This is a genomic window from Thioclava sp. PTB-PU3-1 (assembly GCF_055666785.1).
Window position 1 is genome coordinate 338,907 of the sequence record NZ_JBVNVL010000004.1, and the last position, 53,558, is coordinate 392,464.

The 53,558-nt window shown below is 65.1% G+C and carries 50 protein-coding genes and 1 riboswitch (1 of these 51 only partly in view); of the genes, 22 read left to right on the forward strand and 28 right to left on the reverse strand.

Annotation, left to right across the window (positions count from 1 at the left end; translation table 11 throughout):
- The 11 genes from ACZ7GB_RS13515 to ACZ7GB_RS13565 all read right to left on the reverse strand — a co-directional run.
- Positions 1-495: the 5' portion of a phosphoribosylanthranilate isomerase gene (locus ACZ7GB_RS13515; protein ID WP_472159053.1), read on the reverse strand. Its footprint begins 192 nt before the window's first position; the window shows 495 of its 687 coding nt (coding positions 1-495); the start codon lies at positions 493-495; its stop codon lies off the left edge, out of view.
- A gap of 1 nt (position 496) precedes the next feature.
- The gene (locus ACZ7GB_RS13520; RefSeq protein ID WP_152844360.1) at positions 497-853 is read right to left on the reverse strand and encodes a lipopolysaccharide assembly protein LapA domain-containing protein; all 357 of its coding nucleotides are present in this window, start codon (positions 851-853) and stop codon (positions 497-499) included.
- Between the two features lie 6 nt (positions 854-859).
- The gene (ihfB, locus tag ACZ7GB_RS13525) at positions 860-1,147 is read right to left on the reverse strand and encodes an integration host factor subunit beta (RefSeq protein ID WP_075774953.1); all 288 of its coding nucleotides are present in this window, start codon (positions 1,145-1,147) and stop codon (positions 860-862) included.
- A 301-nt stretch (positions 1,148-1,448) separates the two neighbouring features.
- The gene (gene rpsA, locus ACZ7GB_RS13530) at positions 1,449-3,128 is read right to left on the reverse strand and encodes a 30S ribosomal protein S1 (protein ID WP_078520828.1); all 1,680 of its coding nucleotides are present in this window, start codon (positions 3,126-3,128) and stop codon (positions 1,449-1,451) included.
- A 197-nt stretch (positions 3,129-3,325) separates the two neighbouring features.
- Complete coding sequence (locus ACZ7GB_RS13535) at positions 3,326-3,931, reverse strand: glutathione peroxidase (protein ID WP_472159054.1); 606 nt, start codon at positions 3,929-3,931, stop codon at positions 3,326-3,328.
- A 95-nt stretch (positions 3,932-4,026) separates the two neighbouring features.
- Positions 4,027-4,593: a hypothetical protein gene (locus ACZ7GB_RS13540; RefSeq protein WP_472159055.1), complete on the reverse strand. Its 567-nt coding sequence runs from the start codon at positions 4,591-4,593 to the stop codon at positions 4,027-4,029.
- 9 nt (positions 4,594-4,602) lie between these two features.
- Positions 4,603-5,211 (reverse strand): (d)CMP kinase, encoded by a 609-nt coding sequence (locus ACZ7GB_RS13545; RefSeq protein ID WP_472159057.1) that lies wholly within the window; start codon positions 5,209-5,211, stop codon positions 4,603-4,605.
- Positions 5,208-5,717, reverse strand: a complete 510-nt coding sequence (locus ACZ7GB_RS13550; protein WP_472159058.1) for a hypothetical protein — start codon at positions 5,715-5,717, stop codon at positions 5,208-5,210. Before ACZ7GB_RS13550 ends, ACZ7GB_RS13545 begins: the two co-directional genes overlap by 4 nt.
- The gene (gene aroA / locus ACZ7GB_RS13555; protein WP_472159060.1) at positions 5,714-7,063 is read right to left on the reverse strand and encodes a 3-phosphoshikimate 1-carboxyvinyltransferase; all 1,350 of its coding nucleotides are present in this window, start codon (positions 7,061-7,063) and stop codon (positions 5,714-5,716) included. Before aroA ends, ACZ7GB_RS13550 begins: the two co-directional genes overlap by 4 nt.
- A 59-nt stretch (positions 7,064-7,122) precedes the next feature.
- A complete protein-coding gene (gene trmB, locus ACZ7GB_RS13560) occupies positions 7,123-7,869 on the reverse strand; it encodes a tRNA (guanine(46)-N(7))-methyltransferase TrmB (protein ID WP_472159061.1) in 747 nt (248 codons plus the stop codon).
- 33 nt (positions 7,870-7,902) lie between these two features.
- Positions 7,903-8,349 (reverse strand): DMT family transporter, encoded by a 447-nt coding sequence (locus tag ACZ7GB_RS13565; RefSeq protein WP_078570975.1) that lies wholly within the window; start codon positions 8,347-8,349, stop codon positions 7,903-7,905.
- A 195-nt stretch (positions 8,350-8,544) separates the two neighbouring features.
- On the opposite strand from ACZ7GB_RS13565, the gene ACZ7GB_RS13570 reads away from it, so the two are divergent.
- The gene (locus ACZ7GB_RS13570; protein ID WP_472159063.1) at positions 8,545-8,976 is read left to right on the forward strand and encodes a DoxX family protein; all 432 of its coding nucleotides are present in this window, start codon (positions 8,545-8,547) and stop codon (positions 8,974-8,976) included.
- A 99-nt stretch (positions 8,977-9,075) separates the two neighbouring features.
- On the opposite strand, the gene queF is transcribed toward ACZ7GB_RS13570, so the two are convergent.
- The 6 genes from queF to ACZ7GB_RS13600 all read right to left on the reverse strand — a co-directional run bounded on the left by queF (position 9,076) and on the right by ACZ7GB_RS13600 (position 14,428).
- Entirely contained in the window at positions 9,076-9,537 is a 462-nt protein-coding gene (queF, locus tag ACZ7GB_RS13575) for a preQ(1) synthase (RefSeq protein ID WP_078520836.1), read from the reverse strand.
- A 321-nt stretch (positions 9,538-9,858) separates the two neighbouring features.
- On the reverse strand, positions 9,859-11,025 hold the full coding sequence (gene metK, locus ACZ7GB_RS13580) for a methionine adenosyltransferase (RefSeq protein WP_098411113.1): 1,167 nt from the start codon (positions 11,023-11,025) through the stop codon (positions 9,859-9,861).
- 7 nt (positions 11,026-11,032) lie between these two features.
- Positions 11,033-11,082, reverse strand: a riboswitch (SAM-SAH riboswitch).
- A 10-nt stretch (positions 11,083-11,092) separates the two neighbouring features.
- Positions 11,093-12,658: an apolipoprotein N-acyltransferase gene (gene lnt / locus ACZ7GB_RS13585; RefSeq protein WP_472159064.1), complete on the reverse strand. Its 1,566-nt coding sequence runs from the start codon at positions 12,656-12,658 to the stop codon at positions 11,093-11,095.
- 18 nt (positions 12,659-12,676) lie between these two features.
- Entirely contained in the window at positions 12,677-13,567 is an 891-nt protein-coding gene (locus tag ACZ7GB_RS13590) for a hemolysin family protein (protein ID WP_075774962.1), read from the reverse strand.
- 38 nt (positions 13,568-13,605) lie between these two features.
- Entirely contained in the window at positions 13,606-14,103 is a 498-nt protein-coding gene (ybeY, locus tag ACZ7GB_RS13595; protein ID WP_472159066.1) for an rRNA maturation RNase YbeY, read from the reverse strand.
- The gene (locus ACZ7GB_RS13600; RefSeq protein WP_078605555.1) at positions 14,093-14,428 is read right to left on the reverse strand and encodes a DUF6476 family protein; all 336 of its coding nucleotides are present in this window, start codon (positions 14,426-14,428) and stop codon (positions 14,093-14,095) included. The genes ybeY and ACZ7GB_RS13600 overlap by 11 nt, the downstream gene beginning before the upstream one ends.
- On the opposite strand from ACZ7GB_RS13600, the gene ACZ7GB_RS13605 reads away from it, so the two are divergent.
- From ACZ7GB_RS13605 to rpoH, 3 genes are all read left to right on the forward strand, one after another.
- Entirely contained in the window at positions 14,427-15,479 is a 1,053-nt protein-coding gene (locus ACZ7GB_RS13605; RefSeq protein WP_078540670.1) for an RluA family pseudouridine synthase, read from the forward strand. The two genes, ACZ7GB_RS13600 and ACZ7GB_RS13605, sit on opposite strands and share 2 nt — an antisense overlap.
- Entirely contained in the window at positions 15,476-16,918 is a 1,443-nt protein-coding gene (gene cls, locus ACZ7GB_RS13610; RefSeq protein ID WP_078605559.1) for a cardiolipin synthase, read from the forward strand. The genes ACZ7GB_RS13605 and cls overlap by 4 nt, the downstream gene beginning before the upstream one ends.
- A gap of 178 nt (positions 16,919-17,096) precedes the next feature.
- The gene (gene rpoH / locus ACZ7GB_RS13615) at positions 17,097-17,996 is read left to right on the forward strand and encodes an RNA polymerase sigma factor RpoH (RefSeq protein WP_078520844.1); all 900 of its coding nucleotides are present in this window, start codon (positions 17,097-17,099) and stop codon (positions 17,994-17,996) included.
- 79 nt (positions 17,997-18,075) lie between these two features.
- Here rpoH and ACZ7GB_RS13620 read toward each other — a convergent pair whose 3' ends face one another.
- Positions 18,076-18,309, reverse strand: coding sequence for a hypothetical protein (locus ACZ7GB_RS13620; RefSeq protein ID WP_472159068.1), 234 nt, complete (start codon positions 18,307-18,309; stop codon positions 18,076-18,078).
- Positions 18,310-18,427: 118 nt separating this feature from the next.
- Here ACZ7GB_RS13620 and ACZ7GB_RS13625 point away from each other — a divergent pair, with 118 nt between their 5' ends.
- Entirely contained in the window at positions 18,428-19,402 is a 975-nt protein-coding gene (locus tag ACZ7GB_RS13625) for a Gfo/Idh/MocA family protein (protein WP_472159069.1), read from the forward strand.
- A 51-nt stretch (positions 19,403-19,453) separates the two neighbouring features.
- Positions 19,454-20,362 (forward strand): formate/nitrite transporter family protein, encoded by a 909-nt coding sequence (locus tag ACZ7GB_RS13630; protein WP_472159070.1) that lies wholly within the window; start codon positions 19,454-19,456, stop codon positions 20,360-20,362.
- Between the two features lie 21 nt (positions 20,363-20,383).
- Here the strand turns inward: ACZ7GB_RS13630 and ACZ7GB_RS13635 are convergent, their stop codons facing one another.
- Both ACZ7GB_RS13635 and ACZ7GB_RS13640 read right to left on the reverse strand, forming a co-directional pair.
- Positions 20,384-21,184: an SseB family protein gene (locus ACZ7GB_RS13635; protein ID WP_472159072.1), complete on the reverse strand. Its 801-nt coding sequence runs from the start codon at positions 21,182-21,184 to the stop codon at positions 20,384-20,386.
- A complete protein-coding gene (locus tag ACZ7GB_RS13640; RefSeq protein WP_472159073.1) occupies positions 21,181-21,762 on the reverse strand; it encodes a uracil-DNA glycosylase family protein in 582 nt (193 codons plus the stop codon). The genes ACZ7GB_RS13635 and ACZ7GB_RS13640 overlap by 4 nt, the downstream gene beginning before the upstream one ends.
- A gap of 155 nt (positions 21,763-21,917) precedes the next feature.
- Between ACZ7GB_RS13640 and ACZ7GB_RS13645 the strand changes: the two genes are divergently transcribed.
- Genes ACZ7GB_RS13645 through kdsA form a run of 3 tightly spaced genes read left to right on the forward strand, consistent with a single transcriptional unit; the run spans position 21,918 to position 25,240 of the window.
- Positions 21,918-22,571: an ABC transporter ATP-binding protein gene (locus ACZ7GB_RS13645; RefSeq protein ID WP_078550106.1), complete on the forward strand. Its 654-nt coding sequence runs from the start codon at positions 21,918-21,920 to the stop codon at positions 22,569-22,571.
- Positions 22,555-24,369: a KpsE/RkpR family capsule polysaccharide export protein gene (locus ACZ7GB_RS13650; RefSeq protein WP_472159075.1), complete on the forward strand. Its 1,815-nt coding sequence runs from the start codon at positions 22,555-22,557 to the stop codon at positions 24,367-24,369. Before ACZ7GB_RS13645 ends, ACZ7GB_RS13650 begins: the two co-directional genes overlap by 17 nt.
- A gap of 37 nt (positions 24,370-24,406) precedes the next feature.
- On the forward strand, positions 24,407-25,240 hold the full coding sequence (kdsA, locus tag ACZ7GB_RS13655; protein ID WP_472159076.1) for a 3-deoxy-8-phosphooctulonate synthase: 834 nt from the start codon (positions 24,407-24,409) through the stop codon (positions 25,238-25,240).
- Positions 25,241-25,301: 61 nt separating this feature from the next.
- Here kdsA and ACZ7GB_RS13660 read toward each other — a convergent pair whose 3' ends face one another.
- Positions 25,302-26,147, reverse strand: coding sequence for a fumarylacetoacetate hydrolase family protein (locus ACZ7GB_RS13660; RefSeq protein WP_472159078.1), 846 nt, complete (start codon positions 26,145-26,147; stop codon positions 25,302-25,304).
- A 60-nt stretch (positions 26,148-26,207) separates the two neighbouring features.
- Positions 26,208-26,537 (reverse strand): YidH family protein, encoded by a 330-nt coding sequence (locus ACZ7GB_RS13665; RefSeq protein ID WP_472159080.1) that lies wholly within the window; start codon positions 26,535-26,537, stop codon positions 26,208-26,210.
- A gap of 631 nt (positions 26,538-27,168) precedes the next feature.
- Between ACZ7GB_RS13665 and ACZ7GB_RS13670 the strand changes: the two genes are divergently transcribed.
- The 7 genes from ACZ7GB_RS13670 (at position 27,169) to modC (ending at position 34,444) form a co-directional block, all read left to right on the forward strand.
- A complete protein-coding gene (locus ACZ7GB_RS13670; protein ID WP_472159082.1) occupies positions 27,169-28,743 on the forward strand; it encodes a cbb3-type cytochrome c oxidase subunit I in 1,575 nt (524 codons plus the stop codon).
- Positions 28,740-29,393: a cbb3-type cytochrome c oxidase subunit II gene (locus tag ACZ7GB_RS13675; RefSeq protein WP_078540647.1), complete on the forward strand. Its 654-nt coding sequence runs from the start codon at positions 28,740-28,742 to the stop codon at positions 29,391-29,393. The genes ACZ7GB_RS13670 and ACZ7GB_RS13675 overlap by 4 nt, the downstream gene beginning before the upstream one ends.
- Before the next feature lie 16 nt (positions 29,394-29,409).
- Entirely contained in the window at positions 29,410-30,690 is a 1,281-nt protein-coding gene (locus ACZ7GB_RS13680) for a c-type cytochrome (RefSeq protein ID WP_472159083.1), read from the forward strand.
- The gene (locus ACZ7GB_RS13685) at positions 30,687-31,787 is read left to right on the forward strand and encodes a c-type cytochrome (protein WP_078570959.1); all 1,101 of its coding nucleotides are present in this window, start codon (positions 30,687-30,689) and stop codon (positions 31,785-31,787) included. The genes ACZ7GB_RS13680 and ACZ7GB_RS13685 overlap by 4 nt, the downstream gene beginning before the upstream one ends.
- Before the next feature lie 139 nt (positions 31,788-31,926).
- A complete protein-coding gene (gene modA / locus ACZ7GB_RS13690; protein WP_472159085.1) occupies positions 31,927-32,676 on the forward strand; it encodes a molybdate ABC transporter substrate-binding protein in 750 nt (249 codons plus the stop codon).
- On the forward strand, positions 32,673-33,368 hold the full coding sequence (gene modB / locus ACZ7GB_RS13695; RefSeq protein WP_472159086.1) for a molybdate ABC transporter permease subunit: 696 nt from the start codon (positions 32,673-32,675) through the stop codon (positions 33,366-33,368). The genes modA and modB overlap by 4 nt, the downstream gene beginning before the upstream one ends.
- Entirely contained in the window at positions 33,365-34,444 is a 1,080-nt protein-coding gene (gene modC, locus ACZ7GB_RS13700; protein ID WP_472159111.1) for a molybdenum ABC transporter ATP-binding protein, read from the forward strand. The genes modB and modC overlap by 4 nt, the downstream gene beginning before the upstream one ends.
- 6 nt (positions 34,445-34,450) lie before the next feature.
- Here modC and putA read toward each other — a convergent pair whose 3' ends face one another.
- Positions 34,451-37,870: a bifunctional proline dehydrogenase/L-glutamate gamma-semialdehyde dehydrogenase PutA gene (gene putA / locus ACZ7GB_RS13705; protein ID WP_472159088.1), complete on the reverse strand. Its 3,420-nt coding sequence runs from the start codon at positions 37,868-37,870 to the stop codon at positions 34,451-34,453.
- Positions 37,871-37,984: 114 nt separating this feature from the next.
- On the opposite strand from putA, the gene ACZ7GB_RS13710 reads away from it, so the two are divergent.
- On the forward strand, positions 37,985-38,452 hold the full coding sequence (locus ACZ7GB_RS13710; RefSeq protein ID WP_075774978.1) for an Lrp/AsnC family transcriptional regulator: 468 nt from the start codon (positions 37,985-37,987) through the stop codon (positions 38,450-38,452).
- Between the two features lie 403 nt (positions 38,453-38,855).
- Here ACZ7GB_RS13710 and ACZ7GB_RS13715 read toward each other — a convergent pair whose 3' ends face one another.
- The 5 genes from ACZ7GB_RS13715 to ACZ7GB_RS13735 form a co-directional block, all read right to left on the reverse strand.
- Complete coding sequence (locus ACZ7GB_RS13715) at positions 38,856-40,376, reverse strand: bifunctional metallophosphatase/5'-nucleotidase (RefSeq protein WP_078550085.1); 1,521 nt, start codon at positions 40,374-40,376, stop codon at positions 38,856-38,858.
- A 221-nt stretch (positions 40,377-40,597) separates the two neighbouring features.
- Positions 40,598-42,022, reverse strand: coding sequence for a GTPase (locus tag ACZ7GB_RS13720; RefSeq protein ID WP_472159089.1), 1,425 nt, complete (start codon positions 42,020-42,022; stop codon positions 40,598-40,600).
- Positions 42,023-42,035: 13 nt separating this feature from the next.
- A complete protein-coding gene (locus tag ACZ7GB_RS13725) occupies positions 42,036-44,177 on the reverse strand; it encodes a dynamin family protein (protein ID WP_078550081.1) in 2,142 nt (713 codons plus the stop codon).
- Complete coding sequence (locus ACZ7GB_RS13730) at positions 44,174-45,250, reverse strand: dynamin family protein (protein WP_472159090.1); 1,077 nt, start codon at positions 45,248-45,250, stop codon at positions 44,174-44,176. The genes ACZ7GB_RS13725 and ACZ7GB_RS13730 overlap by 4 nt, the downstream gene beginning before the upstream one ends.
- Complete coding sequence (locus ACZ7GB_RS13735) at positions 45,247-47,187, reverse strand: dynamin family protein (RefSeq protein WP_472159092.1); 1,941 nt, start codon at positions 47,185-47,187, stop codon at positions 45,247-45,249. Before ACZ7GB_RS13735 ends, ACZ7GB_RS13730 begins: the two co-directional genes overlap by 4 nt.
- A gap of 474 nt (positions 47,188-47,661) precedes the next feature.
- On the opposite strand from ACZ7GB_RS13735, the gene ACZ7GB_RS13740 reads away from it, so the two are divergent.
- From ACZ7GB_RS13740 to ACZ7GB_RS13760, 5 genes are all read left to right on the forward strand, one after another.
- Positions 47,662-48,501, forward strand: coding sequence for an arsenate reductase/protein-tyrosine-phosphatase family protein (locus tag ACZ7GB_RS13740; protein ID WP_472159093.1), 840 nt, complete (start codon positions 47,662-47,664; stop codon positions 48,499-48,501).
- 10 nt (positions 48,502-48,511) lie between these two features.
- Entirely contained in the window at positions 48,512-49,510 is a 999-nt protein-coding gene (locus tag ACZ7GB_RS13745; protein ID WP_472159095.1) for an ArsJ-associated glyceraldehyde-3-phosphate dehydrogenase, read from the forward strand.
- On the forward strand, positions 49,507-50,784 hold the full coding sequence (gene arsJ, locus ACZ7GB_RS13750) for an organoarsenical effux MFS transporter ArsJ (RefSeq protein ID WP_472159096.1): 1,278 nt from the start codon (positions 49,507-49,509) through the stop codon (positions 50,782-50,784). Before ACZ7GB_RS13745 ends, arsJ begins: the two co-directional genes overlap by 4 nt.
- Before the next feature lie 89 nt (positions 50,785-50,873).
- The gene (locus tag ACZ7GB_RS13755; RefSeq protein WP_472159098.1) at positions 50,874-52,550 is read left to right on the forward strand and encodes an AMP-binding protein; all 1,677 of its coding nucleotides are present in this window, start codon (positions 50,874-50,876) and stop codon (positions 52,548-52,550) included.
- A complete protein-coding gene (locus ACZ7GB_RS13760; protein ID WP_472159100.1) occupies positions 52,547-53,314 on the forward strand; it encodes a crotonase/enoyl-CoA hydratase family protein in 768 nt (255 codons plus the stop codon). The genes ACZ7GB_RS13755 and ACZ7GB_RS13760 overlap by 4 nt, the downstream gene beginning before the upstream one ends.
- Positions 53,315-53,558 lie beyond the last annotated feature (244 nt).

The following is a 53,558-nucleotide window of genomic DNA, read 5'->3' on the forward strand; positions in this document are numbered from 1 at the left end:
GGCGATCAGCCGCCAGTCGAAGGAAAGCCCGTTACCTCCCGGAAGCTCCGCCTCTTTCGGCGGCTTGGCGTCGAGCAGGATCTGGTCGGCCACCGCCTCATACTCCGCGATCTTCGGCAGATCGGCGGCATCGGCCACGCCCACGGCTTTCATCACCGGCAGGCCGAACTTGGCGCGGATTTCCGTAACGCGCTCAGGCGTCTCCGAACCGTGAAGCTGGATCATGTCGAGCGGCACGGCATCGAGGATATCGGTAAGCAGCTCATCCGAGGGGTTCACCACCAGACCGACCTTGGCGATGCCGGGCTCGACCTCCTGGGCCAGCTTGCGTGCCTCGGCGATCTCCAGATGACGCGGGGATTTGGCGAAGAAGACGAAGCCCACATAGCGCGCGCCCGCCTCGACGGCGGCGGCGATATCCTCGGCCTTGCGCAAGCCGCAAATCTTTACGCGGGCGAGACCCTGCGCGTTGCGGTCTATGGCGACGGTGGGCATCTCAGCGCGAGGGCTGTTCGAGCAGCGCCAGCACGTCGTCCTTCGGGCCGGTCTTGTCGTGGCGCAGGGTCTGAACCTCCGCTTCGAGCTTGCGTGCCTTGCGGTCCGACTGGCGGGCATTGCGGCGCAGACGCGACTCGCGCGCCCATTCCCAGACGAAGCCGATCAGAAGGCCCAGCAGGACGCCCGCGAGGATCACGAGGAACAACGGCACCTGAACCGCCCAATCCCAGCCAAGGAAGCTGCCCGCCTCGAGCGGCAGCACCCGCAGCGTGACGATTTGACGATTGGCCAGCGCCAGCCCGATCAGGACCACGGCGAGCAGACCGAGAAACAGCAGCCGAAGCGCTCGAATCATTAGCTCTTATTCCTCTTTCCCGTTCAGCCGGTCGCGCAGCAGCTTACCGGTCTTGAAGAAGGGTACGTGTTTTTCCTCGACCTCAACCGCCTCGCCGGTGCGCGGGTTCCGACCGGTGCGCGCGTCGCGCTTCTTGACGGAAAAGGCCCCGAACCCACGAAGCTCGACGCGGTCGCCCGAGGCCAGCGCCTCGGTGATCTCGTCGAAGATCGTATTTACGATTTTTTCGACATCCCGCTGGTAGAGATGCGGATTCTCCTCGGCAATCTTGGTGATCAACTCAGAGCGGATCATCTTGTTATCTCCCCCCACGGGCTTGGCCGGGTGTCCCCCGGCTCTTACATGCGTCATTTCGTAATTATAGGACCAATCGTTGCAACGCGGAACAGCAAAGACCCGGAAAATCCACGTAAAATCGAGCCCCTAGCGGTCTGCCGCCGACGGAAGCGCCTTCGCAAACGCAGAAATTCAGCGCTTCGCCCGCCCAAGCGTCACCCGTTGCGCGAATCGTCGTCGCAGATCGCCAAGGCTTTGCGGAACGAAAAAGGCCCCGCCAATCGGCGGGGCCTTTCGTTGAGCCAAGCGGCTCGATCTCTTATTGGTCGCCCTTGAGCGCGGCACCCAAGATGTCGCCCAGCGACGCACCCGAGTCCGACGAACCGTACTGTTCCACGGCTTCTTTCTCTTCAGCGATCTCACGCGCCTTGATCGACACACCCAGCTTACGGGTCTTGGAGTCGACGTTGGTCACGCGGACATCGACGTGATCGCCAACCTGGAAGCGCTCGGGGCGCTGGTCGGCACGATCGCGGGCGAGGTCCGAACGGCGGATGAACGACTTCATGCCGTTGTATTCCACCTCGACGCCACCATCTTCGATCGCGGTCACGGTCACGGTCACGATCGAACCACGCTTCACGCCGTCAACGGCATCGGAGAACGTGTCGGCGTCGAGCGCCTTGATCGAGAGCGAGATACGCTCCTTGTCGGTGTCCACTTCGGTGACAGCGGCCTTGACCATGTCGCCTTTGCGGTAGTCCTGGATCGCATCCTCGCCACGCTGTTCCCAGCTGAGGTCCGAGAGGTGCACCATGCCGTCGATGTCGTTCTCGAGGCCAACGAACAGACCGAATTCGGTGATGTTCTTGACTTCGCCTTCGATGACGGTGCCAACCGGATGCGTCTCTGCGAAGACTTCCCACGGGTTGCGCATGGTCTGCTTGAGGCCAAGCGAGACGCGGCGCTTCGCGGTGTCGATCTCGAGGACCATGACGTCGACTTCCTGGCTCGTCGAAACGATCTTGCCGGGGTGGACGTTCTTCTTGGTCCAGGACATCTCGGACACGTGCACGAGACCTTCGACACCCGGCTCCAGCTCGACGAACGCGCCGTAGTCGGTGATGTTGGTCACGCGGCCGGTGTGCACCGAACCCAGAGCGAACTTCGACTCGACCGAGTCCCACGGATCCGACTGCAGCTGCTTCATGCCGAGCGAGATGCGGTGGGTTTCCTTGTTGATCTTGACGACCTGGACCTTGACGGTCTCGCCGATCGACAGGATCTCGGACGGGTGGTTCACGCGGCGCCATGCCATGTCGGTGACGTGCAGCAGACCGTCGACGCCGCCCAGATCAACGAACGCACCGTATTCGGTGATGTTCTTGACCACACCATCAACGACCTGACCTTCGGAGAGGTTCGCGATGACTTCGGCGCGCTGTTCGGCGCGGCTCTCTTCGAGGATCGCACGACGCGAGACAACGATGTTGCCACGACGACGGTCCATCTTGAGGATTTGGAACGGCTGCTTGAGACCCATGAGCGGGCCAGCGTCGCGCACCGGGCGCACGTCGACTTGCGAGCCGGGCAGGAACGCGACAGCGCCGCCCAGATCGACGGTGAAGCCGCCTTTAACGCGACCGAAGATGGCGCCTTCGACGCGCTCTTCTTTGGCGTAAGCTGCTTCGAGACGATCCCATGCCTCTTCGCGGCGGGCTTTCTCACGCGAGATAACGGCTTCGCCGCGAGCGTTCTCGACACGGTCGAGATACACTTCGACTTCGTCGCCGACTTCGATCTGCGGAGCCTCGCCGGGGTTGGCGAATTCTTTGAGTTCGACGCGGCCTTCCATTTTGTAGCCGACATCGATGATGGCCTGGCCCGCCTCGATGGCGATGACCTTGCCTTTAACAACCGAACCTTCGTTCGGGGTGTCGATTTCGAGGCTCTCGTTCAGAAGGGCTTCGAATTCGTCCATGGTTGCATTTTGCGACATGCGTTCAGATTTTCCTTTTCATCTTCGGTTTTCTGGCCTTGCGGTTGGCTCCGCCGGTCTTTCGTTGGAATGTCTGTGCTGCAATAGCATACGGGTCGGGTGAGTCCCAACCTGTCTCAGACCGCGCCCATATAGGCGCGATCAGCCAGTATCGCAAGCATTTATTGCGTCATAGACAGGCTGCGAGCGCCTTTCGCTCAGCCTCGGCTCGCGGTTGCGAGAGCGGCTTTGACGTCGCCCAGCATCCAGGCCGAAAGGGGCTCCGCGCTGGCGGGATAGGTCGCGATCACCGATCCGTCGCGGCCCAGTAGCACCTTGTTGAAGTTCCAGCTCGGCTCGAACCCCTCGGTTTCGCGCATCCAGCGATAGAACGGATGCGCCTGCGGCCCCTTCACCTTGGCCAGCTGCGCCATCGGCAATTCGGCCCCGAAGGTTAGCGCGCAATAGCGTTTGGCCTCTTGCGCGGTAGAGAGTTCCTGCCGGAAATCATTCGACGGCACCGTGAGGATCACCAGCCCGTCGCGGCCATAGGTTTCGGACATTTCCTGCAACTCGGTAAATTGCGGGGCGAAACCGCATTTCGAAGCGGTATTGACCACAAGCACGACCTTGCCGCGGAAATCAGCAAGAGAGACCGTCTCGCCCTCCACCAGATCGAAGGACAGATCCCCCGGCACCGGCATCGCGGAATGAGCCTTCACCGCGATCGGTTCGGGCGTCGCGGCCGGGCCGTCGGCGCGTGCCGGAACGGTCGCAAAGGAGACGCATGACAACATGCAGGCCAAAGTTACGGACAAGCGCATCAGTCCACCCTCGAAATATATCCACCAACACCCAACGCGAGAGTCGGGAAATAGTTCACCACTTCGTGAATATATATTTCAGGTATCCCTTTGCTTCAATCGCAAATTCGGTCGACGCGACGGTACTTTGGGACCGGAAACTCCGGTATTTCCATGGGATCACGGGGCTTTACGCCGGGCCGCACTGCCTCCGGCGCGGTGTTCACGCTATCGAAATCGAGCGCGAGGCGCTGGCAAATTCCGAGGCTTTTCTGCCCGATATCGCCGAGATCGCGCAGATCGATCAGATGCCCGCCCTTCCGCGCGTAGCCCGTGACCCCGAAATCGAGCGGCGGGTCGAGGCGTAGCCGTTCAGTGTCGGGGCCGAACAGCGCAGCGCCGCCCTGCCAGTCCTCCGCAGGCCCGAGCGCCACCTGCACTTCGAACCGTCCCGGCGGCACCAGCAGGCGAAAGAATTCACCGCCCTGCGCATAGGCGCCCATCACGTCCTGCCCGGTCTTGGCATCACGCAGCACGATATAGAGATCGCGATCAGGGGCAGATTTGATCTGCAGCGGCAAGGTGCGCGGCAGGTCGGTCTCGCTCCACAACAGCCCCTGCGGGCGCCCCTCGGCTGTGGCCTGCGAGGCAAGAACCAGCGAGAGGAGAACCCAGCGCAGCATCCCCGCCCCCTAGTCCAGATCGCCCGCGCGGCGGGCCTCGATCTGATCGGCGGCGCGGGCGACCGCCTCGTCGATGCTCAGCTCGGAGGTGTCGATCACCAGCGCATCCACCGCCGGGCGCAGCGGGCTGTCGGCGCGGCCCATGTCGCGGGCGTCGCGCTCGCGCACCTGTTCGAGCACGTCGGCCTCATCGCCGCCCAGCTCCAGCCAGCGCCGATGCGCGCGTACCTCCGGCGAGGCGGTCACGAACAGCTTCACCTCCGCCTGCGGGCAGATCACCGTGCCGATATCGCGCCCATCGAGCACCGCACCGCCCTCGCGCGCCGCGAAATCGCGCTGAAACGCCACCAGCGCCGCGCGCACCTCGGGGATCGCCGCGACGATCGAGGCCGCCTGCCCCGCTTCCATCGTGCGCAGGTCTTCGCGCTCGAGATCCTCGGGACAAAGCGCCTTGGCCGCCGCGATGGGCTCCAGCCCCTCGGTCTCGGATTTCATGCCAACCGCGCGATAGAGCGCACCCGTATCGAGATGCGCCAGCCCGAACCGCTCGGCCACGGCCCGACTGATCGTCCCTTTGCCCGCAGCGGCGGGGCCATCGATGGCTACTGTGAATTTCATCGTTTCATCCGCAAATAAACTGCCCGCAGGATCAATAGCGCCAGGGCCGTCAGGCTCAAAGAGACTGCGACGCTCTTCAGAAGCGTCCATCTGCTCGCGAAGGCGATCATGTCATCCGTTACCGTGCCGGTCCGCAACAATGCGGCAACGGCATGATTTTCGAGATAGTCAAACACAGCACCAAGAGCCGCCAGGATCGACAACACCACGGCAAGCCAGCTCTTTGCAAGGGCCCTGAACGCGACAATCAGCGTCACCGCCTCCAGGGCCGGAAAGACAAGATCGAGCCGCTGCTGAACCGAGAGGTAATACTGTCGCGCCGGAGCATCGAGCGCATCGAGGAGCGCACGGGCCTGCGCAGCACTGTAGCCGCCCGGACGCAAATCGAACGGCGCCAGACCGCCCGCCGCATCCCGAAGATGCGGCAAGGTAACGAGCGTCATCGCAAGATAGACCGCCCCCGTCAGGGACGCGAGCAGGACAAAGGCGACCTGCGCCCGGCTCACCGGTCCGCCCGGACGATCTCCGCGCCAAGCCCGGCCATCAGGTCCTCGAAGATCGGGAAAGATGTGGCAATGGGCGAGCCGTCATCGACGGAGACCGGCTGTTGCGCGGCCATGCCCAGCACCATGAAGCTCATCGCGATCCGGTGGTCGAGATGGGTCACGGCCGTGCCACCGCCGGGCACGCCCTCGGGGCCGCAGCCATGCACGATCAGCGTGTCCTCGTCTTCCTCGATCTTGATGCCATTGGCTTCGAGACCACGCGCCATCGCGTCGATCCGGTCGCTTTCCTTCACGCGCAGCTCATGCACGCCGGGCATCCGGGTCACGCCTTCGGCAAAGGCTGCGACGACCGAGAGCACCGGATATTCGTCGATCTGCGCCGAGGCGCGCTCGGCGGGCACGTCGATCCCGTGCAGCTTGGAATAGCGCACGCGCAGATCGGCCACCGGCTCGCCGCCCTCTTCGCGCTCGTTCTCGAAGGTCAGATCGGCGCCCATCTCGCGCAGCGTGATGAAGATCCCGTTGCGGGTAGGGTTCTGGCTGACGCCCGGCACCACGATCTCGGAGCCCGGCACGATCAGCGCAGCACAGACCGGGAAAGCGGCCGAAGACGGATCGCGCGGCACGGCGACCTCCTGGGCCTTCAGTTCGGGCTGGCCCTGCAACGTGATGACATGGCCCTGATCGGTCTCTTCGGTGGTGATCTCGGCGCCGAAGCCGCGCAGCATCCGCTCGGTATGATCGCGGGTCGGGGTCTTCTCGATCACGACGGTCTGGCCCGGCGCGTTCAGACCCGCCAGCAGCACCGCCGATTTCACCTGCGCCGAGGCCATCGGCGTTGCGTAGCGCACAGGTGCGGGGCTCGGCGCGCCGAGGATGGTCATCGGCAGACGCCCACCATGACGCCCGAAAGCCTGCGCGCCAAACAGCCGGATCGGATCGGTCACGCGGCCCATTGGGCGTTTGCGCAAGCTACCGTCGCCGGTGAAGGTCGCAACGATCGGCGAGGTCGCCATCGCGCCCATGATCAGACGCACGCCGGTGCCGGAATTGCCGCAATCGATGACGTCTTCGGGCTCGGCGAATCCACCCACGCCCACGCCATGCACCGACCAGCTGCCCGGACCGTGCTGCGTGACCTCGGCCCCGAAGGCACGCATCGCCTTGGCCGTGTCGAGCACGTCTTCGCCTTCGAGCAGGCCGGTGATCTTCGTCTCGCCCACCGAGAGCGCGCCAAGGATCAGCGCGCGGTGGCTGATCGACTTGTCGCCGGGAACCTCCGCCGTGCCCTTGAGGGGCCCGCATTTGCGCGAAGTCATTTTGATCGGAGTGCCGTGGCCGGACATAGTGCCTCCCTTATTTCAACGCGCCCCTGTTAGCGCGATCTGGCGGGAGGCGGAAGGGCTCAGATCCGCCGATAGGTCAGGTAATGCGGCTTGCGGCCCTCACGCAGCGCTTTCTGCTCGTAGCGCGTCGAGAGCCAGTCCTCCCACGGCGTATCCCAATCGCCCGAAACCGGCTGCGGATCGTCGAAATCGAACGCGGCGGGCACCTCGAACAGAGGCTCGAATCCGGCCTGCGGGACTTCCTCGACGGTCTGGCGGACGTAATCGGGGATGTCGGTCGCCACACGGAATTCCGATCCCGGTTTGAGCGCGCGGTGCAGCGGCTCGAGATGCTCCTGCGTCACGAAGCGCCGACGGTGGTGCTTCGATTTCGGCCACGGGTCGGGATAAAGCAGAAACGCCTTCGAGATCGAACCCGCGGGCAGCACATCCATCAGGTCGCGCGCATCGCCGGGATGGACCGCGACATTTGGGATTTTCTCGCGCCGCAGCTTGCCCAGCAGCATAGCGACGCCGTTCACGAAAGGCTCGCAGCCGATGAACTCCACCTCCGGATAGGTCTGCGCCATATGCGCCAGATGCTCGCCCCCGCCGAAGCCCACTTCCAGCCAGACCGGCTTGCCCTTGAACCGCGCCGCCATGTCGAGCGGTTCGCGGTCGGGGTTCACGTCCCAACCGACGGGACCGGGCAGACGGCCCGGCAGGTCCTCGCGCAGATATTCCTTCTGCGCCTTGTTCAGCGTCTTGCCGTGGCGGCGACCATAGAAGTTGCGCCAGGGCTGTTCGGGGGTGTCATTCTCGCTCATGGGAGGGGCCTCTAGCCGCGTCGCTCGAAAGGTTCAAGCCTTCTGAATGAGGAACAGTCCGAGGCACATGAAGCCGATCCCCGCCCCGCGCATCAAGGTGATGGGCCGCACGAGTGCCCCGAACAGGCCGAATTGGTCGATCGCGGCGGCCGAAATCATCTGTCCCAGCAGCACGAAGAACACCGCATTGCCGACCCCGAAGCGCGGCGCGATGAAGGTGATCGAGAGCACGTAGAAGGCGATCAGCACGCCTGCGAGAAACAGGTATTTCGGCTGATCGGGGATACGCGCGAACCCCGAGGGCCCTGTCGTGACCGCGACGGCCAGAACCGCCCCCAAGAGCGCCACGGAGAACAGCACCACCGCCGCCACCGCGGGCGAGCCGATGCGGCTGCCAAGCTGGGCGTTGAGTGCGGCGAGGACCGGAATGCCGATCCCGGCAGCAAGCATGATCGCGGCATAGCGCAGGGCGTCGGGCATGGTCTTTCTCCTCCGGTTTTCGGCGGAGAGTGGCGCGGAAGGGCTGGGGGTGCAAGGTGGATCGCAAAGCGCTAATTCTGTTCGTTTTTGCGCATATTCTGTAATTTTATCGGTATTCCAAATTTTTACGCACAATGTAGATCCTGTCGCCATCGCCTTCGGGCCCATCAGACGACGACACAAAGGATAGATTCCATGACGAAACTCACCGACCTCGCGGCCCCGCTCGGCCGCCTCCTCCTCGCCCAGATCTTCATCATCGCGGGCTTTCAAAAAATCACCGGCTATGTCGGGACCCAAGGCTACATGGAAGCGATGGGCGTGCCCGGCGCGCTTCTGCCGCTCGTGATCCTGACCGAACTGGGCGGCGGCATCGCATTGCTGCTAGGCTGGAAGACCCGGATCGTGGCTTTCCTGCTCGCGGGCTTCAGCCTCATCTCGGGCTTCCTGTTCCACTACGTCCCGAGCCTCGGCATGACCGGCATGGAAGCGCAGGGCCAGATGATCAACTTCATGAAGAACATCTCGATCGCGGGCGGCATGCTGATAATCGTGGCGCAGGGCGCGGGCAAATGGTCGCTCGATGCCCGCGAAAACACCCAGCACAGCGGCCGGGTCACCGCGTAAGCGACAATGCCCGAGGCGACCAGCCAAGGGCAGCGCCCCACCCTCCGAAAAACGGAGAAGGCCCCGCCGATGCGGGGCCTTTTTCATTGCAAGATCAGCTCAGCCGCGGCCGCGATAAGGCGGCACGCCCTGATCGGGGATCCACATATCCTCGGGCTTCGGCGCGCTCTGCCAGAAGACGTCGATCGGGATGCCGCCGCGCGGATACCAATAGGCGCCGATGCGCAGCCATTCGGGCTCCAGCAGATCGCGCAGACGCTGGCCGATCATCACCGAGCAATCCTCGTGGAACGCCCCGTGATTGCGAAACGCGCCGAGGAAGAGCTTCAGAGATTTGCTCTCCACGAGCCAGTCGCGCGGGACGTAATCGATCATGATATGCGCGAAATCAGGCTGGCCGGTGAGCGGGCAAAGCGAGGTGAATTCGGGGGCTGTGAACCGCACGAGATAGCGCTCGCCTTTGCGCGGCTGCGGCACGCGTTCCAGCACGGCCTCGTCGGGCGTTTGCGGCAGGTCGGTCGATTGGCCTAGCTGGGTCAGGCCGGAGGTATCGGTGCTCATGGGATGGTCTTTCCGTCGAGAAGCGTTCGCGCGGCACTAAGGCCACGCAGGCCCCGAGGTCAAATCAAACCTTGCGGCCCCGTATCGAACGAATGGCTCGGGCGGCTAGGCCGGGCCGCGCCCGACCCTCCCCATGGGAGGGCGCTTTGGCGATGATAGCGCGGGCTCTCACTTCGTTCGCGGCTTCCGAGATAAAGCGCCAAGCCACAAGCGGAGTAAAGTGCCCTCCCAAGGGTCGGACACGACCCTCAGCACCATCCCCGCAAAAACAAACGGGCAGAGGTTTCCCCCTGCCCGTCGCTAATTCCGGAAGCTCTCGCCTCAGACCGCTTTCTTCAGCGCCTCGACCAGATCGGTCTTCTCCCACGAGAAGCCGCCATCGGCCTCGGGGGCGCGGCCGAAATGGCCGTAAGCCGCGGTGCGCTCGTAGATCGGCTTGCACAGATCGAGCGTGTCGCGGATGCCTTTCGGCGTCAGATCCATCACCTGCCCCACGGCCTTTTCGATCACCTCGTCAGGCACTTCTCCGGTGCCGAACGTGTCGACATAGATCGACAGCGGCTTCGCCACGCCGATCGCGTAGGACACCTGGATCACGCATTTGCGCGCCATGCCTGCCGCGACCACGTTCTTCGCCAGATAGCGCGCCGCATAGGCCGCCGAGCGGTCCACCTTGGTCGGATCCTTGCCCGAGAACGCGCCGCCGCCATGCGGGGCCGAGCCGCCATAGGTGTCCACGATGATCTTGCGCCCGGTGAGACCCGCATCGCCATCCGGACCGCCGATCACGAAAGTGCCGGTCGGGTTCACCCACCATTCGGTCTCCGGCGTGATCCAGCCTTCGGGCAGGGTCTCGCGGATATAGGGCTCGACGATGGCGCGGATGTCATCCGAAGTCTGATGCTCATGCGCGTGCTGGGTCGAAAGCACGATCTGGCTGACGCCGACGGGGCGGCCATTCTCATAGCGCACAGACAGCTGAGATTTCGCATCGGGGCGCAGCTCGGGTTCGGCGCCCGATTTGCGCGCCTCGGCGAGACGGCGCAGGATCGCGTGCGAGTAATGGATCGGTGCAGGCATCAATTCGGGCGTCTCGTCGGAGGCGAAACCGAACATGATCCCCTGATCGCCAGCCCCGTCCTTGTCGACGCCCTGCGAGATATGGGCTGATTGCGGGTGCAGGAAATTCGCGACTTTCAGCGTCGCCCAGTGAAACTCGTCCTGCTCGTAGCCGATATCCTTGACGCATTCGCGCACGATCTTGTCGATGCCTTCGAGATATTCGGCGAGCTTGGTTTTGTCGGCCAGACCGACCTCGCCGCCGACCACGACCTGATTGGTCGTCGCGAAGGTCTCGCAGGCCACCCGCGCGTTGGGCTCTGCAGCCAGGAAAGTATCGAGAACGGCATCCGAAATCCGGTCACAGACCTTATCGGGATGCCCCTCCGAAACGGATTCGGAGGTGAAGACGTAATTCGCGCGTGCCATTGAAGGGTGCTCCGTTGTTGATATCCCCACCCCGTCAGGAAGCCGTTGGGGTGGTTCGGCTTTCTAGCTAGGAGCGCCTGCCGGTCGGGTCAATCGAAATACGCGCAAAGATTGAAAGAAGCGCTAAGGCTGCAACAATCAGCGCGATGAACGGTGAGTCACCCAGCTTGGAATAGAGCGTCGGCGGCAGGCTCGGCGGCAATTCGACGTCCAGCTTGCCCATTTTGTCCAACCCGAGGCTCGCCGAGATCCGCCCCTTCGCGTCGATCATCGCAGTGACGCCGGTATTGGCGTCGCGCGCAAGCGGCAGGCCCTGTTCGATCGCGCGCAGCCGCGCCTGCGCGAAATGCTGATAGGGCCCGCTGAGGGTTCCGAACCACGCATCATTCGTGACCTGCAAGATCCAGTCGGGTCGCTGCGCGAAGCCGCGCAGGTCCTGCGGGAAGATCGCCTCGTAGCAAATGAGCGGCGCAACATGGCCGAGCTTGCCCAAGTTCAGCAGCTTCTCCCCCGGCCCGGACGAATAGCCGTTGCCGACCTGTGCGGCGAAGGCGGTGATCCCGATTTTCGCCAGCGCATCGCCGAAGGGCATGTATTCGCCGAAGGGCACGAGGTGGGATTTGTCGTAAAGCGCCTCGATCCGGTCATCGGGCGTGATGACGGCCAGCGAATTGAAATAGCGGCTGCCTTCACTGCGCTGCACCCCCATCGCGAGCGGAATGCCCCCTGCCGCCTCGGTCGACATCTCCAGCCCGCCCATCGGACGGTCGAGCAGGAAAGGCACCGCAGTTTCCGGCCAGACGATCAAGTCGGGTTTCGGCTGGCCGGGTGCAGGATCGGCTTTCGTCAGGTCCAGGAGCCGCTGGAAGAACTTCATCCGGTATTCCGGCAGCCATTTCAGGTTCTGCGGCGCGTTGGGCTGTACAAGCCGCAGGGTGATCGGCTCAGGCCTCGGCGCCACCGGCGCGTTGAGCCGCGCCACCCCGCCGAGCCACAGCCCGACCAGAACCACCAGCGCTGCGCCCACGAGCCCGAGGGCGGCAGGCATCCGCATCCCGCGCGTCATCGCGGGCGCCGCCGCGATCAGCATCGTGATCAGGCTCAGCCCCAGCGGACCGACAAAGGCTGCCGCCTGCGCGATGGGCGTGCCGATCCAGATATGGCCGACCAGCACCCACGGAAACCCGGTGAAGACGTAAGAGCGCAACGCATCCGAGGCCGCCATGCCGAGCGCTATTCCCACTGCGCGCGAGCGCGGCCCCTGCCCCGCATAGGCCCCGAGCCCGTAGCCGATCGCCCAGAACGCGCCCATTCCCGCGGCCATCAGGACCAGCGCAAAGGGCGCCATCCAGCCATAGACATCGGCCTCGACCATGAAAGGCTCGACGATCCAGAACATCGCCGCCAGCGCATAGCCGAAGCCGGTGGCGAACCCGATCCAGATCGTGGAGGCTCGCCAGCGTTCGGCCGAGGCGAACCAGACGGTGGCCGCCAGCGCGGGCAGCGCGATCCACCAAAGCCCCAAGGGCGCTTGGCCGGCGGCGAACAGCACACCGAAAAGCGCTGCCAGAGCCAAGCTCTGCCAGCGCGGGCGCATTGGTGCGCGAAAGCCGTCTCGGATGGTCGCGATCATGGGCGCGTCATAGCCCGCTCACTCGGCGGGCGCCACTCCCGGCAGACGCACGCGCAGACGTTTGATCCGGCGCGGATCGGCATCGACCACCTCGTATTCGACGCCGTTCTCGGTCACCACGACCTCGCCCCGGGCGGGCACCCGGCCAAGCTGCATGAAGACCAGACCGCCCATCGAATCGATCTCGTCATCGGCCTCCTCGTCAGACAGCCGCATCCCGATCTGCGCTTCGAACTCGTTGACCGGCGCGCGGGCCTGCACGACCCATTGGCCGGGCTTTTCCTCGCGCCAATAGGCGTCGTCGGCCTCGTCGTGCTCGTCCTCGATCTCGCCGATCACCTGCTCGATCAGATCCTCGAGCGTGAGCAACCCGTCGACCCCGCCATATTCGTCGATCACCAGCGCCATATGGGTGCGCTGTACCTGCATCTTCTGCAAGAGCACACCGATCGGCATCGAGGGCGGCACATAGAGAAGCGGACGGATCAGTTTGCGCAACGAAAACCGGCCATTGCCCGATCCGAACCCGTATTCCAGCGCCAAGTCCTTCAGGTGGACAAGGCCCAGCGGCGTATCGAGCGTTTCCTTGAAGACCGGCAGACGCGAATAGCCGTGCTGACGGAACTTCTCCACCAGCTCGTCGCGGGTGATGGAGACCGGAACGGCCTCGATCTCGACTTTGGGAATGGCAACATCGCCCACCCGCATCTTGCGCAGGTTCCCGAGCCCCAGCGGCGCTGGCGCGGGTTTGGGCGGCATTTCTACCTGTGGGGCCTCTTCTTCCATGGGGCGTTGCCCGAAGAAGCGGCTGAGCAACCCGCGCGAAGCGGGCTCCGAAGACTGACCGGGTTCTGCGTTTTCCGAACTACCGGTATTGGCGGAGGTAACTCCGTCGGCGACCTGTCCCATTGTTCCTTTCCGAAAGATGACGCGGAATGCGCCTAGTCTTACACATATGGGTTACGAATTCCTACGCTTTCAAGAAGCCGGATTTCGATTTGTTCCATTACTTGCGCATCTTCGTCGCGAATATGGTCATAGCCCAACAGATGCAGCACCGCGTGGATGAGCAAATGCAGCGTGTGATCTTCGACGGATTTGCCCTGTTCTTCAGCCTCTCGGGCACAGGTTTCATAGGCAATGGCTAGGTCGCCAAGCTCGATTTCGCCGAAGACATCAGGCGCGGGCGGTTCGGGATGCGCACCGGGCTCTTCCGCGCCGCGTTCCTCGGCAGGCCAGCTCAGCACATTGGTGGGCTTCGCATTGTCGCGATATTCGCCGTTCAGCTCGGCGATGCGCGCGTCGTCACAGGCGAGAACCGAGAGGCGGCAGAGCTCCGCCTCGATCCCGCGATCCTCCAGCACCAGCGTTGCGGCGCGGGTCATCAGGTCATCCAGCCCCACAGTCTCCCAGCGGGCGTCTTCGATCTCGAGGTCAATTTCCATTGGAATTCCCGCCCTCTGCGCCAAGCGTCAGGTCGCCCACCTGCTGCCCGGCCTTGTCATAGACCAGCACCTGGCCCGCATCGGTCACCACGACCGTATAGTTGCGCGCAAAGGTCACGGCTTCGGCCTGAGCTCCCTCGGGCAGCGTGATCGCGGCGGGCAGTTGCGGCAGCGGATTGGGTTGCTGCAAGCGGATGACAAGCAGCGCCACGATCGCTACAAGCCCGACGATCATCACCGCCGCAAGCGTGGTCACCAGTATCTTGAGAAAGCGAAGATCGGGTGGCAGCGTGGTGGCAGGCTCTTCGTCAGGCAGGTCGGACATGAATAAGGAAATCCTCAGCATCGAGATCGGACCCGGCATGGGTCCCCGCCTTGATAAGGCCTTGGCGGCGGCTGTGCCAGAGGAAGCGGCCCTCTCGCGCTCGCGTCTGGCGAAACTGATCGCGGAGGGCTCGGTCAGCCGCGAGGGCGTGGCTGTCACCGATCAGAAAACGAAGGTCGCCGAGGGCGAGGTCTATCAGATCGCGCTGGAGCCGCCGAAAGAAGTCGAGACCGTCGCGCAGGACATCCCCCTCGAAGTGCTGTGGGAAGATGACGACCTGATCGTCGTGAACAAGCCTGCGGGCATGGTCACCCACCCCGCGCCGGGCACGCCCGAAGGCACGCTCGTCAACGCGCTGCTGCACCATTTCGGCGGCAATCTCTCGGGCATCGGCGGCGAGGCGCGCCCCGGCATCGTGCACCGCATCGACAAGGACACCTCGGGGCTGCTAGTCGTCGCGAAATCGGACCGGGCGCATCACGGGCTGGCCGCGCAATTCGAGGCGCATACGGTGCATCGCCATTACCGCGCGCTCTGCCACGGCGTGCCGCAGGCCTCTGATCCGCGCCTGCGCGGGCTGAATGGCGTCAGCTTCGAGCAAGGCGGCGTGCTGAAGATCGTAACGCAACTCGCGCGCCACAAGACCGACCGGCAGAAGCAGGCGGTGGTCGCCAATGGCGGCCGCCACGCTGTCACCCGCGCCCGCACGATCGAGGATTTCAACGGCACCGCGGCGCTGATCGATTGCTGGCTGGAGACCGGGCGCACGCACCAGATCCGCGTCCATATGGCCTATGCGGGCCACGGGCTGATCGGCGATCAGACCTATGGCGGCAAGCGCAAGATCTCGGAAAAAGCGGTCGGAGCTGCGGCGGCAGAGGCCGTGCGCGCCTTCCCGCGTCAGGCGCTCCATGCGGCGACTTTGGGCTTCATCCATCCGGTCACCGAGGAGGAGCTGTCCTTCGAGGCGCCCCTGCCCGAGGACATGACCGCGCTGATCGACGCATTGCGCGCGGCCTCCGCGCCCCCAACCGGCGGCACGGGCCCGTGAACGTCTGGTGGGCCGAGCTTCTGACGCTGCTGATTCACTTCGGCTCTCAGGTGCTCGCGCTTTTGCGGGTGCTCACCCGGCCCGACAAACCGCCTGCGGTGCGCGCAAGCTGGACCGTCCTGATCCTGTCCGTGCCGTTTCTGGGCGTCATCCTCTACATCCTGATCGGCGAGACGCGGCTCAACCAGCGCATCGCGCGCAAACTGCAGGCGACGGTGGACGCCCTGCCCGCCCCCGATCCGGTCGAGCCTGAAGACCTCGAGGCCGTCACGCCGGAATATCGCGCAGCCTTCGCGCGGGCCGCCGCCATCAACGGCTATGCGCCCAGCACCGGCGATGCGATCACCTTCCTGCCCGACCCGTCCGACCAACTCGAACCGCTGATCGCCGATATTGACGCTGCCACCCAGAGCGTGCACCTGATCACCTATATCTGGCTGAGCGATCTGACCGGCATCGCCATGGCCGAGGCGCTGACCCGCGCGGCCACCCGTGGGGTGAAAGTGCGCGTCCTTGTCGATGGGCTGGGCGCGCGCGCCTTCATCAAATCGCGGCACTGGAAGGCGATGAAAAAGGCCGGCGTGAAGACCGCGATCGCCTTTTCCTTCCGCTGGCCGCTTTTTAAGCTCGCGACGATGCGGATCGATCTGCGCAATCACCGCAAGCTCGCCGTGATCGACGGGCATGTGGCCTATGCCGGCTCGCGCAACATCGCCGACCCGGAATTCCGCATCAAGGCGCGCTTCGCACCTTGGACGGATGTGATGCTGCGGATCGAGGGGCCGCTCGCCGCCCAGCACCAGCATATCTTCGCGACCGATTGGGTGACCCATAGCCACGAGGAAATCTCGGACCTCGTGCTCCCGACCCCCGCCGCACCGACCGCACGGCCCGGAACGGCGGTCGCCTTCGCGACGGGGCCGATGCTGGACACGCGCGGGGTTCCGGATGTGTTCCTTGCCGTGATCGGGGCCGCGCGCGAGACGCTGACGCTGTCGACCCCCTATTTCGTGCCAGGCGAGGAGATCGCCTCGGCGCTGCGCGCCGCCAAGCGCCGGGGCGTGCGGGTGCAGGTGATCGTGCCAAGGCGCAACGACTCGCGCTTCGTCGCCCATGCCGCGCGCAGCTTCTATCCGGTGCTGGCCGAGGCGGGCGTCGAGATCTGGGAGCATGGGCCGGGCCTGTTGCACGCCAAGACGCTGCTGGCCGACGGCCGCGTGGCGATCCTCGGCTCGGCCAATCTCGACCGCCGCAGCTTCGAGCTGAATTACGAGAATTGCGTGCTGATCGAGGATAACGAACTGGGGCTCGCGCTTGGCGAACGCCAGCGTCACTGGATCGCGCAGGCCCGCCGGATCGGCCCGGAACGCATCGCGGAATGGCCCCTTCACTGGAAAATCATCAACAATCTGATGTCGGTCCTCGCCCCGATCTTGTGAGGCGTCAGATGTTTTTTTACACATGCGCGACGGAAATCCCGTTACGATACGTTGATCTTTCTATGCGACTGCGTCAGGGCGGCTTTCGGTGAACCAATCGCCACTGCCCTGCGTTTCTTGAAAGAACGGGGAGATATCCCCATATTGAGCAGCCGCCAAAAGGGAGACATGGGAGACGATGACGAGCTATACAAACCTTCCGGCCCCGAGTCCTGAGCAGGGGCTGAACCGCTATCTTCAGGAAATCCGGAAGTTCCCGCTTCTGGAGCCGGAACAAGAATACATGCTGGCCAAGCGTTGGGCCGATCATCAGGATACCGAGGCCGCGCACCAGATGGTGACCTCGCACCTGCGTCTCGCCGCGAAGATCGCGATGGGCTATCGCGGCTATGGCCTGCCGCAGGCCGAGGTGATCTCGGAGGCCAATGTCGGTCTGATGCAGGCTGTGAAGCGCTTCGATCCCGAAAAGGGCTTCCGCCTCGCGACCTATGCGATGTGGTGGATCCGCGCCGCGATCCAGGAATACATCCTGCGCTCGTGGAGCCTCGTGAAACTGGGCACCACCTCGGCGCAGAAGAAGCTGTTCTTCAACCTGCGCAAGGCGAAGTCCAAGATCGGCGCCTATGAAGACGGCGATATGCGCCCCGAGAACGTCAAACAGATCGCGACCGATCTGAACGTGACCGAGGAAGAAGTGATCTCGATGAACCGGCGCATGTCGGGCTCGGACGCTTCGCTGAACGCGCAGATCGGCGCCGGTGACGAAGGCGGGGCCGCGCAGTGGCAGGATTGGCTCGAAGACGAGGATGCCGATCAGGCCGAGGCTTACGCCGAGACCGAAGAGATGGAAGCCCGTCGCGAGATGCTGATGGACGCGATGGACGTCCTCAACGATCGCGAGAAGGACATCCTGATGCAGCGCCGCCTGCGCGACGACCCGGTCACGCTGGAGGAGCTTTCGGGCGTCTATGACGTCTCGCGCGAGCGTATCCGCCAGATCGAGGTCCGCGCCTTCGAGAAGCTGCAAAAGCGCATGACCGAATTGGCACGCGAAAAAGGTATGAACGTGCCCGACTGACGCGCGACTGGTAACGAGTGTCGAAGTATCTCGCCGTTCCCAACTGGGGGCGGCGATTTTCTTTGCGCCGCGCAGCTCGCTATCGCAGCGCTCGCGTCATGTGCCGCAATTGGTAAAGGAAAGCGGCGAAGGCTACGCATGCGAGCGCCAGCCAGACCGCGCCGGATTGCGCATGATAGACCACACCCTCCACCGGATCGAAGCAGCGCCCCATTTCATTGAAGCAGCTCCGCCAGCGAAGATATTGCGCGTAATAGGCGTAGCCGAAGGCAAGCGTCAGCCCGAGGCTGAGAAGCATAGTGATCACGCGCATCTCTGGCAGCCCCCTCCGTTTCGACCCAGCCTAGCGATGTGCGACACCCGGTCAACGCGCCCCCGTTGCACCCGGTCCTGATTGCGCTACCATCGCGGCGAGAAAGGGAGGCTATCACATGACCGTTTTGAACTGGGGCATTCTGGGAGCTGCGAAATTCGCGCGCGAGCATATGGGCCGGGCGATCCACGCGGCTGAGGGCGCGCGGCTGGCGGCGCTCGCGACGTCGAGCCCCGAAAAAGCCGATCCGTTCAAGGCCTTCGCGCCCGATCTTAAGGTCCATGACAGCTATGACGCGCTGCTGGCCGACCCCGAGATCGACGTGGTCTATATCCCGCTGCCCAACACGCTCCATGTCGAATGGACGAAGAAGGCGCTGGCGGCAGGCAAGCATGTGCTGACGGAAAAGCCGATCGCGATGAAGGCCGAAGAGATCGACGGGCTGATCGAAGCGCGCGACGCCGCCGGCAAATTCGCGACCGAGGCCTATATGATCGTGCATCACCCGCAATGGCAGCAGGTGCGCGACTGGCTCGATGCGGGCGCGATCGGCGAGCTGCGCCACGCCGATGTGGCCTTCACCTTCAACAATCCCGACCCCACCAATATCCGCAACAAGCCGGAGATGGGAGGCGGCTCGATCCCCGATATCGGCGTCTACGCCTATTCCTGCGTGCGCTTCGCCGCCCGGGCCGAACCGGGCGAGCTGCGTGCGGTGATCCAGCGCGAGAACGATGTCGATACCTTCGCACAGGTCACCGGTGAGATGATCTCCGACAAGGGCCGTTTCACCTATGGCGCGATGACCTCGACCCGGCTGCACCCGCGTCAGGAGGCGGTGTTCCAAGGCTCCGAGGGGCTGATCCGCCTCACCTGCCCGTTCAATGCGAATGTCTTCGATCAGGCGGAAGTCACCCTGATCCGCAAAGGCAAACCGGACGAGGTGATCCGCTATCCGGGCGTGAATCAATATGTGATCCAGGTGGAGGCCTTCGTGCGCCACGTCACCGAGGGCGCCCCCTATATGTGGACGCTCGAGGACGCGCGCGGCACGCAGGCGATGATCGACAAGGTGTTCGCCAGCGCGTCGTGACGAGACAATCATGCCTTGGGAACAAAGCACGCCTGACGGTGTTCAGGATGAATGAAATCACATAGTTCCCAAAGTAACGATCAAAACCAGTCCGACGACGAGAGCGCGAAATCCTCGAACGCCGTACGCGAAAGGCATGAAAAGCGCTCGGTGATGCAGGCTTCGCGCCTCTCGGCGCGGCTGATCTATGCCGTGATCCGCCATGACGGCGACGAGGAGCTGAACCGCCCGCTGATCTCGCTCGTGTGGTCGGGTCTCGCGGCGGGCATCCTCATCAGCCTCTCGGTCATCGCGCAGGCGAGCCTGCACGCCCGTCTGCCCGATGAGGATTGGCGAATTCTGGTCGAGTCGCTTGGCTATTCGGCCGGGTTCATGGTGGTGATCTTCGGGCGGATGCAGCTGTTTACCGAGAACACGATCACGACCGTGCTGCCCGTGGTGGCGGACCGCTCGCTGACCTGCCTGCTGAAGATGCTGCGGCTCTGGGCGATCGTGCTCGCGTCCAACGTGCTGGGCTGCGCGATCGCCTCGGGCTTCCTGAGCATCCCGCATGTTATCCCCGACGAAATGACCGACAGTCTGCTCGCGGTGGCCCGTCACGCGACCGATGGCGATATGGGGCAGAATTTCTACCGCGCGATGCCTGCGGGGATCATCATCGCGGCCGTTGTGTGGATCATGCCCGCCGCGCAGGGCAGTTCCTTCCTCGTGATCCTCGCGATGACATGGCTGCTCGCCGCCTCGGGCTCGGCCCACGTCATCGCGGGTTCGGTCGAGGCGGGGCTGCTGGTCTGGGCCGGGCAGATGAGCCTTGCCGAGGCGTTCAGCCGGTTCTTCCTGCCCGTGCTGGCGGGCAATGTCGCGGGCGGCACGGCGGTCTTCACGCTGCTCACATGGGGGCAGGTGAAGAACGAGGTGACGGGCGAACAGGATGAGGCAACCCCGGCGTCCGACCGATAAGCGAACGCCGCCGGGCGCGCCTCAGCGCAGCTTCGGCGGCTTGCTCGGGTCCATGCCGGGGGCCGAACCGGGAACGACCTCCTGCACCTCTTCCTCTTCCGGCTCGGGCACATGCAGCACGAGCCCTTTCTCCAGCAGAAGCTGCGCGGCCTTTTCCTCGGGCTCGAGGAAGGTCACGTCCAACTCGCCTGCGTCCAGCCCGGAGAAGGTCAGCGCCTCGCCCATCGCTTTCGCGATCCCCGCGCGGAAATGCTCATGCGCGCCGATCACTGCCAGCACATGGCCCCGGTGGCCATCCTCATAGGTCACGCCGCCCAGCACGGCGGCCTGCGCGATACCAGCGAGTTGATGCAGCTTTGCCTCGAAGGCGGGCAGCAGCAGCGCGATCACCGCAGGCGACAGGCCGGGTGCGGTGAACTCCACAGGACGGCCCTGCGCCTCCGACGGCGTATGTGCGAGCGTCTCGGTCAGCCAGTCGAGCGCCTCGGGCGGCAGAAGCATCGCCGAGTCCGCCACCGCGAGATTGACGCCCAACCCGATATTCTCGCCCACCAGATGCTGCGCGATCACCCGGCCCGGCAGCGCCGCATAGGGCTGCGGGCCATCGGCGAATTCGCCCAGACGATCCTCGGTGTCGAAGACGAGGACGAAATCGCCCTCTTCAGTGGAGAACACCTGCGGCTTGATGTTTTCGTCCTCGGGCTCTTCCTCGAGAAGCAGGAAAAGCTCGGCATCGGCGAGACGGTCGAACACGGCGAGGCGCTTGGCCTCGTTCTCGGGCTCGGCTTCCATCGCGGCATGGGCGCGGTCATAGGGGGTCATGTCAGCTCCTTCACCCGCGCGCGCAGGACCGGCAGCAGGTCGGCCTCGAACCACGGGTTTTTCTTCAGCCATCCCGTATTGCGCCAGGACGGATGAGGCAAGGGGAAGAGGCGCGGCGCGTGGTCTCGCCACCCCATCACGGTCTGGGTCACGTTGCGCGTGCCCAGATGCCAGCGCTGCGCGGCACCGCCCACCAGAAGCGTCAGATCGACCGGACCGATCTCGGCCATGACACGGTCGCGCCATGTCTCGGCGCAGATTACGGGCGGCGGCAGGTCAGAGCCCTTCGCGTCATAGCCCGGAAAGCAGAACGCCATCGGCGCGATCGCAATGCGCGACATGTCGTAGAAGGTCTCGCGGTCCACGCCCATCCAGTCGCGCAGACGGTCCCCCGAGCGGTCATTGAACGGCACACCCGTCTCATGCACCCGAAGCCCCGGCGCCTGCCCCATAACCAGAATGCGCGCCCCCGCCCCGAACCAAGCGACAGGACGCGGAGAATGCCCCGTGGCCGTCGCACGGAACCGCGCGGCGCAGATACGACAGGCGCGGATGTCCTCTTGCACGGGTCGGGTCATAGTTTCCTCTCTGGTGTCAATGTGTTCCTCGTTGCATAACCCTCCTCCAAGTGAACATAATCCTGCCCAAATCCAAGGTTAGGTGGGTTCTCAGCCTGCGCCCCCCGTGATTTAGTGGCGAGACGCGTATAATTGGAGACCCGGACCGAGAGCTTATGATCGTATTCGAGAACGTCTCCAAATCCTTCTGGACCGGTAAGCAGCGCAAGGTGATCCTAGAACGCGCGAGCTTCCGTGTAGAATTGGGCCATAGCCTCGGCATTCTCGCACCCAACGGCACCGGAAAAACTACGATCATCAACATGATGGCGGGGCTCGAAAAGCCCGACGAGGGCGACATTCGCCGCTCGAGCCGCGTGTCCTTCCCGCTGGGCTTCATGGGCGGCGTCGTCTCGAAACACTCGGCGCGCGAAAACGCCCGGTTCATCGCGCGGCTCTACGGGCTCGACCCCGATTACGTCGAAGCCTTCTCGCGCTGGCTGACCGGCATCGCGGAATATTTCGACCAGCCCGTGGGCACTTACAGTTCGGGGATGCGCGCGCGGTTCACGTTTTCCCTGCTTCTGGCGCTGGAATTCGACATTTACCTGATCGACGAGGGGATGCCCTCGACCACCGATGTGGAGTTCAACCGCAAGGCAGGTTCGATCCTGCGCGACCGGCTGCGCGATTCCACCGTGGTCGTGGTCTCGCACCAGCCCGCCACGATCGAGAAATTCTGCAATCGCGCCGCGGTGCTGCGCGACGGCCAACTTTATCAGTTCGACACTCTGGAAGAAGCGAAGCGGTTGTATGACTACCAGTCCTAAGGCCCCGAAATTCCGTATCCGCCGCGATGGTCCGGTGATCACGGGGAGCGATGGCTCGCTGCAACTGGGCGCTATGCCGCTGCAATCGGGCGCGGGCTACGCCGCCTCCGAGGCGGCCACGCCGCGCGCTTCCAATGCCTCCGCCGCCTCTGCTGCGCAAAGCGCGCCCTCCGCGGAGGCGCCGCAGCCGCAACGACAGCGCAAACCGCAACCGCAGCGTCATCCGGACGATCCGTCCAACCTTTTCGAGCCGCAGGATGACGGGTTCGGCGATCAGAAATTCCCGACCGCAGGCCAGACCGACTCCGAGGTGATCGACGCGGGCCAGCGGACCCCCGAGGAAGAAATCGACGCGATCCGCGCCGAAGGGCTGACCGGCCGCCAGTTGCGACTCGCGCGCCGCATGGCCCAGAAACACGGCGTTCAGGCCAGTTCCGATTTCGAGGCCGTGCTGCTTCTGCGCCGCCGCGGGATCGACCCGTTCGACCGCTCGAATATCGTGGCGCTGGTGAAACCCGGCGAGGCGGAAGCGACCTCGCGGGCGCTGGCGCGCACCGACGGGCCGGGCGCCGATACCCGCGTGAACCTGCCGCAGACGATCAAGCAGGGTCAGGTCCCCTCCACCGAGGTAATGAACGCGGACCGCCGCGCGGCCGAGATCCTGCGCATCCAGCGCGACATCGCCAAACGCCGCCGCCGCAAGCTGATGCTGCTGGGCGCGCGGCTGGGCTTCTTCGTGGTGCTGCCGACGCTGATGGCCGCCTATTACTACTTCGCGATGGCCACGCCGATGTATGCGACGAAATCGGCCTTCGTGATCCAGAAAGCCGAAGGGATGGGCAATTCCGGGCTGGGCTCGCTGTTCTCGGGCACGCAGCTCGCCACCAATCAGGACTCGGTCACGGTGCAGTCCTATCTGCAATCGCGCGATGCGATGAAGCGGCTCGACCGCGATCAGGGGTTCAAGAAGATCTTCGAGGACCAGAGCATCGACCCGCTGCAGCGGCTGCCGGAAAACGCGACGGACGAGCAGGCCTACCGGCTCTATTCCAAGATGGTGCAGATCGGCTACGACCCCTCCGAGGGCATCGTGAAGATGGAAGTGGTCGCCCCCGATCCGGCGAAATCGCAGAAATTCTCCGAGTCGCTGATCTCCTATGCCGAACAGCAGGTGGACCAGTTGACTTCGCGGCTGCGCGACGACCAGATGAAGGGCGCGCGCGAAAGCTATGAGGATGCCGAGGCCAAGGTCTTCGCGGCGCAATCCAAGGTGCAGCAGCTGCAGGAAAAGGTCGGCGTGCTCGATCCCGTCAGCGAGAATTCGATGGTGATGGGTCAGGTCGCCAATCTGGAAAACCAGTTGCAGCAGAAACGTCTCGAACTGGGGCAGCTGCTCGACAATCCGCGGCCCAATCAGGCGCGGGTCGCGGGCGTGCAGGGCGATATCAAGCGCATTCAGGCGCTTCTCGACACCACGCGCAGCCAGCTGACGACCGCACGGCAATCCACGGGGGGCGAGTCGCTCGCCGCTGTCACCGGCCAGCTGCAGATCGCTCAGGGCGAGTTGCAGACCCGGCAGATGCTGCTGTCGGCGGCCGCCCAGCAGATGGAAACCGCCCGGATCGAGGCCAACAAGCAGGTGCGCTATCTGGAGATGGGCGTGCGCCCCGTCGCCCCGGACGAGCCCACCTATCCGCGCGCTTTCGAGAACACGCTGTTGGCTTTCCTGATCTTCTCGGGCATCTATCTGATGCTGTCGCTCACAGCTTCGGTCCTGCGCGAGCAGGTCTCGAGCTGACCCCTGAGCGGCCCGTCACGAGGCTGCGGAGAGAGATATGAAAGACGTGAAAATCGGCGGGCTGACCGTCTCGAACGACCGCCCGCTGACGGTGATCGCGGGGCCCTGCCAGCTGGAAAGCCGCGACCATGCGATGATGATCGCGAAGGAAATGGCCCGTGCCTGCGATCAGGCGGGCGCGCAGTTCATCTTCAAGGCGAGCTACGACAAGGCCAACCGCACCAGCCTCAAGGGCAAGCGCGGCCTTGGCATCGAGGCGGGGCTGAAGATCCTCGAAGAGGTGCGCGCCGAGATCGGCTGCCCGGTGCTGACCGACATCCACGATGCTGAACAGGCCCGCATCGCGGGCGCCGTGGTCGATGTGATCCAGATCCCGGCCTTCCTGTGCCGTCAGACCGATCTGCTGCTCGCCGCGGGCGAGACCGGCTGCGTCGTGAACATCAAGAAGGGCCAGTTCCTCGCGCCGTGGGACATGCCGAACGTGGCCGACAAGGTCGCCTCGACGGGCAACGAGAAGATCCTGCTGACCGAGCGCGGCACGTCGTTTGGCTACAACACGCTGGTCGCCGATATGCGCGGCCTGCCCGAGATGGCCAAGACCGGCTACCCGGTGATCATGGACGCCACTCATTCGGTGCAACAACCCGGCGGTCAGGGCGGTTCCTCGGGCGGTCAGCGCGAATTCGCGCCGGTGATGGCGCGCGCTGCCGTCAGCCTCGGGATTGCGGGGGTGTTCATCGAGACGCATGAAGCGCCCGATACCGCGCCCTCGGACGGGCCGAACATGATCCCGCTGAACCAGATGCCGAAGCTGGTGCAGACCCTGATGGAGTTCGACCGGATCGCCAAGGACGACCCGATCCGGTTGTAATCGCCCATAGAAAAGGGCGCGCGAGAAACCCGCGCGCCCTGCCCTGTTCTTTGCGATCGGATCAGGCGTCAGCCACGACCTCGGCGCGCTGCTTGCCCAGACCTTCGATCTCCAGTTCCACCACGTCGCCCGGACGCAGGAAGCGCGGCGTCTCCATCCCCATCGCGACGCCCGGAGGGGTGCCGGTCGAGATCACGTCGCCCGGATGCAGCGTCATGAACTGACTGAGGTAGCTCACCAATTTCTTCACACCGAAGACCATCGTCTCGGTCGAGCCGTTCTGCATCACTTCGCCATTCACGCTCAGCTTCATCGCCAGCTTCTGCGGATCGGCCACCGCGTCGCGGGTCACGAGATACGGACCGAGCGGGCCGAAGCTGTCGCAGCTCTTGCCCTTGGTCCACTGGCCCGCGCGATCCTTCTGATAGCTGCGCTCGGAGACGTCATTGGCAAGCACGAACCCCGCGACGTAATCCATCGCGTCCTCTTCCGAGACATATTTCGCGGGCTTGCCGATCACGATGCCCAGCTCGACCTCCCAGTCGGTCTGCTCGGAGCCGCGCGGCAGCACGATCGGGTCGTTCGGCCCCTGGATCGCCGAGGTCGCCTTCATGAAGATCAGCGGCTCGGGCGGCACCTGCGCCCCGGATTCCGCGGCGTGATCGGCATAGTTCAACCCGATGCAGATCATCTTGCCGATCCCGGCCACCGGCGCGCCCAGACGCGTGCCCTCGGGCACGACGGGCAGCTCCGACGCATCGAGCGAGCCGATTGCGGCCAGACCGTCATCGGAAAGCACCGCGCCCCCGATATCGGCCACCTGCCCCGACAGGTCGCGGATCACGCCCTGATCGTCCATCAGCCCCGGTTTCTCGGCCCCGATCAGCCCATGACGCAGAAGTTTCATGTGATGTCCTCCTTCATTTTGGCGGCATCAAGCCCGTGCCGCGGCGAAGATGCAAGGGCGTCAGCGGACATGCAGGATGAAAATCCCGAGTAGAACCATGAGCGCGATCACCAGCGCGAAGAGCAGCAGATCGGGCCAGTTGGTGCCTTTTTCGTCCGGCGCTTCCTCGGCGTCGATCAGCGCACGCAGCATCCGCATCCGCACGAAGGCGAGGATCACCACCACCCCGCCGCTCAGCACCATCGCGAGATCGGACCAGCCAGGAATATCCGCCCGGGTCAGCTTCGCGGCCGTCAGCCCGACGCCGACGATCGCGATGGCCGTGCGCAGCCAGGCCAGAAAGGTCCGCTCATTCGCGGCGTGATCCTTGAAATTCTCCTGCGGAGACACTACCGAACCTGCCTTTCCATCGCACCTGTCGCGGCGCGCCGTGGGCGTGCCCGAGAGGTCGCCCTTCGCGCCGCTCGTGCATCGGAATCGCCCCGAGGCCCCGGTCGGTTCCCCGGCCCCGCAAATTGGCACGCCGCCCTTCCCCTTGGAGCTTTGGCCCACGCTTCAACCCGTTTCACGGCAAACGTGAGGTGCGGATCACGCATTCGTTGCCCCGATCAGCACCGCGGGAGCACATTGCGAGCGCCCCAACGACAGCTTGGCGCTTGAAAAATAAGGAGAAACCGGACGCGCGCGCTTTCCGCACAGGAAAGTATGCCGCAGGGTCCGTTCAACCAAATTCATCATCGCGTGAGGTGAGGTGGTCGCGCCCCCGTGACTGCATCATCCTTAGCGTTCGCGAACATACGGCCCCGCGCCACATGGTCGTGATCGTCCCTGCGCGGGCGTCGGTGCGCCCGACATCTGCAAACATATGCATGTTTGGAACTGATCACGCTGCCGTGCATTGTTCGTGAAAGAGACATGAAAACAAACCGACCAACCGGGCTAAAGGGAGAATGGAACAGTGACGAGCATCCACGCGTCGCACCGGCTCGGCCCGGGTCAAGTCTGACACCGGAGCCAGCCTATGCAAATCACCGAAACGCTCGGCCTGCTGCTCGCGCTCAGCTTCGTCATCTCGCTTCTGGCGTTGACGATCCTGATCTGGGCGATCGCGAACAAGCAGGTCCATACGCCAGACGCCGATGACGCGCGGACCATTTTCGAGCCCGGCGAGGGCGCGGATATCGACTATCCCGACAAACCCCACCATTTCGACACCGCCCGCAGCGGCATCGACGCGAACTCGTCCAGCGTCGTTATGTGGCTCATCGCGGCGGCGGTGTTCTGGCTGATCTACGGCTCGCTGCACGGGCTGGCCGCCTCGCTCGAACTCCACCTGCCCGACCTGATGTCGGGGACCGCGCAGATGACCTTCGGGCGGATGCGCACCGTGCACCTGAACTCGGTCGCCTATGGCTGGGCGAGCCAAGGCGGGCTTGCCGCCGTGTGCTGGATCATCCCGCGCATCTTCCGCACCAACCTGCGCATGACGGGCCTTCTGAAGGTCGGGATCGTGCTGTGGAATATCGGCCTCGCCGCGGGCGTTCTGGCCATCGCGAACGGCTGGACCGACGGTCTCGAATGGCTCGAGATCCCGTGGCAGATCGACATCATCCTCGCCGCCGGCGCGGCGTGCTTCGTGGCCCCGCTGATCGCGACCGCGAAGAACCGCAACGTCCATCACATCTATGTCTCGGGCTGGTATTTCCTCGCGGGCGTGCTGTGGTTCCCGGTGCTGTTCATCGTCGCCAACATCCCCGGCGTCCATCACGGCGTCGAGCAGGCCACGATGAACTGGTGGTATGCCCATAACGTGCTGGGCCTGTGGCTGACGCCGCTGGGCGTGGGCACGGCCTATTACTTCATCCCGAAAATCATCGGTAAACCGGTCTATTCCTACGCGCTGTCGCTGGTGGGCTTCTGGGCGCTCGCGCTGTTCTACAGCCAGGTCGGCATCCACCACCTGATCGGCGGCCCCGTCCCCACCTGGCTGGTGACGCTCTCGGTCGTGCATTCGGTGATGATGTTCGTCCCCGTCATCGCGGTGGCGATCAACCAGCACGTCACGGTGGCGAGCAACCTCTGGGCGCTCAAGGAGTCGATGCCGCTGCGCTTCATCTCCTTCGGGGCGGTGATGTACACGCTGGCCTCGTTCCAGGGCTCGATCGAGGCGCTGCGCTCGGTCAACTCGATCACCCACTTCACCCATTACACGGTCGCCCACGCACACCTGGGCGCCTATGCCTTCGTGTCGCTGGTGCTGATGGGCGCGATCTACCAGATCGTGCCGCGCGCAACGGGCAAATACTGGCCCTTCCCGCGCATGATCGCATGGCACTTCTGGCTGAACGTGATCGGCTTTGCCGTCTACTTCTTCTCGCTGACCATCGGCGGCGTGCTGCAGGGCCTCGCCCAGCTTGATGCGACCAAGCCCTTCGCCGACAGCGTGATCCTGCTCAAGCCCTATCTCGAAGGCCGCTCGCTCGGCGGCGGGCTGATGACGCTGGGCCACGTGCTGCTGGCGATCAACCTCATCGCAATCGGCTTCGCCAAGAAGACCCGTGAGACCGAAACCGAAAACATGGTGGCTGCAGAATGAACCGCTATCTTCCTCTCGCAATCACGGCGCTGGCGATCCTTGCGCTCGCGACCCTGTTCCTGGTGATCGCGCCGGGCATGCAGATCAGCGCGCAAGGCCCGTCGCAGGGGCTCAAACCCTACACCGAGGCCGAGGCGCGCGGACGTGCCGTCTATGTCTCGATGGGCTGCCTCTACTGCCACTCGCAGCAGCCGCGCTCGCTGGCGCAGGCCCCCGATGCCGAACGTGGCTGGGGCCGCGCCTCGGTCGCGGGCGACTATGCTTATGACGACCCCCACCAGCTGGGCACGATGCGCACCGGGCCGGACCTGATGGATATCGGCGACCGCCTGCCCTCGCAGGCCTGGCAGCTGACCCACCTCTACCAGCCCCGCGCCATCGCGAGCTGGTCGATCATGCCCGCCTACCCCTACCTCTTCGAGCATAAGGACAAGGCCGGGCCCGACGATGTGGTGGTCAAGCTGCCCGCGCAATACGCCCCGAAATCCGGTGTGATCGTGGCCAAGCAGGATGCGCTCGACCTCGTGACGTATCTGCAGGGCATGAAGCGCCAATACGCCCCGCCGAAGGACGGTCTGCGCGACAACGGCTACGCGCTGATCGCCGAGAAACAACGCGACGCGACCGATGCCACCACGGCCTCGAACTGAGACCAGGGAGACAAGAATGACCGATAAGAAACCCGATCCCCGGCGTCCCGACGAAACCTTCGAACCGTTCGAGGAAACCCGCCGCATCCCGTGGCCCGTCTATTCGATCGCGATCGCCCTCGCGATCTGGGGGGTGATCATGCTGGTCCAGACCAGCACCGCCGTTCAGGTTGCCGACAAGGCGCAAGAAGAGGTGGCCAAGGAGGATGGCACCAAACTCGCTCAGGCCGCCGCGCCCGACCTGGACGCGGGCAAGACGCTGTTTGCCGACAATTGCGCCACCTGCCACGGCGATGCGGGCGAAGGCGTGGCCGGCGCCTTCCCTCCGCTGCACGGCTCGGATGTCGTGAAGCTGGGTGGCGCGAAAGCCGTGACCCATATCGTGATGCGCGGCATCGGCGGCAAGCTCAACGTCAATGGCGATGGCTATGAGGGCCAGATGCCCGCCTTCGGCTCGGTTCTCAGCGACACCGAGATTTCCGAAATCGCGTCCTATGTCGCGACCGGGCTCAACGACGAAGCCAAGACGATCAGCGCCCCCGAGGTGGCCGATATCCGCAAGGTCGCAGGCGACAAGGACCCGTTCGATGGCGGAGCCGGGCTTGCCGGGTTGATCAACGACCTGCCCGCGCAGCCGAACTCCGAAGCGGCCGATCAGGGCGCCGATTCCGAGCGTGTCGCCCAGCTTGTGGGTCAGGGCACCGACACCGTCTGGGCCTGCGCAAGCTGCCACGGCGACAAGGGCGAAGGCATCGAGACCGTGCCGCGTCTGGCGGGCCTTCCGGCGCCCTATCTGGCCAAGCAGCTGCATGACTTCCAGAGAGGCACCCGGTTCAACGACTCGATGGCCTATGTCGCGAAGGGTCTCAGCGATCGCGAGATCGGCGAGCTCGCCAATTACTACGCGAGCATGAGCAGCCCCTCGGGCGCGAAACCGTCGCTGCAGGGCGATCTCAAGCGCGGCGCGCAGCTCGCCAAACAGGGCGACTGGTCGATCGGCGTTCCGGCCTGCTTCACCTGTCACGGGCCCTCGGGCGTCGGCGTCGCGCCGAACTTCCCCGGGATCGCCGCGCAACAGCCCAGCTACGTCGCGCATCAGCTCGCGATGTGGGCAGGCGGCGCGCGCCATAACTCGCCGCTCGGCCTGATGGCAGGGATCGGCAAGGCCCTGAACGACTCCGATCGCCGCGCCGTGGCCGATTACCTCGCCTCGCTCGCCCCGATGCCGGCGATGGACAAAACCGAACTGGCCGCGATGGAAAGCAACATCCCGGTCCGTGAAGGAGTGGATCAATGAGTAACAAGCACCCGTCCGATATCCCTCCGCGCGGAGAGACCAAATCCTCCCGCGGGCAAACCGTGCTGCGGGCGATCCTCGCAGTGGGCGGCGGCCTCGTGCTGGTCGTGCTGGGCTCGCTCCTCGTCGATTTCGGCCTCGCCCCCAGCTGGCTGACAGGCGCCACCCGCGACCAGAGCGAAGCCGAGACCGCCGCAGCGCAAAGCGGCGGCGACGGCAAGCAGGCCGCGCTGTTCCAGCCGCCTGCGGAAAGCACCATCCCCGACGACGATTTCGGAAAATCGGTGCGCCGCGGCATGGCGATCTTCAACGATACCGGCACCAACGCGCATGACTTCGTGGGCAACGACCTGTCCTGTTCGAACTGCCACCTCGATGCGGGCCGTCAGGCCTATTCCGCGCCGATGTGGGCCGCCTACCCGGTCTATCCGAAATATCGCGGCAAGAACAAAATGGTGAATACCATGGAGGACCGCATCAAGGGCTGCTTCACCTATTCGATGAACGCGCAAGGCTCGCCCTCGGGTGGCCCGCCGCCCTATGGCTCGGATGTCTATCGCGACCTGCAGGCCTATTTCTTCTGGATGTCCAAGGGGCTGCCCACGGGCGAGAAACCGGAAGGCGCAGGCTTCGGCAAGATCGACAAGCCCGATCAGGAGCCCTCGCGCCAGCGCGGCGAAGAGGTCTTCGCCGAGAACTGCGCGGTCTGCCACGGCGCCGACGGTCAGGGCCAGAAGGACATCAACGGCAAGGTCGTGTTCCCGCCGCTCTGGGGGCCGCACAGCTTCAACTGGGGCGCGGGCATGCACAAGGTCGACGCCGCCGCCGCCTTCATCAAGCACAACATGCCGCTGTCGGAGCCGAACAAGCTCAGCGTGCAGGAAGCCTGGGACGTGGCCGCCTTCGTCGACAGCCATCCGCGCCCGAACGACCCGCGCCAGATTGGCGACGTGACGGTGAAGGACGCCTTCGACAAATGGCACCACAAGCACCAGGGCTTCTACGGCAAGGAAGTCGATGGGGAGCTGATGGGTCCGGGCTACCCGTCCGGCGATCAGGCCTCCGTGCCCGCGCAAAACGAAAACTCGGGCGGCTAAGCCTTTCCCTTAGACGACCCGAACGGGCCGGCGCAGCGATGCGCCGGCCCATTTTTTGCGCCACTCTCATCCCTCCGTGCGCTTGCCTTTGGCTGCCTGTGCTGCAATATGTATGGCGGAACATATCGAAGGAGGCCCCATGTCCCTGCCCCGCATCCTCGCCCTTGCGCTGATCCCGGCGAGCCTCGCGCTGCCCGCCCGCGCCGAGGACGTCACGATCTTTGCCGCCGCCTCGATGAAGACCGCGCTCGATCAGGTGGCGAAAGGCTGGGAAGCCCAGACCGGCGATGTGGCGCATATCTCCTACGCGGGCTCGGGCGCGCTGGCCCGTCAGATCGCCGCCGGGGCACCGGCCGACATCTATATCTCCGCCAATCCGGGCTGGATGGAGACGGTCGCGAAGACGGGCCGCATCGAGACGCAAGAGGACCTGCTGGCCAACCATCTCGTGCTGATCGCCCATGACCCGAAGGCCGCGCCGGTGACAATCTCGCCGGATCTGGACATCAAAGCGCTCCTGCAGGGCGGCAAGCTCGCGATGTCGCTGGTGAACGCGGTGCCTGCGGGGCAATACGGCAAGGCGGCGCTCGAGCATTACGGGCTTTGGTCCAAGGTCGAACCCGAGGTCGCGCAGGCCGATAACGTGCGCGCGACGCTCGCGATGGTGGCGCTTGGCGCAGCGCCCTACGGCATCACCTATACGACCGATGCGGTGGCCGAGCCGCGCGTGCATGTCGTGGCGACCTTCCCCGCGGACAGCCACCCGCCGATCCGCTACCCCGCGGCCCGTCTTGCCGACAGCGACGCGGCTAAAAGCTTCTATGCCGAGCTAAAATCGGATGCCGCCGCGAAAATCTTCCACGACCAAGGGTTTGAGACGCTGAAATGAGCTGGCTGTCGCCCTCCGACTGGCAAGCGGTTGTCCTGTCGCTGAAAGTGGCGGGCTGGGCGACTCTGTTGTCGCTACCGCCGGGCCTGTTCGTGGCCTATGCGCTGGCGCGTTGGCGCTTTCCCGGGCGCAGCCTCGTCAACGGGCTGGTGCATCTGCCGCTGATCCTGCCGCCCGTCGTCACCGGCTACCTGCTGCTGATCGGCTTCGCGCCGAACGGGATAATCGGGGCGGCGCTGGCGAAGATCGGGATCACGGTGGCCTTCTCGTGGCGCGGGGCGGCGCTGGCTGCCGGGATCATGGCCTTTCCGCTGATGGTGCGCGCGATCCGGCTCGCGATCGAGGCGGTCGACCCAAAGCTGGAACAGGCGGCCTCCACCCTCGGGGCCTCACGCATCGCCAGTTTCGCAACGATCACCCTGCCCCTGATCCTGCCCGGCATCCTTGCCGGCAGCATCACCGCCTTCGCCAAGGCGATGGGCGAATTCGGCGCGACGATCACATTCGTATCGAACATTCCCGGCCAGACCCAGACCCTGCCGCTCGCGATCTATTCGCAATTGCAGGTGCCGGGCGGCGAGGCGGATGCCGCGCGGCTGGTGGTGATCTCGGTCACGCTGGCGCTTGGCGCGCTGTTGGTCTCGGAATGGCTGGCGCGACGGATCGCGGCGCGGATCGCGGGGCAAACCTGATGCTGGAAATCTCGCTCAGCCATCGCCTGCCCGCGCTAGATCTCGACGTCGATTTCACCGCGCCCGAAGGCGTCACCGCGCTGTTTGGCCCGTCCGGCGCGGGCAAGACGACGGTGGTGAACGCGGTCGCCGGGCTGCTGCGTCCCGACCGGGGGCGGATCGTGGTGAATGGCGAGGTGCTGCTCGATACCGAGGCCGGCATCTGCCTGCGACCCCACAAGCGCCGCATCGGCTATGTCTTTCAGGACGCCCGGCTTTTCCCACATCTCAGCGTGAAATCGAACCTGCTCTACGGACAACGTTTCAACAAAACCAAGACCGCGCCGGAGTTCGACCGCATCATCGACATGCTCGGTCTCGGCGCACTGCTGGAGCGCCGTCCGGCCGCACTTTCGGGCGGCGAGAAGAGCCGTGTCGCCTTGGGACGCGCGATCCTGTCGAACCCGCGGATGCTTCTGATGGACGAACCTCTGGCCGCGCTGGATGCCGCGCGGAAGGCGGAAATTCTTCCATATATCGAGCGGTTACGCGACGAAGTTAAACTTCCCATTCTCTATGTCAGCCACGCCCCCGCCGAGGTCGCGCGGCTTGCAACCTCCATCGCTCTGATCGAAACCGGACGCCTGCGCGGCTTCGGCCCCGCGCGCGAGATCCTGTCCGATCCGACGCTGGCCCCGGCGCTCGGCCAGCGCGAAGCGGGCGCGGTGATCTCGGGTCGGGTTCAGGAGCAGGAGGACGATGGGCTGACCCGGATCGAGACCGCGGGCGGGCCGGTGCTGCTGCCCTATCGGGCGGGCCAGCCCGGCCAATCGCTGCGGCTGCGCATCCATGCGGGCGACGTCACGCTGGCGGTTGGACGCCCCGAGGGGCTGTCCGCGCTCAACATCCTGCCCGTCACCGTCGCGGAGCTGCGCCCCGCGGGTCCACCAAGCGTCTATGCCCGCCTGAAGATGGGCGACGAGCATCTACTGGCCCGGCTCACCACCCGCTCGGTCGAAGCACTTGGCCTGACCGAGGGGATGGTGTGCCACGCGATCATCAAGGCGATGTCGGTGGCCTCCGAGGATGTGGGCTAGCGGGGCTTACCCCGCCAGCAGCGCCGCGTTGCCGCCCGCCGCGGTGGTGTCGACGCACAGATGCCGCTCGTGGAGGACATCGGCCTTCTGCACCGCGCCGGTGGTCAGCGTCAGGATCGGACCTTCGCGTTTCGCAAGCGCTTTCACAAGGGCGCGGGTATCGTGGCCCCACCAGATGGCACCGGCTATATCCTCAAGCGTCTCAAGCACTTCCGGGGCGATCTTGCCATCGGCACCGACGGCCACACCGCCCAGTTTCTCGACCGCCTTGATCTGCGCGACCTGCGCAGCCTCGCCTGGACCGAGGCACAGGATCGGCCCGCGCGGATAGCGACGCAGCGTGTTCGCCTCGCCCGTCGGCCCCGGCAGTTCCAGCGCCTCGATCGGCTCGCTTGCCTCGGCCTTCGCCGCCGCTTTCGCGAGCTTCTTGCGCAGCGCATCGAGATCGGCCTTGTGGCCCCATTCGCCATTCTTCGACGACGCCTCGGGCGCCATCGCGAAGCGCGTGAGATACAGCGGACCGCCCGCTTTCGGACCCGTCCCCGACAGCCCCTCACCGCCGAAGGGCTGCGAGCCCACGACCGCGCCGATCTGGTTGCGGTTGACGTAAAGGTTGCCGACATGCAGCGCGTCCGAGACCTCCTGCACGCGGTTGTCGATCCGGCTGTGCAGACCGGCGGTCAGGCCGTAGCCGGTGGCGTTGATCGCGGCGAAGACCTTCTCGATATCCTCGGCGCGATAGGTCGCGATATGCAGAACCGGGCCGAAGACCTCACGCTCCAGCGCCTCGATGCCGGAGACTTTCACCAGCGTCGGCGCGATGAAATGCCCCTTGGACGGCGCGTCGAGCTTGTGCAGCACGCGGCCCTCTTTCTCGGCAGTCGCGATATAGGCGGCGATGTCTTCCTGCGCCTCGCCGTCGATCACCGGGCCGACATCGGTCGACAGATACCACGGATCGCCCAGCGACAGCTCGTCCATCGCGCCCTTGATCATCGAGATCAGCCCGTCAGCCACGTCTTCCTGCACATAAAGGCAGCGCAGCGCCGAGCAGCGTTGACCCGCCGACTGGAAGGCCGAGGCGATGATGTCGCGCGTCGCCTGTTCGGGCAGCGCGGTCGAGTCCACGATCATCGCGTTCAGACCGCCGGTCTCCGCGATCAGCGGTGCGGTCGGATCGAGATTGTCGGCCATCGACCGGCGGATCATCTTCGCCGTCTCGGTCGAGCCGGTGAAGGCGATGCCCGCGATCTTCGGGTTGGACGACAGGGCCGCGCCCACCGTCTCGCCCTGACCGGGCAGGAGTTGCAGCACGTCGCGCGGCACGCCCGCCTCATGCATCAGGCGCACGGCGATGGCCGCGACGAGCGGGGTCTGCTCGGCCGGTTTCGCGATCACGCCATTGCCGGCGGCTAGCGCGGCCGAGATCTGGCCGGTGAAGATCGCCAGCGGGAAGTTCCACGGGCTGATCGCCGCGAAGATGCCGCGCGCGGTCGGGTCGCTCTCTTCGGCCTGCGCGGAGTAGTAATGCAGGAAGTCGACCGCCTCGCGCAATTCGCCCACGGAATCGAGCTGGCTCTTGCCCGCCTCTTTCGCGAGCACAGCGAAGAAGGGGCCGAAGTTCACCTCGTAAAGCTCCGCCACGCGCCGCAGCACGGCGGCGCGCTCAGCGACCGGGGCAGTCCACGGACGCGCAGCGTCGATGGCGGCCGCGACACAGGCCTCGTCGGCCTCGGTGACGCGGGCCACCTCTTCGCCGGTCGAGGGGTTGATGACGGCCACGGCCTCGCCGGTCGCCTCGCCCGCCACCAGCGGGCCCGCATCCGGGATCGCCACATTGCGGGCGGCGTCGATGCGCGCCAGCGTGCCCTCGTCGGTCAGATCGAAACCCATGGAATTCTCGCGGGACTCGGCGAACACCTCCGAGGGAAGCTTGAGCATCGCCGAGCGCTCGGCATTCGCAAGCTGCACGAACGGGTCTTCTGCGATGGTCTCGGGGGCCACGTCCTCATCGACGATCTGGTGCACGAAGGAAGAGTTCGCGCCATTCTCCAGCAGGCGACGCACCAGATAGGCGAGCAGGTCGCGATGCGCGCCGACGGGGGCGTAGATGCGGCAGCGGGTGCCTTCCTCGCGGTGGACGATCTCGTGCAGACGCTCGCCCATGCCATGCAGACGCTGGAACTCGTAGGGACGGCCCTCGGCCATCTCGAGGATCGCCGCGACAGAATGGGCGTTATGGGTGGCGAATTGCGGATAGATGCGGTCGGTGTAGCTGAACAGCTTGCGCGCATTGGCAAGGTAGCTGACGTCGGTCGCAGCCTTCGTGGTGAACAGCGGGAAGTCCGGCAGGCCTTCGACCTGCGCCAGCTTCATCTCGGTGTCCCAATAGGCGCCCTTCACCAGACGCACCATGATCTTGCGGTCGAGCTTTTCCGCCAGCGCGCCCAGCCAGTCGATCACGAGGCTCGCGCGTTTGCCGTAAGCCTGCACGACGACGCCGAACCCGTCCCAGCCGGCAAGCTCGGGGTCGGACAGAACTTCCTTGATGATCTTGAGCGAGATCACCAAACGGTCCTGCTCCTCGGCGTCGATATTGAGGCCCATGTTCCCGGCCTTGGCGGCCTTCGCCAGATCGCGCAGCACCGGCACGATCTCGGCCATGGCGCGCTCTTCCTTGGCGACCTCGTAGCGCGGATGCAGCGCCGAGAGCTTCACCGAGATGCCGGGATTTTCGGCCACGGGGCGGTCCTTGCAGACCTTCGCGATGGCGGCGATGGCGTCGGCGTAATCCTTCGCGTAGCGCTTGGCGTCGCGCGCGGTGCGGGCGGCCTCGCCCAGCATGTCGTAGCTGTAGGTATAGCCGCGATCTTCGAGCTTCTTGGCGCGGCTCAGCGCGTCCTTGATCGTCTCGCCGAGGACGAACTGGCGGCCCATCTCCTTCATCGCGCGGCTGACGGCGGCGCGGATCACCGGCTCGCCCAGACGGCGCACGGCCCCGCGCAACACGCCTGCCATGCCGGGCTTTTCGTCTTCCAGCACGCGGCCCGTCAGCATCAGCGCCCAGGTCGAGGCATTGACCATCGAGGACGAGGCCGTGCCCATATGCTTGCCCCAGTCCGACGGCGCGATCTTGTCTTCGATCAGTGCGTCGATCGTCTCGGCATCGGGCACGCGCAGCATCGCCTCGGCCAGACACATCAGCGCCACGCCTTCCTGCGTGGACAGGCCATATTCCGCGAGGAAATGCTCCATCAGCGTCGGTTTGGCTTCGGTCCGGATGCGGCGCACGAGCTTTGCCGCGCGGGCAGAGATCTGCGTGCGATCACTCTCGCTCAGTTCGGCTTGGCCCTTCAGGCGCTCCAGAAGTGCGGCTTCATCGGCGAATTTCGCCTGCGTTGTGAACTGATCGAACGTGTCGCCCATGCGATCCTCCCTTAAATCTGATTGTCCGATATTATGCGATTTCCCCTAGGCGATTGGCTCAAAGATTTGCTAAGCGATGGTCTCTAAGACTTATTTTTGGAGACTCCGCAGCCCATGAGTGAAGAGATCGATGCGATCGACAGGCGAATCCTAAACGAGCTTATCGCCGATGCACGCCTCCCCGTGGCTGAGATAGCGCGCAGGGTCGGCTTGTCGAAGACGCCGGTGGCCGCGCGCATCCGCCAGATGGAGGAAACCGGGCTCATCAAGGGCTACCGCGCGATGATCTCGCCGATCAAGCTGGGGCTGACCCATGTCACCTATATCGAGCTGAAATTGAGCGATACGCGCGAGACCGCGCTGAAGGCGTTCAACGCCGCGGTGCGCGCGATCCCCGAGGTCGAAGAGTGCTACATGATCGCCGGGGGCTTCGATTATCTGGTGAAGATCCGCGCCCGCGACATGGCCGATTACCGGCGGATCATGTCGGAAGAGCTGTCCACCCTGCCCCATGTCCATTCCTCCTCGAGCTATGTCGCGATGGAGACCGTGGTGGAGGCGAGCGCGCCGCCGCTGGAGTGAAGCAACGCAGGGCCGCGCCCGATCGCCGGGCGGGCGTCCCTCGCCATGTGGTCTGCACTTAATCGCGGCCAAATCCGGATAACCTCGACCCGCGCGCTTAGCCCTCCAAGCGCCCGCCCGAGGGGGCGGTCGGGCGCTGCCCGGGCCGCTTCGCGGCTGTCCCGGGCAAAGGCTCCACTTGGCACGGGGCGACCAGCCCCGGGCCGCGCCCGACCCTCCCCCGGGGGGGCGCATTGTCGATGCCAGCGCGGGCCCACGCGTCATTCGGGCTTGCAAGATAAAGCGCTCAGCCACAAACGGATCAAGGCGCCCACCCGAGGCTCGGGCGCATCACTTACACCTCAGCGCAATAGAAAAAGGCGGCAGGTCTCACCTGCCGCCTCTCATTCCGATCAGGCCGAACTCACTCGCCCTGTTTCTTAATCCGCCCGTCGAGCTTGGGCGCAACCGTGCCCTTGTTCTCGACATAGGTCATCACGTCATTGGCCATCAGGTTGCCGTTGCCCGCGTTCACGATGACCTTGCCGCCGCCAAGCGCGCCATACCCATCGCCGCCGCCCAGCATGTAATCGTTGGTCGCGACCTTATAGACCTTGTCCTTGTCGAGAGGCTGACCGCCCACCTCGACCGAGACCACGCGCGACCCGGCCGGCGCGCTCGGATCATAGACCACGCTCATGCCCGAGATCTGCGGAAAGCGGCCCGCGCCGTTCTCGACCTGGCTGAAGCCGTTCTCCAGCGCGCTCAGAAGCTGCGAGCCGGGGATCTCGGTCACGACCGTCTTGTTGCCGAAGGGCAGCTCGGTCAGCACGTCCTTGCGGGTGATCTTGTGGCCCGCGTCATAGGTCGTATCGCCCCGGATGCCGCCGCCATTGATCAGCGTGACATCGGCCTTCGTCGCATCGCGCAGCGCATCGGCGATCAGATCGCCCATCGTGCTCTCCTGCGAGCGCACGACATTGCGCCGCGAGTCCAGCTCGGTTTCCGACGTGCCGATCTGCTGGCCGAGATTGTCGTCGAGCTGCTTCTTGAACCCGTTGACCAGATCCATCGATTCCGGGTCCGGCGTGACATTCGCGGTGTCGATCCAGCGGAAATTCGGGGTCCAGCTGATCTTGCGCTTGCCGTCCTTCTCGGAGATGTCGACGGTCAGATCGAGCGGCTGCAGATAACGCGCGTCGATCGAAGTCTCCACGTAAGCCGTGATCCCGTCATAGAACATCGCGTTGAGGTGGTCGTCGCCGGACATGATCACGTCGAAATCCTGGCTCGCGATCAGCTTGCGGTCGTTGGACTGGTCGGTCTGCACGACGCCGATCACCAGATCCGCGCCGTCCTCGCGGGCCTTCTTGGCGGCCGCGATTGCGGTGTCGACGGTGGGCTGGAATTTCAGATCGCCCGAATTGGCGACCTCGGGCGTGGTGTCTTGGGCCACCGGCACCAGCGCGACCTTGAGGCCTGCGATCTCCTTCATCATCACGCCGCCAAGCCCCTGAATGGGCGAGCCGTCAGCTTGCGTGATGTTGATCGCGGCCCAGGGGTATTTCGAGCCTTCCATCTTCTTCTCGAAATTCTCAGGCCCGAAATCGAACTCATGGTTGCCCGGCACCGCGATGTCGAAGGGCACGATATTGGTCAGGTCGATCGTGTTCTGGCCTTCGTCGATCCCCGACAGAAGCGAGGGCGAGAGCATGTCGCCATCGAAGACATAGAGCGTGTTGGGATTGTCCGCCCGCTCCTTCTTGGCGACCGCGTTGAGCCGCGCGAAACCGCCACGCTCGCCATCGCCGTCGAAATTGTAAATATCGCCGACCCCGAGGATCGTGAGCTTCACCGTCTCGGCCTGAATGGGCCCGGCGGCCAGAAGCCCGGTCGAGGCGGCGCCCAGCATGAGGGCAGCCAGACGGCGCTTGAAATCGGACATTTCGGTCTCCCTGCGGAATAATCTTTTTTCATAGACCCCGAGCGGCCGCAGTTATCGGCGCGCCGAGGCGTGAGAGAAAGATTAGCCGCACTCCGCCACGGCGCAAACCGATAGTCGGATGACCTTGCGTTCTCGTGATAGGCAGCGCCTGTTTTCGCGTCACTTCGCAGGCGGTAGAAGCGCGCGGACGCGACCGGCCACCCCTGTCAGACCAAGCCCTGTCAGACCAAGGTGCCCGCCAAACGTGCGAACAGCGCATGCGCCGATGGCTCGTCGATCAGGTCGACAGTGAATTGCGCGAAGGTCAGGCCGGTCTCGGGCGCGCTTGCGAACATGATGCGCACATCGTCGCCGGCTTCCGTGATCGTGTCGAGCTGGCCGCCGAACACGGTGGTGTAGTTCCCGGCGAACCCGGCCATCAGGTTCTCCAGTGCCTTGGCGCAGGCCACGATCTCGTCCGACGACCCTTTGACGGGCCGCAAGATCCGGTCTCTGGGGCCGATCCGCCCGGCAAGCTGCAAGCCTTCGGGCAGCTCGATACCGAGCCTGAGCCGCGTGGTGGCCAGCAGCAGCGGGCTGTCCTGCTTGGTTTCCATCTCGGCTTCGGTTTCGGGCATGACGGGCCCGGTGACATTCGGCCCCGGCTCACGAACGGGCTCACGCTCCGCGTCGCGGCCCGGCTTGGACGAACGCGTGACCCGTCGCGGCGAAACCTCGGGTGTGCGGTCGACGGGATGCGGGTCAGGCCGAAACTCGGGCTCCGCCCCGGGCGGCGCGACGGGCGCGCCGGAATTTGCCGGTTGCGAAGCCCGTTTACCCACGCTGCGCGAGCGGAACGGCAGCACCGCGCCCCCATGTTCGGAGAGCAGCGGCGACGGCGCATCATGGGTGCCGATCGCCAGATCCGCCTCAGTCTCGGGATCGAGCGTATCGAGCCCGGCCACCGCGCGCCCCGTCATCGCCCCGAGCGCCGCGATGAGCGCCGCACCACCGCTGCGCTGGAAGGCTTCATCCGAGGTCTCGGCCTCGCGCAGGAGATCGCGCGACCCGTACAGGAAGGCGACCCGCGAGAAATAGGCCGCCGACTCGCGCTGAACCCGCGCCTTCAGCTTCGCCCGGTCGGTGTCGTTGCGCAGCTTGTCGCCGCGCGAAATCGCAAGCAGGCAATCCGACGGGCGCGCTGGCCCGAGCCGCTCGATCATCGTCTTTTCGGTCAGCCGCCATGCCTGCGAGGCGATCGTCACCCAGATCATCACGTCGCAGGTCGCGATCAGCCCGATCTGCTCTTCGTTCACGTCTTCGGGGCGGCTCAGCGGCACTTCGACGAACTCGAACCCCTGCAGATGCGGCTGCGCGGAATAGACGTAAATCTCGGACGGCACGGCCCAGCCTTCTTCGACCTCCGCCGCGTCGATCTCGCGCCCCGTCGCGTCGCGCATCACCACACCCGGCGTCGCCCGGTAGCGCGCGACGACCGTTGGACGCTCGGTCCGGCCCAGATTGTCGCCGATGCTGCGCGCCCGCAAAATCGCGTTGAGCACGGTGGACTTGCCTGAATTGACCTCGCCGCAAATCGCCACCCGAAGGGGCGCGCGATGGGGATCGGGCGGCGCGTCCTCGCGGTTGAGCTCTTGCTTGAAAATCATTGTCCTTTCGCCCTCACGCTGCGCGCGTCGCGGGTTTGCGCCGTGGCATCATGGTGCTGCTCACGGCGCTCTCGATCGCCCCGAGATTGATCAGACGCCGTTCGAGCACTTCCAGCTTGCTCTGGATCCGGGACGCCAGGCGGCTTTGCATCTGCGGATCACGCGCCAGCCGTTCCAACTCGGCCCGCTCCTGCTTGAGCTGCAAGGTCCGCTCGCGCACGATCATCTCCATCATCCGCACCATCACCCGCAGCCGCGACCCGCCCGCGCTGGCGCGTTCCACCAGCGCCTCGCCATAGGCCTGCAGGATCTTCTCGACCGCAGGGCGCAGCTCTTCCGCAGCCACGATCCGCAACCCGTCGAGGGTCTTCTCGATATTCACGGTCGGACCGCGCCAGAAGGCCCAGCCCCGCTCCAGCGCGAAGTTGATGCGCAGCGCGCGCCGGGTCAGCGTCAGCGTCGAGGTGAAGGTGTCATGCGGCATATCCGACAGGTCGATCTCTTCGCTGGGATCGTCGAACCGGTCCGCCACCGTGGTGCGGCAGGCATGGATCGCATTGTCGAGCAGCACGTCGATCGCCGCACGCGACCGGGCGTAGCTTTTCGTCACCTCGCGTTCGAGCGCGATCTGCAGCGCGGTCGTGTCGGTCTCGAAGCTGCGCGGCGGACGGCCGTCGCGGATTCGGTTGGTGCGCAGAACATCCTCGAACCGGTCGCGCTGGCTCAGGACGAAATCCTCGATGCTCTTGTTGAGCCGCGTCTCCAGCGCCGACCAGCCGCGGTTGAGCACCGCTTCGATCTGATGCTCGGCGCTCTCGACATGGTTTTCGAGCGCACCACGCAGCGCTTCCGTTGCCGCGATCTCGCCGCTCATTTCCTCGATCGCGGCCTCCGCCACGTCAGAGCGGATGCTCTCGATCTGCATCTGCAGCGTGTCGCGTTCGCGGCGGGCGACGAATTGCATCCCCGACAGCTCCGCGCGCAGATCGCCGCGCAGCTGAGCGAGCTGCTGACGCCCGACGCCGCCGTCGATCACGGCAGAGAGCACATGCTTGACCTCTTCGACGCCCGAGGCCAGCAGCAACCGGTCGATCGGGTCCTCGGGCACGCGGCCGAAACGCGAATACAGGTATTGCGCCAGCTCCATCGAATCCATCTCGGCGCGCGCCCAGGCGGCCTCCTCGTCGGAGCGCTGCGTCAGATCGGCGAGATAGGCGCTGCCTGCCACGATCTTGAAGTCGATATCGGGGATCGCCGCGCGCAGACGGCGCGACACATCGGCGATCACGCGGGGCACTTCGACCGCGTAATCGTCCAGCTCGTCGATCCGGTTGAGGAAGATCAGCACATCCTTGTCGTCCTGCTTGGCGAGGATGCGGATCAGGGCGAGGTCGACATCGGTCAGCGGCTGATGCGCCGAGAGCACCATGATGAACACGTCCGAACGGTCGAGCGAGCGACAGGTGAACTCGTCGCGCACGAGGAACGGGTCGTTCACGCCGGGCGTGTCGGTGATGATCGTCGGCACCTGAAACTCGGGCAAGCGCATGTAAATATTGGCGCTTTTCGTGAGCGCCGCATAGCGGCCAAGCGCCTCGCGCTCCAACCCGTCATCCGCTCCGGGCCCTGCGCAGACATAGCGTTGCAGCAAATCGGGTGCGAGGAAGTCATAGTCGTGATGCTGGCCCAGCAGCATCTGGTAATGCTTGCCGAGACGTCGCTGGGCGCGGCGGCGCATCTGCTCGGACTGCTCGCGCAGAATGTCGGTATCGAACCCCGGCAGCAGCTCCTCGGTCAGCTTGCGGATGCGCGTGCCGCCATTGATGATCTCGTCCCAATCGGCCTCCGAGAAGAACTCGAACCGCGCCCCCGTCACCGGGTCTTCGGGCAGGTTGATGCGCATATTGGTCACGACAGAGGTCCACGGATTCACGTCCGAGGGCAGGAAGTCATGCTGGTGCAGGAAGGCGTTGAGGAAGGTCGATTTGCCCGCCTTCACCTGCCCGATAACCGCCACACGCGCCGCCCAGTCATGCAGCCGCAAGCGCAGATCGCGGATGCGCGGACGGGCGCTGCGTTCGACGGAGGCCTCGATCCGGTCGAGCGCGCCGTTGAGAAAGTCGAGTTCCTTACGCAGTTGCGGGGCAATCTTCATGGCTTGGTCCTCTTGCTCGCGTAGGCTGGCTCGAATTCGGTCGGGGTTTCGGCATCCAGCCGATCAAGCAGATGTTCGACATGGGCGAGAACATCCGCGGCATCTGTGAACGCGTAGCCCGCCGTGAGTTCCTCCCACAGCGCGCGGGCCGGGCCCGGCATCGGAGGTGTTTCCGCGGGCGGATAATCGGGCAGCGGCGAGTCGAGGATCAGTGGCTCGGCATCCGTTACCTCGGGCAGCTCCGCGCTTTCCGCCTTGATCAGGCGCGCCGAGCGCAGACGGCGCGGCTTGACCGGCGTGCGCGGCTTCGGGAAGGCGATCACGTCGCGCTCGCCCACGAATTTCGCGACCGTCTCATTCGCGGCCCCCGAAGGCTGATCGATCTGCCCGACCAGCCGCTCGATCTCGCGCGCGATCTGCGCCACGTCCGAAGGCTCGGTCAGCGCGGCCAGACGGATCGTCGGGAAGACCTCCCCCGCCTCGCGCTCGACCCGGCGCATCAATCGCGCGCGAGTGCGTTCGTCGGGCAGACGGTCGCCATGGGTCACCACCAGCATCGGCTGTTCCAGCAGCGCCTCGGGCATTTCGTCCCAGACCGCCTTCTCGCTTTGCCGCCATGCCTGCGTCGCGTTGGTGCACCAGATCACCAGATCGGCATAGCGCAGCATCCGCTGCCAGCTTTCCATCGGCATGTTCGGGTCCGACGAACCGGGCGTGTCGATGATGTCGATCCGGTCGAGGATCGGCGCGTTATGGGCGATCACGCAATAGCGCGCCTTCTCCAGATTGAGCTGCGCCAGATCGGAGAGCGGGCGCGCGACCTCTTCCTTGTCGATCCAAAGCTGCGCCCGGTCCCCGCCGCGCACCAGCCAGATCGGCGGCAACGCGGTCGCGGTGACATGCGAGGGCAGCACTTTCTCGCCCAGCAACCCGTTGATAAGGCTGGTCTTCCCGGCCGAGAATTCACCCGCGACCAGAACCCGCAGCTTGCGCGGCTTCGGAGTGGCCTGCGGGGCTTGCGCTTTCGACAGGTCCGGCAAGTCGGGGCGTTCACGTTTGCGCAGCGAGTTCATGCCGAGAGCCTTTCCTTATCTTGACCGGACGCGCCCGACAGGCAGCGCTCGCGCACCGCCTTGCAGAACTGACCCTGATCGAAGGCGAAGCGCTCCACGATCTCGCGGCTGCGCGCGATGGCTGGGTCGAAATATTCGGTCATCAGATCCTCGATCAGAGGCGTGGTTTCCGCGATGATCACCTCGCGATAGCGCGCCTGCGCCGCCCCCTTGCGGTTGAAGCGCCAATAACGACGCCACCATGCGCCCTGCATGTCCAGCGTGATCATCCGCGCCAGTACGGTCGGCGCGCGATGTTGCGGCTGTTCGGGGAAGCGGCTGACGTCGGCCTCGCGGATCACGCCGAACTCGGCGGCGAGGAAGCTGTCGATCCCGTCGCTCACCATATCGAGCGCCGATTCCCCCTTGCGCCGCAGCCGCGCGCAGTTCGACGCGAAGGCCGTCTTCATTGCCATGCGCAGCGCGGTCGGATCATGGGTCCACGCGCCGATCTCGCCATAAGTGTCGATATGCGATTGCAGCGCCTCCAGCGCCGAAGCCACGAATTGCTCCTGCGCCCGGTCGAGCCGCTCGCGCAGCTCCGCGCGCAGCCCCGCCGCCTCGTTATTGAAGGCCGACACCGCCTCCTCCTCGATCTCGGCGAGGCGGAGCATCAATTTCGACTCGCTGAGAATGGTGGACGGATCGGCCACGCGCGCGACGCTATCGACGGTCTCGGCGCGCTCGATGATGCGCTCCAGTTCGTCCTGCACATCGCCCAGCACGGCCTGCCCCGGCCCGTCGACGATGCGGGTGACGACGGCCTGCATCAGCGCACCGATCCCGGACGCTTCCATCGCGCGCTGGCGCAGCTCGGTCTCGCTGCTGGGCGTGGTGCCGGTCATCTTCTCAAGCGCGGCGCGGCTGGCGGGCGCCATCTCGCTCACATCGCCCATCGCGCAATTGGCCCAGTAGCCCGAGCCGAAGAGGATCTCGATCTCCTCGCCCAGCCCCATCCGGCCCAGCGTCTTGCGGATCGAGTTGCGGATCGCAGTCTGCGCCCCGCGCGGATCTTCCAGCTCGTCGATGCGGTTGACGAAGATCACCACTTCGCGCGCGTCGATCGCGCAGATGATGCGCAGAAGTGCCAGATCCATCGTCGTCAGCGCCTGATGGGCCGAAAGCACGACGATACAGGCGCGGCTGTCGCCAATGGCGTTCAGCGTGATCTGCTCGCGCATCATAAACGTGTCATTCACGCCGGGCGTGTCGCGCAGGCACAGGCCGCGCGGCAGATGCGGCAGATCGAGATAGAGATCGGCGGATTTCGTCAGATCGGCATAGGTGCCCTCACTGGCGCCCTCGGCCAGATCGTCGGGATCACCGTAGCAGATATATTGATCCAGCACCGCCTTATCGAGCGTCGGGAACGCGCGGCTGGTGCCCAGAAGGTCTTCGAATTGCTCGCCAAGCCGCGCCTCGGTCGCATCGCGCATCGCGGTGACCTGTTTGCGCACGCTCTCTGCTTCGGTCTCGAAGCCCGCGCGGTTGGCCATCTCGCCCAGACGCCCGCCGGTCGCCACAAGCCGATCCCATTCGTGGCGGTCGAAGAAGCGAAACAGCGCGCGCGTGTCCATCGGGCGGTGGCGCGCGTTCAGATGCAGCGCCGTGATCACCGAGGTCCACGGGTTCACATCCGAAGGTAGCATCCCCGGCTTGCCGATCAACGCGTTGAGAAGGGTGCTTTTTCCCGCTTTGACCTGGCCGATGACGCTGACGGTCGGCTCGAACGCGTCGATCATCTCGAGAACGGTGTCGAGCTGATCTTCGACGAACCCGAGATCGGCGTCCGAGACGTCCTTTACGGCCTGTTCAAGCTGATCGAGCGTCTCCCAGTAAGAATTGAGCGCCTCGAAACCACGGCGATGCCAATCAAAGATGGAATTCGCTTCATACACGAGGGAGCTCTCCTTTTCCGCAGGGGCGATGCGGATTTTTGGGTGACACACGGTCCGGCACGCCCATGCCGACCGAGACCACCAATGTTACAGGGACGGCGCGCGCCCCCTTCTTGGCGACGCACCGGCTGGGTCGGTTCGTGCTTAAAGTTCTCTTGCCCAGTCATGTCCGAAATGCGGCAGAAATTATGGCAGACCGACCATAATTGCCGTTTTCGGTGCAGTTTGCCCTCCCGGTTGCGATGCGAAAATGCGTTTGTTCTCTTTGCTTTGCTGGGGATTCTGCAATTGCATGACGCAGGGGAAGTCTCGTTTCAGCCCTATTTCCTTGGCTCTTCACGAATTTGTGAGTGTTTCCGGCTGCGTTTATATCACGGGCGTTTTGATGGGATTGTTCACAACTCACGCGTGTAAGGCGCCCTGTCATCAAAGCTTCACTTGATCCGACTCTCTTATTTCGTAAAACCTCGAAATATGGATCAGATGACACCTCAGCGGCTCACCGTGCTGGGCCATGCGCAACGCCTTGCGATCTTCCGGCTCCTGATGCGCCGGTATCCCGACCGGCTGCCCGCCGGCGAGATCGGCGCGGCGCTGAAGCTGAAGCCCTCGACGCTCTCGGCCTATCTGGCCGCACTCAGCGAGGTCGGGCTGATCGGGCAGACGCGGGCGGGCACCTCGCTGCGCTACGGGATCGAGATGGAGACCGTGCGCAGCCTCTTCGACGCGCTGCTGATCGACTGCTGTCAGGGTCGCCCCGATATCTGCTCCCCTCTCGCACAGCCCGATCCAAGTGGAGACACCGCTATGACGCGATCTGCGGCGGGCCGGAAATTCAACGTGCTCTTCATCTGCACCGGCAACTCGGCGCGCTCCATCCTTGCCGAGACGATCCTGCGGGCGCGGGCCGGTGACCGCTTCAACGCCTATTCCGCCGGAACCAAGCCCTATTCCGAGCTGAACCCTTTCGCGATGCAGGTGCTGCGCGACAAGGGCCATGATGTCACCCCCCTGCGGGCCAAGACCATTGCGGAGTTTCAGGGCGAGGACGCGCCCCCGCTCGATTTCGTCTTCACCGTCTGCGATCTCGCCGCGAACGAGGAATGCCCGCCCTGGCCCGGCCAGCCGATCAGCGGCCATTGGGGGATGGCGGACCCGGTGAAGGCCACCGGCACCGAGGCCGAGCGCGCGCTCGCCTTCCAGCAGGCCTATGGAGCGCTTCACCGCCGGATCGAGGCCTTCGCCGCCCTGCCGCTGACAACGCTCGACCGCATCGCGCTGCAATCCGCCGTCGATGACATCGGCTGCAACTGAAGGAACGACCATGACCACCTACGCCCTCAATGGCCTCGGCCGCATCGGGAAACTCGCCTTGAAGCCGCTGCTGGAACGCGGCGCGAAGATCGCATGGATCAACGACGCGGTGGGCGATGCGGCGATGCAGGCGCATCTGCTGGAATTCGATAGCGTGCATGGCCGCTGGGACGCCGAATTCGCGAGCGACGCGGACAGCGTCACCATCGACGGCACCCGCCTGCCCTTCATCGGCACGCGCAAGATCGAAGACCTGCCGCTGGACGGGGTCGACGTGGTGATCGACTGCACCGGCGTGTTCAAATCCGAGGCCGCGCTCGCCCCCTATTTCGCCGCCGGCGTGAAGAAGGTAGTCGTCTCGGCCCCGGTGAAGGACGGCCCGACCGCGAATATCGTCTATGGCGTGAACAATGACGCCTACGATCCGACTGCGCATAGCATCGTGACGGCGGCCAGCTGCACCACGAATTGCCTCGCCCCGGTGGTGAAGGTCATCCACGAAAACCTGCGGATCAAACACGGCGCGATCACCACGATCCATGACGTGACCAACACCCAGACCATCGTGGACCGCCCCGCGAAAGACCTGCGCCGCGCGCGCTCGGCGCTCAATTCGCTGATCCCGACCACGACCGGCTCGGCCACCGCGATCACGCTGATCTACCCCGAACTGAAGGGGCGGCTGAACGGCCATGCCGTGCGCGTGCCGCTGCTCAATGCCTCGCTGACCGATTGCGTCTTCGAGGTCGAACGCGAAACGAGTGCCGAAGAGGTCAACGCGCTGTTCAAATCCGCCGCGGAGGGCGATCTGACCGGTATTCTCGGCTACGAGACGCGCCCGCTCGTGTCCTCGGATTACACCAACGATATCCGCTCTTCGATCATCGACGCGCCTTCGACGATGGTGGTGAACGGCACGCAGGTGAAGGTCTATGCGTGGTATGACAACGAGATGGGCTATGCCTATCGGCTGGCCGATGTCGCGCTGATGGTGGGGGCGTCCCTGTGACCGACAACCCCGCCAGCCGCCCCGAAGGCTTCTCCGCCTATATCGCGGTGACGGCGGCCTATTGGGCCTTCATGCTCACCGATGGCGCGCTCCGGATGCTGGTGCTGCTGCATTTCCACACGCTGGGATTCTCGCCGGTGCAGCTGGCTTACCTGTTCATCCTGTACGAAGTGGCGGGGATGGTGACGAACCTCTCGGCGGGCTGGATCGCGGCGCGGTTCGGGCTGGTCTCGACGCTTTATGCGGGGCTGTCGCTGCAGGTCGTGGCGCTGATCGCGCTGGCGCAGCTGAACCCGTCCTGGGCGATCGGGACCTCCGTCGCCTATGTGATGGTGGTGCAAGGCCTTAGCGGGGTTGCGAAGGACCTTGCGAAAATGTCCTCGAAATCGGCGGTGAAGCTGCTGGCCCCCACCGGCAAGGGCGGGCTGTTCAAATGGGTCGCGGTGCTGACCGGGTCGAAGAACGCAGTGAAGGGCGTGGGCTTCCTGCTCGGCGCAGCGCTGCTGGCCGCGCTCGGCTTCGATTACGCGGTGGTCGCGATGGCGGTGGTGCTCGCGCTGATCCTCGCCGCGATCGTGGTCGCGATGCCGCCGGGCCTGCCGCGCGGGCGCAAGGGCGCGAAATTCTCGGAAGTCTTCTCGAAATCGGCCAATGTGAACTGGCTGTCGGCGGCGCGGGTCTTCCTGTTCGGTGCGCGCGACGTCTGGTTCGTCGTCGGCATCCCGATCTATTTCTACGCGGTGCTGTCGGACGGCACCCATGCAGGCGACCGCGCGGCCTTCTTCCTCGTCGGCACCTTCATGGCGCTCTGGATCATTCTCTACGGCGCGGTGCAGGCCGCCGCCCCGCGCATCCTGAAGGCCAGATCCCGCCCCGAGGGTGAGTTGATCGGAGCCGCGCGGCACTGGGCGCTGGCGCTGCTCGCGGTGCCTGCGCTGCTCAGCGCCGCCGTGCTGATCGACCCGACGCCGTCGCTGTGGCTCAGCACCGTGTTGGTCGTGGGTCTGCTGGCCTTCGGCGCGATCTTCGCGGTAAATTCCTCGCTCCACTCCTATCTCATCCTCGCCTTCACGCAGGCCGAGCGGGTGACGATGGATGTGGGCTTCTACTACATGGCCAATGCGGGCGGGCGGCTGATCGGCACGCTGCTGTCGGGACTGAGCTACCAGATGGGCGGGCTGCCCGCCGTGATGATCACCGCGACGGTGATGGTCGCCTTGAGCGCGTTGGCGGCGGGGCGGCTTGCGCCCGAGGCGACCCTCACGAGCCCGTGAGCAGAGATGGACATTCCCGGCTCTGCGCGCTTTGGTAGCGCGCGGAGGAGAGCGGCCCTCGCGCCGCTTGCAAAATGGGAGGGAAGCCGGTGCTGTCACGCGGCAAGGATTACGCGGCCACGCGGGCTGCGTTTCGATGGGACATACCCGAACGCTACAATATCGGCGTCGACACCTGCGACAAATGGGCCGCGCGCGAGCCCGAGCGCATCGCGCTGATCGAGGTCGAAGAGGATGGCTACGGCGCGGTGCGCGAGACCAGTTTCGGCGCGTTGCGCGAGGCGTCGAACCGTTTCGCCAATGTGCTGGCCGGGCTGGGCGTGGGCGGCGACGGGCGCGAGACCGGCGACCGGGTGGCGATCCTGTTGCCGCAACGCCGCGAGACCGCCATCGCCCATATCGCGGCTTTCAAGGCGGGCTGCGTCTCGCTGCCGCTGTTCACCCTGTTCGGCCCAGAGGCCCTGCTGCACCGGCTGCGCGACAGCGGCGCGCGGGTGCTGGTGACGGACCCGGCGAGCTACGAGGTGATCGCCGCGATCCGCTCCGAATTGCCCGATCTGCAGACCGTCTTCGTCACCGATGACGGCGGGACCGGCGTGGAAGGCGTGGCCGATTTTAACGCGGCCCTCTCCGAGGCCTCGCCCGACTTCACCCCCGTCGATACCAGCGCCGAGACCCCCGGCGTGCTGATCTACACCTCGGGCACCACGGGCAATCCGAAGGGTGCGCTCCATGCCCACCGGGTGCTGTTGGGCCACCTGCCCGGCGTCGAGATGAGCCATGACTTCCTGCCGCAGGCGGGCGACCGGATCTGGACGCCCGCCGATTGGGCGTGGATCGGCGGGCTCTTGGACGTGCTGCTTCCGGCACTGCATCACGGCGTGCCGGTCGTGGCCTGCCGTTTCCGCAAATTCTCGGCCAAAGCCGCGGCCGATCTGATCCGGCGGCTGAGCGTGCGCAACGCTTTCTTGCCGCCCACCGCGCTGAAGATGATGAAGGCCGATCCCGAGAGCCTGTCGTGGAGCCTCGATATGCGCTCGGTCGCCTCGGGGGGCGAACCGCTCGGCGCGCAGCTCCTCGACTGGGGGCGCAAGGCGCTTGGCGTCACGATCAACGAGTTCTACGGCCAGACGGAGTGCAACATGGTGGTGTCCTCCGCCGCGAGCCTCGATGCGCCCGAACCCGGCGCGATGGGCTGGCCAGTGCCGGGCCACGAGGTCGCGATCGTCGACAGCCAGACAGGTCAGGTTCTGCCCGATGGCGAAGAAGGCGCGATTGCCGTGCGCGCGCCCGATCCGGTGATGTTTCTTGGCTATTTCAACCAACCCGAGGCGACCGAGGCGAAATTCGTGACCGGCCTCGAGGGACGCTGGCTGCTGACCGGCGACAGGGGCATCACCGGCGACGGTGGGCGGCTGCGCTTCAAGGGGCGCGACGACGACATCATCTCGACCGGCGGCTACCGCGTGGGCCCTGCCGAGATCGAGGACTGCCTGATCTCGCATCCGGCGGTGCAGATGGCGGGCGTCGTGGGCCAGCCCGATCCGCTGCGCGGCGAGATCGTCGCGGCCTTCGTCACGCTCTGCCCCGGCCATGCCGACACCGAAGCCTTGCGCGACGACCTTGCCGCCCATGTCCGCGCGCGGCTTGCGAAATACGAATATCCCCGCGCGATCTACGTGATCGACGACATGCCCGTGACCACCACCGGCAAGATCATCCGCAACGCGCTACGCGCCCGCCTACCCAAGGAGCCCGCCCTATGAGCCCCGTCCTCTTCGAGACCCGCGGCAATATCGCGATCATCACCCTCAACCGCCCCGAGCGGCGCAACGCGATCAATGCCGAGGCTGGCCATGCCCTGGCCGAGGCGGTGGCCCGTCTGGAAGCGGATGACGCGCTGCAGATCGGCATCCTGCGCGGCGAAGGCGCAGTGTTCTGCGCAGGGATGGACCTCTCCGCTTTCACCGAAGGTAAGGTCGAGGAGTTACTATTCGCTGAAGGCGGTTTCGGCGGCCTGACCGAGTCCCATCGCAGCAAGCCGATCATCGCCGCCTGCCATGGCGCCGCGCTCGCAGGCGGGTTCGAACTGGCCTTGGGCTGCGACATGATCGTCGCCGAAGAGGGCTGCCGCTTCGGCCTGCCAGAGGTGCTGCGCGGTCTGGTGGCGGGCGCGGGCGGCGCGCTGCGGTTGGCGAGCCTCATCCCCCCGGCCCGGGCGCGCGAATTGCTCCTGACGGGGCGGCTGTTCGACACGGCGGAAGCGTGGGATCTGGGCCTGATCGCCCGGCGCGCCGAGGCCGGGCAAGCGTTTGACGCGGCGCTGGCGCTGGCCGAGGAGGTCGCGAAGAACGCGCCCTTGGCCCTGCGCGAGACCCTGCGCCTGTCGCGCGAGATCGAGCGCCGCGCGGTCGACCCGCTTTGGGAGGAGAATGCGCGGACCTTGAAAGCCGTGATGGCGAGCGAGGACGCAGCCGAAGGCGCGCGGGCTTTCCTGGAGAAGCGCGCGCCGGCGTGGTCGGGGAGATAAGGGACGCGCCCGAGCCTTGGGGTGAGCCGTGTCTCGGAAGGCTTCCAGTGGAAGGCTTCAGCGGCGAACGCGCCGCGCGTCGCGGCGCAGGGGGCGCTTGTGTTTGGCGAAGAGGGACGCGCCCGAGCCTTGGGTGGGCGCGTTGATGCGCTTGTGGCTTGGCGGTTTATCTCTCAAGCCCGCATGTCGGTGATGCTCGCGATGACAACGCCAACGCGCCCTCCCGGGGGAGGATCGGGCGCGG

Bases quoted from the DNA above. Each gene is read 5' to 3' on its own strand.
- ACZ7GB_RS13520 (WP_152844360.1), bottom strand. From the start codon at position 853: ATGATTCGAGCGCTTCGGCTGCTGTTTCTCGGTCTGCTCGCCGTGGTC.
- ihfB (WP_075774953.1), bottom strand. From the start codon at position 1,147: ATGATCCGCTCTGAGTTGATCACCAAGATTGCCGAGGAGAATCCGCAT.
- rpsA (WP_078520828.1), bottom strand. From the start codon at position 3,128: ATGTCGCAAAATGCAACCATGGACGAATTCGAAGCCCTTCTGAACGAG.
- ACZ7GB_RS13535 (WP_472159054.1), bottom strand. From the start codon at position 3,931: ATGCGCTTGTCCGTAACTTTGGCCTGCATGTTGTCATGCGTCTCCTTT.
- ACZ7GB_RS13540 (WP_472159055.1), bottom strand. From the start codon at position 4,593: ATGCTGCGCTGGGTTCTCCTCTCGCTGGTTCTTGCCTCGCAGGCCACA.
- ACZ7GB_RS13545 (WP_472159057.1), bottom strand. From the start codon at position 5,211: ATGAAATTCACAGTAGCCATCGATGGCCCCGCCGCTGCGGGCAAAGGG.
- aroA (WP_472159060.1), bottom strand. From the start codon at position 7,063: ATGTCCGGCCACGGCACTCCGATCAAAATGACTTCGCGCAAATGCGGG.
- trmB (WP_472159061.1), bottom strand. From the start codon at position 7,869: ATGAGCGAGAATGACACCCCCGAACAGCCCTGGCGCAACTTCTATGGT.
- ACZ7GB_RS13565 (WP_078570975.1), bottom strand. From the start codon at position 8,349: ATGCCCGACGCCCTGCGCTATGCCGCGATCATGCTTGCTGCCGGGATC.
- ACZ7GB_RS13570 (WP_472159063.1), top strand. From the start codon at position 8,545: ATGACGAAACTCACCGACCTCGCGGCCCCGCTCGGCCGCCTCCTCCTC.
- queF (WP_078520836.1), bottom strand. From the start codon at position 9,537: ATGAGCACCGATACCTCCGGCCTGACCCAGCTAGGCCAATCGACCGAC.
- metK (WP_098411113.1), bottom strand. From the start codon at position 11,025: ATGGCACGCGCGAATTACGTCTTCACCTCCGAATCCGTTTCGGAGGGG.
- lnt (WP_472159064.1), bottom strand. From the start codon at position 12,658: ATGATCGCGACCATCCGAGACGGCTTTCGCGCACCAATGCGCCCGCGC.
- ACZ7GB_RS13590 (WP_075774962.1), bottom strand. From the start codon at position 13,567: ATGGGACAGGTCGCCGACGGAGTTACCTCCGCCAATACCGGTAGTTCG.
- ybeY (WP_472159066.1), bottom strand. From the start codon at position 14,103: ATGGAAATTGACCTCGAGATCGAAGACGCCCGCTGGGAGACTGTGGGG.
- ACZ7GB_RS13605 (WP_078540670.1), top strand. From the start codon at position 14,427: ATGAATAAGGAAATCCTCAGCATCGAGATCGGACCCGGCATGGGTCCC.
- ACZ7GB_RS13600 (WP_078605555.1), bottom strand. From the start codon at position 14,428: ATGTCCGACCTGCCTGACGAAGAGCCTGCCACCACGCTGCCACCCGAT.
- rpoH (WP_078520844.1), top strand. From the start codon at position 17,097: ATGACGAGCTATACAAACCTTCCGGCCCCGAGTCCTGAGCAGGGGCTG.
- ACZ7GB_RS13620 (WP_472159068.1), bottom strand. From the start codon at position 18,309: ATGCGCGTGATCACTATGCTTCTCAGCCTCGGGCTGACGCTTGCCTTC.
- ACZ7GB_RS13625 (WP_472159069.1), top strand. From the start codon at position 18,428: ATGACCGTTTTGAACTGGGGCATTCTGGGAGCTGCGAAATTCGCGCGC.
- ACZ7GB_RS13630 (WP_472159070.1), top strand. From the start codon at position 19,454: ATGAAATCACATAGTTCCCAAAGTAACGATCAAAACCAGTCCGACGAC.
- ACZ7GB_RS13635 (WP_472159072.1), bottom strand. From the start codon at position 21,184: ATGACCCCCTATGACCGCGCCCATGCCGCGATGGAAGCCGAGCCCGAG.
- ACZ7GB_RS13640 (WP_472159073.1), bottom strand. From the start codon at position 21,762: ATGACCCGACCCGTGCAAGAGGACATCCGCGCCTGTCGTATCTGCGCC.
- ACZ7GB_RS13645 (WP_078550106.1), top strand. From the start codon at position 21,918: ATGATCGTATTCGAGAACGTCTCCAAATCCTTCTGGACCGGTAAGCAG.
- ACZ7GB_RS13650 (WP_472159075.1), top strand. From the start codon at position 22,555: ATGACTACCAGTCCTAAGGCCCCGAAATTCCGTATCCGCCGCGATGGT.
- kdsA (WP_472159076.1), top strand. From the start codon at position 24,407: ATGAAAGACGTGAAAATCGGCGGGCTGACCGTCTCGAACGACCGCCCG.
- ACZ7GB_RS13660 (WP_472159078.1), bottom strand. From the start codon at position 26,147: ATGAAACTTCTGCGTCATGGGCTGATCGGGGCCGAGAAACCGGGGCTG.
- ACZ7GB_RS13670 (WP_472159082.1), top strand. From the start codon at position 27,169: ATGCAAATCACCGAAACGCTCGGCCTGCTGCTCGCGCTCAGCTTCGTC.
- ACZ7GB_RS13675 (WP_078540647.1), top strand. From the start codon at position 28,740: ATGAACCGCTATCTTCCTCTCGCAATCACGGCGCTGGCGATCCTTGCG.
- ACZ7GB_RS13680 (WP_472159083.1), top strand. From the start codon at position 29,410: ATGACCGATAAGAAACCCGATCCCCGGCGTCCCGACGAAACCTTCGAA.
- ACZ7GB_RS13685 (WP_078570959.1), top strand. From the start codon at position 30,687: ATGAGTAACAAGCACCCGTCCGATATCCCTCCGCGCGGAGAGACCAAA.
- modA (WP_472159085.1), top strand. From the start codon at position 31,927: ATGTCCCTGCCCCGCATCCTCGCCCTTGCGCTGATCCCGGCGAGCCTC.
- modB (WP_472159086.1), top strand. From the start codon at position 32,673: ATGAGCTGGCTGTCGCCCTCCGACTGGCAAGCGGTTGTCCTGTCGCTG.
- putA (WP_472159088.1), bottom strand. From the start codon at position 37,870: ATGGGCGACACGTTCGATCAGTTCACAACGCAGGCGAAATTCGCCGAT.
- ACZ7GB_RS13710 (WP_075774978.1), top strand. From the start codon at position 37,985: ATGAGTGAAGAGATCGATGCGATCGACAGGCGAATCCTAAACGAGCTT.
- ACZ7GB_RS13715 (WP_078550085.1), bottom strand. From the start codon at position 40,376: ATGTCCGATTTCAAGCGCCGTCTGGCTGCCCTCATGCTGGGCGCCGCC.
- ACZ7GB_RS13720 (WP_472159089.1), bottom strand. From the start codon at position 42,022: ATGATTTTCAAGCAAGAGCTCAACCGCGAGGACGCGCCGCCCGATCCC.
- ACZ7GB_RS13725 (WP_078550081.1), bottom strand. From the start codon at position 44,177: ATGAAGATTGCCCCGCAACTGCGTAAGGAACTCGACTTTCTCAACGGC.
- ACZ7GB_RS13730 (WP_472159090.1), bottom strand. From the start codon at position 45,250: ATGAACTCGCTGCGCAAACGTGAACGCCCCGACTTGCCGGACCTGTCG.
- ACZ7GB_RS13740 (WP_472159093.1), top strand. From the start codon at position 47,662: ATGGATCAGATGACACCTCAGCGGCTCACCGTGCTGGGCCATGCGCAA.
- ACZ7GB_RS13745 (WP_472159095.1), top strand. From the start codon at position 48,512: ATGACCACCTACGCCCTCAATGGCCTCGGCCGCATCGGGAAACTCGCC.
- ACZ7GB_RS13760 (WP_472159100.1), top strand. From the start codon at position 52,547: ATGAGCCCCGTCCTCTTCGAGACCCGCGGCAATATCGCGATCATCACC.